The sequence below is a fragment of the Allobosea sp. GW821-FHT09G06 genome, assembly GCF_059416005.1.
Genome location: NZ_JBWKOI010000002.1, coordinates 1,007,655 through 1,064,163, shown reverse-complemented (window position 1 = coordinate 1,064,163; position 56,509 = coordinate 1,007,655). Strand labels below are relative to the sequence as shown.

Sequence of the window (56,509 nt, the reverse complement as noted above, 5' to 3'; positions counted from 1 at the left end):
CAGGCGGCGAGATCGACGAGGCCGTTGGTCGGGTTCGCCGGGGTCTCGACCAGGATCATCGCAACGCGGCCCTTGGCGGCAGCGGCGCGGGCGACGTCACGCATCTGCTCGATGTCGAGACCATCGGTGAAGCCGAAGGGCGTGACGCCGAAGGCGCCCATCTGGTTCTTCAGCAGCGTCTCTGTGCCGCCATAGAGCGGGCGCGAATGCAGGATCGTGTCGCCCGGCCGCAGGAAGGCGAAGCAGGTCGTCGCGATCGCCGCCATGCCTGAGGCGAAGACCGCGCATTTCTCGGCCTCGTCCCAGATCGCCAGGCGATCCTCCAGGATCTCCATGTTGGGATGGTTGAAGCGCGAATAGACCAGGCCAGGCTTCTCGCCGGGCTTGGGCTGGCGCCGGCCCGAGGTGAAGTCGAAGAAGTCCTTGCCCTGCTGGGCGTTCTCGAAAACGAAGGTCGAGGTCAGGAAGACCGGCGGCTTGAGCGAGCCTTCCGACATGGCCGGCGAATAGCCGAAGCCCATCATCAGTGTCTCGGGATGGAGCTTGCGGTTGGCGATCCGGTCCTTGTGGTAGTTATCTTCGCTCATGGCCGTCTCCCTTGCGATCCTGCGATGCAGGCCGGTTTCTGACACCAGATTATTCCCATCATCGCGCCATTGCTTGGCCGATCAGCATCATCCTAATGTGCCGTGAGCAGCTTTCTGCTCATTTTTGACAGGGATGGAGCATATCGTGCTCGACAGCATCGACCGCCGGATTCTCGCCGTGCTGCGCGAGGACGGGCGCATCACCAATCAGGACCTGTCGCAGCGCGTCGGGCTGTCACCGACCCCCTGCCTCAGGCGCCTGAAGCGGCTGGAAGAGACCGGCGTCATCCAGGGCTATACGGCGGTCATCGACCCCAAGGCCTATGGCCTGCCCTTCAGCGTCTTCGTCTCGGTGCGACTGACCCAGCAGAACCAGGAGCAGATATCCGAATTCGAGAAAGCCGTCGAAAGCTGGAGCGAGGTGGCGGAGTGCTACCTGATGACCGGCTCGCAGGATTACCTGCTGCGCGTCGTCACGGATGGCATCGAGGGCTATGAGCGCTTCCTGAAGCAGAAGGCGACGCGGCTGAAATGTATCCAGTCGGTCGAATCCAATTTCGCGCTGGCGACGATCAAGAAGCGCTCGGGCCTGCCGCCTATCTAAAAAGCTTCAGCGAGAGCCGAACAGCTCCGCCGCCGCAGCCTTGGCCATGCCGCTCTGCTGATGCGCGACGCCGGGCACGACGACCTCCCGCCAGCGCAGCATCACCCCGAGGCGGCGCGCTTCGTCGCGGGCCGCAGCCATGAAATGCTCGCCGCGGGCGAAGCGGGTCGCACCCTGCTCTTCGGCACCGCGCGATTTGTTGAGCTGGTGGTGATTGGGATCGATGTCCTGATCACCGAGCATGACGAACATCGGCTTGGCGAGGGCGCGTGCCAGCGCGGCATCGGTGGCAGGCGTACCCTTGAGCGAATAGGGATAGGCGCGCTCGCCAGCGAGCGCCGGCAGCGTGTAGTAGCCGGCATTCGCCACGGCCGCCGTCGCGATGCGCGCCTCCGGCATCAGCATGACCATGCGATGCACGAACTGCGCGCCGGCCGAATGGCCGAAGATCGTGTAGCTGTCGCCGGCAACACGGCCGCTGGCGCGGGCGGCGTCGAACAGCCGCTCGATCAGGCCGAAGGTCCATTTCGCCATGTCCGGCTCGCCGCGCACCCCCGCCTGCTGGAACACGCGGCTCGGAAACTGCTCCTTGTCGAAGCGTGGCGCAAGCACGAGGAAGCCGGCCCGGTCGGCAGTGTCCTTCCAGGCATCGCGCGCACCCTTCGCATTGCGGCCCATGCCGTGGATCGCGATCAACAGCGGGCAAGGCCTAGTCGCGCAAGCCGGCGGCGCATAGGTCGACACCGCGACGGTCGCCGGCAGCGGATCGGCATAGCTGCCCTCGGCCGAGCCGGTCCCGACGAAAAGTGCCGGCGTTTCGGCAGGGGCGGCGGAAAGGCCGAAGCCCAGCGCCAGCGCGACGACCACCGCTCTCCTGCCAAGGACCTTCATTTCGCCCGCTCCTTTAGCCGCCGCGATCCATGGCGCGGCGCACGACCTGCGTGACCTCGCTATTGGACAGGAAGAGATCGTGACGCAGCATGCTCCAGCCCCGCCCGGACGTATCGGCGACCCTGACACCCAAGGCCTCCAGCCGCGAGCGATCCGCAGCACCGGCGCGCGCGACGCCGCCGGCGATACGGGCGGAGACGGCCAGTGCCCGGTCGCCGGGATCGATGATCACGGTCATGCGCTGCGCCAGCGGCCCGAGCTTCTTCACCGTCTGCTCGAAGGCATCGATATCGACATCGGGCGAGGCCAGCACGACCGAGCCGATCCGGGCGTAGATCTCCTGGGAATCGCGCAATTCGCGCAGGCCTTCCAGCGTCAGGAAAGTGCCCATCGAATGGGCGACGATATGGATGCGGCCGACGGTCGGGTTGGCGACGAGCGCCTGCAGCGCCTGGACGAAGCCGTCGCGCGACCAGAGCGCGCTCTCGCGATCATAGGCGTAGTCGAAGAGCTTGCCGCCGGAGGGCCAGGTGAACAGCGCCGTGCGGCCCTGGAACTCCAGCGAATGCGAGAGCTGGCCGGCGCTGCGCGCGGCGGTCTCGAAGGTCTCGTTGAAACCGTGGATGTAGAGCAGGACGTCGCGTCCGTTCGCAGCGTCCGCGAAGGCCCGCGCCGCATCTCCCGACGTCTCGCGCGAAACGCCGAGCACCGCCCAGTCGCCGCTCACCGCAGAGGAGACCCTGCCCGAAATGCCGCGCCCGGGCGGCGACAGTCTGACCTCGGCAAAGGTCAGCGGGCCGCGATCCGTGTTGAAATAGGGCGTGGCGTTACCGGTCGAGCGGCGCGTCGTTACGACGAGCAGCCGCGGGTCCTTGCCGAGCGCCGAGGTATCGGCGCGTTCGGGCTCGGAAAAGGGCGACACGCTCGCCTCGCTCTGCGCGCAAGCGGCGAGGCCGAGCGGCAGGAACGCGGCGAGGGCCAGCGAACGGCATGAAAAGGCGCGCCTTGTAACGGGCATGGAGACAGGCATCCGGTCAGAATGTGAGAGGCCGAACTGGCAGCCGGACCTCTAAAGGCAGGGCAAGGCGGCCAGAATGGGGCAAGGCTGCCGCCGCCTGCGCGCAATCGCGCAGGCGCTGCACGGAAGCGACATCACTGCGCCGCGCCGGAGATGATCTGGATCGGCGCGGTGACGACCAGTCCGACGGTCGATCCGACCGTTCCCATCACGCCACCGGCGACATCGCCCAGCCTGTCGCCGAATTGCGGCCCGGCGAAACCGATACCCTTGTCCTGCTGTAGCCGCTGGCCGATCATCTGCACGACCTTCGGCGAGGATGCGAATTTCGCATGGTTGAGGCTGTCGCCGGAAGAAACCTCGGAGAGGTCGATCAGCCGCACGCCGAGCTTTTCCAGCTCCGCGATCGTCTCGGTGTCCTTGCTCGACACCGCGCCCAATCGCTTCTTGTCACCGGCGAAGCGCCGGGAGAAGTCGAGCGCCCGGTCATCAGCCGAAACGAAAACCGTTATCGGCCGCCGGATTTCGCGCATCTGCATCCGGAACACGTCGAGATCGACGTCGGGTGCCGCGAGCATGACGTCGCGCAACTTGCCGCCGAAGGCGCCGTCGCCCCGGATCGCGGCCTGCCGAAGCGTCTCCAGCGTCAGCAACGTGCCCATGGAATGAGCGAGGATGTCCATGCGCGACGGGCCGAGATCGCGGGCAATGGCACGCAGGTTCGCTTCGAGGAAATCGCGGGAATAGAAGGCGCTTTCGCGATCATAGGGATAGGCCAGCAATTGGCCGCGCGAGGGCCAGGTGAACAGCACCGGCACGCCCTTGAAGCCGGAATCATGGACGATCTGGGCAAAACGATAGACGGAATCGGCGAAATTCGTGTTGTAGCCGTGGACGAAGACCAGCACGTCGCGCTGGGAAGCCGGCCGCCGTGCGAGCTCCCTGCGCACGTCGGAAACGACCGGCGCGAGGTCGAGCTTCTGGAGATTGGTCGCGGTGAAATGCTTCGCCGGGTCGCCCGGGCCCGAGTCGGGCAGCTCCAGATTGCCGGACTTGTGGACGAGCGGCACGGTGATGTCGAGGCGGGCGAAGGAGAGCTTCGGCCCACGCTCGCCGCTGAAATAGACCGGCTGCGCCGAGGCCTCGCGGGTCGTCGCGACATAGATCTGGACGGTCCCCGCAACGTCCGCCTTAGGGGCCTGGCTCAGCTCCAGCACGCGCGGCGTGCCGCAGGCCGCGAGCGCCAGCGGGAGAAACAGGGCCAACAGGAAAACACGAAGCCGCATCGCCACGCACATCATCGCCAAGTCGTCTCACCGCAACAGCGAATTCACAAGATGCGCACATGACACAGTGATGAAGCAAGTGAAGCGCGAGGACGCCTTGTCGCCCGCTCCCGCGACTTGCTAACTGGAGGCATGGTCGAAAGCAGCTCTCCAGCCGATCCGCTCGGCGACGCGATCCTCGCCGGCGAGCGCGCAGCGCTGGCCCGGGCGATAACGCTGGCGGAATCGCGCCGTGCCGACCATCGCGAGCAGGCGCAGGCCCTGATCCAGCGGCTGCTTCCGCATACCGGCCGTGCCATCCGGGTCGGCATCACCGGCGTGCCCGGCGTCGGCAAATCGACCACGATCGATGCGCTCGGTACCTATCTCACGGAAAAAGGCCACAAGGTCGCAGTGCTGGCGGTCGACCCCTCCTCGACCCGTACCGGCGGCTCGATCCTCGGCGACAAGACGCGGATGGCCCGGCTCGCGATCGACCCCAATGCCTATATCCGCCCCTCGCCTTCCTCGGGCACGCTCGGCGGCGTCGCCGCCAAGACCCGCGAGACGATGCTGCTCTGCGAGGCCGCCGGCTTCGACGTGATCCTGGTCGAGACGGTTGGCGTCGGCCAGTCGGAGACCGCAGTCGCCGACCTCACCGATTTCTTCCTCGTGCTGATGCTGCCCAATGCCGGCGACGAATTGCAGGGCATCAAGAAGGGCATCATCGAGCTCGCCGACATGATCGCGGTCAACAAGGCCGATGGCGACGGCGCGACGCCTGCCCGCGCGGCCGCCGCCCAGTACAAGGCGGCGTTGCACATTCTGGCGCCGGCCCCGTCTTTGTGGAGCACGCCGGTCGTGACGATCTCGGGATTGACCGGGCTCGGGCTCGACGCGCTTTGGTCGAAGGTCGAGGATCACCGCGCCCGCTTCGAGGCCAAGGGACTGATCGCCGACAAGCGCCGCCGGCAGGACGTCAAATGGATGTGGGCGATGGTGCAGGACCGGTTGCAGGCCAGGCTCCGGCACGATCCCGCTCTGAAGGCCCGCACGCCGGAGCTGGAGGCCGCCGTCGCGGCCGGCCGCCTGCCCCCTACATCAGCCGCTGACGAAATCGCGCGGGCGCTGGGATTGTAGGGCTCGCGTCGTGCACCCCGGTTCCAGATCGGCACAGCCGAGGCTGGCATACGGCTTGATCCGTCGCCGCCGAGCAGGAGATTCCATGGTGCTTTCCCGACGCAGCGCGCTGGCGATGGGCCTTTTCGGCACGGCCTCGGCCGTTCTGCCCGCCTCGGCACAGTCGCGCGGCACGGCTGCCGGTCCGCTCGGCCATCTCGGACTCGACGCCAGCCAGTTAGGGCTGCGGCCCGGCGCCACTGAGGATCAGTCGCGGCAGTTGCAGGCCGCCCTCAAGCAGGCTGCCACGCGCGGAAGCCCGCTCCTGTTACCACCCGGCCGCTACCGGGTCGGCAGCGTCACCCTGCCCGAGAATGCACGGATCGTCGGTGTGCCCGGCGAAACGCATCTAGTCACGGCAAGCGGCCAGCCGCTGCTGCTCGCGCGCAATATCGGCCGAGCCGAGCTGACCGGCCTGAGCTTCGACGGGCTCGACATTCCCTCGGCCCAGCGCAGCGGTTTGCTTGTGGCGGAGAATGTCGGCGAATTCACGATTTCCGGCTGCGCCTTCGCCAAGGCTGGCTCGGTTGGATTGACGCTCGATCGTTGCGGCGGACGCGTCACGGCGAGCCGCTTCCGCGACATGCGGGATGCCGCCCTGTTCGCCATCGATTCGAGAGGGCTCACCGTCGAGCAGAACCGGGTCGAGGATTGCGGCAATAACGGCATCCAGGTCTGGCGCAGCCAAGTGGGCGACGACGGATCGATCGTGCGCGGCAACCATGTCCTGCGCATCCGCACCGATGGCGGCGGCAGCGGTCAGAACGGCAACGGCATCAGCGTCTTCCGCGCCGGCGGCGTCATCATCGAGGGCAACCAGCTGCGCGACTGCGCGCTGAGCTTCATCCGCAACAATTCCGGCTCCGGCGTCCAGATTCTCGGCAATCAGGGGCGGCGCTGCGGTGAAGTCGCTCTCTATAGCGAATTCGCCTTCGAGGGCGCGATCATCGCCAACAACCATGTCGAGGACTGCACGTCCGGCGCCTCCATGACCAATCTCGACCAGGGTGGGCGCATGGCGGTCTGCGCCAACAACATCATCCGCCGGGCGACGCGCAAGGCCGTGCCCTACAGCAAGGACCCGGTCGGCGGCTACGGCATCCATGTCGAGGCGGAAGCAGCGGTGACCGGCAACGTCATCGAGGAGGCCAGCGATATCGGCATCGCGCTCGGCTGGTCCTGGGGCATGCGCAACCTCGCCGCCACCGGCAACGTCATCCGCAAGACCGGGATCGGCATCTCGGTCTCGCTGGTGCCGAAGGAGCGCAACGCGCTGGTCGCCAACAACGTGATCGCCGAAGCCCGCGACGGTGCCGTGATCGGCACCGAATACGGCAAGCCCGTCACGGGCGACTTGACCAAGGCCCCCGATGCCAGGGCCTCGGGGATCGTGGTCGCGAACAACGCGGTGCGTTGAAGCTCGCCTCAGGCGGGAGCGCGGATGCGCCCGACCTCGGTGCCGTTCCAGTTCTTCAGCACGGTCTCGCGCAGCGGCGCGAAGGCGGCCTGCGTGGCGTCGTCCATCGGCAGGAAACGCGCGATCAGCGCGCCGAGTGCGATCTCGGCGGCGCGGCCGGCGCCGTCATCGCATTTCAGGGCGATGCCGTAGCCCAGCTCCGGCAGGGCGGCGCAGTAGACGCCCTCGGCGCCGGTCTTGGTGAAGGCGCGAGCCCCCAGCAGGTCCATCAGGCGGGTGTCGTAGCGACCGGTGCCGGCGACCATGAAGGGATGGGCCGCCGCCGCTGCGCGAATACGCGCCGCCGCCTTCGCCCGCTCCGGCCCGAAGCCGCGGCCGGTGCCGAAGCGGGCGAAGCCCAGCGCCAGCGCCGAAAGCGGCACGGCATAGGACGGGATCGAGCAGCCATCGATGCCCATGCGGTCGGCACTGTGCGCGGCGCCCGTCACCGCCTCCAGCGCGCCGCGCACGGCCTGCTGTACCGGGTGGCCCGCCGTCACATAGCCTTTGGGATCCTCGTCCATGTTGCAGGACAGGCAGACGAAGCCGGCATGCTTGCCGGAGCAGTTGTTGTTGAGGGCGCTGGGCTCGGCGCCCGACTTCGCCAGGGCGCGGGAGACCAGCTCGTTCGACGGCCAATGCGCGCCGCATTCGAGGCAGCCGGCATCGCGGCCGGCCTTGCGCAGCATCGCGAGCGAGGTTTCGGCATGGAGCGGCTCGCCCGAATGCGAGGAGACGGCGAGCGCAATCTCGGCCTCGGTCAGCCCGTAGCGGTCGGCGGCGCCGCTCTCGATCAAGGGCAGGCCCTGGATCGCCTTGACGGCCGAGCGCGGGAAAACCGGCCGCTCGACATCGCCGGCCGAGAAGACCACCCCGCCATCGGCATCGATGACGATCGCCGCGCCACGATGGCGCGATTCGACGACATTGCCGCGCGTGACCTCGGCGAGAACAGGGTTTTCCATGGCGACCTCCGTTGCCCATTGCTATGGGCTTGCCGCCTTTTGGCGCCGGAGCGGGGCCCTGTCAAAAGCGCTGGCGCGAAGCGCGCCGGGCTGCCACGGTGCCGCCCGACAGACCCACGCCCCTCAGCGATGGAAGACCGATGTCCCCGGACTACGAGACCGAATATAACAATCGCGCCCGCGTGCCGGAACATCCTGGCATCATCGCCGGCTGGCAGGCCGATGCCGCCGCCTATCGCAGCGAGGCGCTGTGCGAGCTCGACGTCTCCTATGGCGAGGGCGAGCGTCAGGCCTACGATCTGTTCAAGCCCGAGACGATCCGCGGCAACGCGCTGGTGATGTTCATCCATGGCGGCTACTGGCAGGCGCTCGACCGCAGCTATTTCTCTCATATGGCACGGGGGCTGAACCGACTCGGCCTTCCCGTCGCGGTCGTCGGCTACGATCTCTGCCCGCAGGTCCATCTCGGCCATATCGTCTGGGAACTGCAGCAGGCGGCGGCTGCCCTGTGGCGGCGTTTCGGCCTCCCGGTCGTCGCGTCCGGGCATTCCGCCGGCGGCCATCTCAGTGCCTGCACGCTTGCCACCGACTGGAAGAATGTCGATCCCGACCTGCCCGATCAACTCGTGCCGGCCGCCTATGGCATTTCCGGCCTCTACAACCTGAAGCCCCTCGTCGAGACCAGCATCAACAAGGCATTGAATCTCGACCTGGCTGCCGCGGAACTGGAAAGCCCGCTGTTCTGGCCCGCACCGTCGCGATTGACGATGGATGCCGTGGTCGGCGGGGGCGAGAGCGACGAGTACCACCGGCAGAGCCGCCGGCTTGTCGATGTCTGGGGGCTGGAAGGGGTGACGACACGCTATGAGGAAATCCCCGGCGCCAACCATTTCACCGTGATCGCCGGGCTGACCGATCCGGAGAATGCGATGACACGACGCATCGCCGCGCTCGCAGGCGCTTGATCTTCCCACGCCTGGGGTTCTATCCAGACCCATCAGAGTTTCGGAGCGCGCGATGCAGACCTTCTTCGTCGAGATCAAATGCAAGCTCGGCAAGACCTACGAGGTCGCCAGCGAGCTGGCCGATCGCGAGATCGCTTCCGAGATCTACTCGACCGCCGGCAATTACGACATCCTGGCCAAGTTCCACGTGGCGGCCGATGTCGATATCGGCCATTTCGTCGCGCAGAAGGTGCAGTCGATCCCCGAGATCGCCGACACCCACACGATCATCACGTTCAAGGCGTTCTGATCCTTCGCGCCGGCGGCGCTGGAAATTTGTCGAATCGTTTCCAACGCTTGCGTGCGGTTTCTCGCAAGCCGATTCAGCATCTTGCCAGATTGATTCAAGTTCGCGCCCGCATCACCCTTTCCGCACCGGCGAAACTGCTAGCGGTGTCGACGGCTTGACGGCATGGGGGCTTTCGCGCGACCAGCATCCTTCGGACTGCAGGGATCTTCGCGCCATGAAAAGCACGCTCTCCACCGATCTGCGCTCGGGCGCGCTCGTCTATCACCGCCAGCCCCGGCCCGGTAAGCTTGAGATCCAGGCGACCAAGCCGCTCGGCAACCAGCGCGACCTGGCGCTCGCCTATTCGCCCGGCGTCGCCGCCGCCTGCGAGGCGATCGTCGACGATCCCTCCGAGGCGGCCGAGCTGACCTCGCGCCAGAACCTCGTCGCCGTCATCACCAACGGCACCGCCGTGCTCGGCCTCGGCGATATCGGTCCGCTCGCCTCCAAGCCGGTGATGGAAGGCAAGGCCGTCCTCTTCAAGAAATTCGCCGGCATCGACTGCTTCGACATCGAGGTCGAGCAGAAGAACATCGAGAAATTCGTAGAGGTGGTCGCGGCGCTGGAGCCGACCTTCGGCGGCATCAATCTCGAGGACATCAAGGGGCCGGAATGCTTCGAGATCGAGGAGCAGCTCAAGGCCCGGATGAAGATCCCGGTCTTCCATGACGACCAGCACGGCACGGCGATCATCGTCTCGGCCGCCGTCCTCAACGGGCTCGACCTCGCCGGCAAGAAGATCGCCGACGTCAAGATCGTCGTCTCCGGCGCGGGCGCGGCCGCACTCGCCTGCACCAACCTGCTGGTCGAGCTCGGCGCGCAGCGCAAGAATATCTGGCTCACCGATCTCGACGGCGTGGTCTACAAGGGCCGCAACACGCTGATGGACCGCTGGAAGGAAGTCTATGCGCAGGAGACCGACGCACGGACCCTGGCCGAGGTCATCGGCGGCGCCGACGTCTTCCTCGGCCTCTCCGCCGCCGGCGTGCTGAAGCCCGAGATGGCGAAGCAAATGGGGCCGAAGCCGCTGATCCTGGCGCTCGCCAACCCCAACCCCGAGATCACGCCCGAGGACGCGCTCGCGGTGCGTCCGGACGCGATGATCTGCACCGGCCGCTCGGACTATCCGAACCAGGTCAACAACGTCCTGTGCTTCCCCTATATCTTCCGCGGCGCGCTCGACGTGCAGGCGACGACGATCAACGAGGCGATGAAGCTCGCCGCCGTGCGCGCCATCGCCTCTCTCGCCCGCGAGGCGACCTCCGACATCGCGGCGCGCGCCTATGGCGGCGAGGCCTCGACCTTCGGCGCGAACTCGCTGATCCCGAACCCGTTCGACCCGCGCCTGATCATGCGCATCGCCCCGGCCGTCGCCGAGGCCGCGATGGTCACCGGCGTCGCCCGCAAGCCGCTGGTCGATGTCGAGGCCTATCGCGAGCAGCTCTCGCGCTTCGTCTTCCGCTCCGGCTTCCTGATGAAGCCGCTGTTCCAGAAGGCCAAGGCCGATCCCAAGCGGGTGATCTACGCCGAGGGCGAGGACGAGCGCGTGCTGCGCGCCGCCCAGGTCGCGCTGGAGGAAGGGCTCGCGATCCCGATCCTGATCGGCCGCCCGAGCGTGATCGAGACCCGCATCCAGCGCTTCGGCCTGACGCTCAGGCCCGGCACCGATTTCGAGGTGGTCAACCCCGAGGACGACCCGCGCTACCGCGACTACGTCCAGAGCTATCTCGACATCGCCGGCCGGCGCGGCATCACGCCGGAGGCCGCGCGCGCGCTGGTGCGCACCAACAACACCGTGATCGCGGCGCTCGCCGTGGCGCGCGGTGAGGCCGATGCGATGATCTCCGGCCTCGAAGGCCGGTTCATGTCGCGGCTGCGGCATATCAAGGACATCATCGGCCTGGCGCCGGGCGTCTGCGACATCGCGGCGATGACGCTGATCATCACCAACAAGGGCGCCTTCTTCCTGTCGGACACCCATGTGAAGCACGACCCGACGGCGGAAGAGATCGCCGACATGACCGTGCTCGCGGCCGACCATGTCCAGCGCTTCGGCATCGCCCCGAAAGTCGCCCTGCTCTCGCATTCCGATTTCGGGGCGGCCGATACGCCCTCCTCGCTCAAGATGCGCAAGGCGCTGAAGCTGATCCGCGAGCGTGCGCCGCATCTCGAATGCGACGGCGAGATGGAGGCCGACACCGCCCTCGTCCCGCTGATCCGCGAGCGCGTCCTGCCCTCCTCGACGCTGAAGGATGTGGCGAACATCCTGATCTTCCCCAATCTCGACGCCGCCAACATCTCCTACCAGTTCGCCAAGGTGATGGCCGATGCGCTGCCGGTCGGCCCGATCCTGATCGGCACGGCCAAGCCCGCGCATATCCTCACCGGCTCGGTGACGGCGCGCGGCGTGGTCAACATGACCGCCGTCGCAGTGGTCGAGGCGCAGGAGCGCGCAGCCGCTGCGGCGGCCGGCTAGCCGGCACGGGGCCCATGGCACGCGTCCTGCCCGCCCTTGTCATCGGCCTCTGCCTGCCCGCGGCGGCGGCAGGGGCACAGGAGGCGCTGCGCGAGGAGCACGGATTCCTGCGCGTCCAGATCGAAGGCCGCGCAGCGCGCCTCGAAACCCTGATCATCCGCCCGGATCGGGGCTCGGGCAAGTTGCCACTCGCATTGATCACGCACGGCAAGGCGCCGGGCAATATGCGGATGAGCGATCTGCGCGCCGTCAACTACGCCTCGATCGCCCGCGATCTCGCCCGCCGTGGCTGGCTTGCCGCGGTCGTCGTCCGGCGTGGCTTCGGACAATCGGACGGTCCCTTCTCGACGGAAGGCGCGAGCTGCGCACTGCCCGACATGGCGCAGCGCTTCGAGAGCGACGCGAAGGAGCTCGAGGCCGCGCTCAAGGCGCTGGCCGAGCGGCCCGACGTCGCGTCCGACCGCATCATCGCCCTGGGCGAATCGGCAGGCGGCGCCGCGGTCATGGCACTGGCCCAGCGCAAGCCGCCGGGCCTGAAGGCCGTGATCAACGTCGCCGGCGGGCTCGAACTCGGCGATTGCGTCGAGAAGGGCCGGGACGCACTTGTCGCGACCATCCGGCACTGGCCGTGGAAGGATACGCTGCCGCAGCTCTGGGTCTATGCCGGCAACGACGAGCTTTTCCCACCATCCCTGGTCGACCGCATCCGGGCGGTGGCCCTCGACCGTGGCGGCGACGTGCGCCTCATTGCGTTGCCGGAGGTCCTCCCTCGCGGCCATGCGGCCTTCCAGAACGGCCGAGCCCGTTTTGTCTGGCTGCGGGAGATGGACGCCTCCTTGCGTGCCTGGAACCTGCCGACCCTGACGCCCGGACGGCCCAAGGCAGAATTCGAACGCATCGGGCTCGAAGGCCGTGCTCCGGTATTCGAGAACTATTTCAGCGCTCCCGGTGAAAAGGCGATGGCCGTGAGCCCGACTGGCAAGAGCTTCACCTATCGCTTTGGCGAACGGGACCTCGAAACGGCCAGACGGAACACGCTGGCGGATTGCGGCAAGAAGGCCGGGGATTGCCGCGTGGCCTTCGAGAACGACCGGGCCGTCGAAGCCCCCTAGCGCAAGGTCGGCTTTTCCGACTTGGCAGACTCAATCAGGCAGGCTCTACTTCATCGGTCGGGCATCGCTCGCAACGGCGCCCGGCTGAGGGAGGTTGCCATGCTCGACGTCACGCGCCGCCATGTCCCTTTGGCCTTCGCCGCCATCCTGGCCGCGACCCGCGCCGCGGCGCAGGGCCGCATCGTCTTCCACCGCGGCAATGACGGCGATCCCGAGACGCTCGATCCGCACAAGACCTCGACCGTCGCGGAAGCCCATCTGCTGCGCGATCTGCGCGAGGGCCTCGTCATCCACGACATGAAGGGCGAGGTCGTGCCCGGCGTCGCCGAGAGCTGGACGATGAGCCCGGACGGCAAGAGCTGGCGCTTCAAGCTGCGCGGCAATGCCAAATGGTCGAACGGCGACCCGGTCAAGGCCTCGGACTTCGTCTATTCCTTCCGCCGCATCATCGATCCCGAAACCGGCGCGAAATACGCCAACCTGCTCTTCCCGATCCGCAATGCCGAGGCGATCCACAAGGCCGCCGCCGGCTCCTCGCTTGAGACGCTCGGCGTCAGCGCGCCCGACGAGGGCACGCTGGAGATCACGCTGGAGCGGCCGACGCCTTATCTTCTCGAACTGCTCACCCATCAGAGCGCCCTGCCCGTCCATCAGGCGAGCACGGCCAGGGCGGCGCAGGAGCCCGGGCGGCCGGAGAACTGGATCACCAACGGCCCCTATATGCTCAGGGAGTTCGCGCCGAACTCGCATATCCGGCTCGACCGCAACCCGCATTTCCATGCAGCCACTGAAGTGAAGATCGACACCGTGATCTTCTATCCGGCCTCGGACCTCGCGGCCGCCGCGCGACGCTTCCAGGCCGGCGAACTGCATCTCACCACCGACATCCCGGCCGACCAGTTCAAGAGCCTGAAGGAGAAGCTCGGCGATCAGGTGCGCATCGGCCCCTATCTTGCGACCTATTTCCTGATCATCAACAGCGCCAAGCCGCCTTTCGACGATGAGCGTGTCAGGCGGGCGCTCTCGCTGCAGATCGACCGCGAATTCATCGCCGACCGGATCTGGGGTGGGACGATGCTGCCGGCCTATGGCGTGATCCCCCCGCATATCGGCAATTACGGCGAGCGCGCCGAACTCGATTTCCGCCATGCCTCGGTGCTGGAGCGCGAGGACGAAGCCAGGCGCCTGCTCGCCTCGGCCGGGTTCGGCAGCGTGCCGCTCCAGGTCGAATTCCGTTTCAACACCACCGACAACAACCGCCGCACCGCCGAGGCAATAGCGGAACAATGGCGCGCCATCGGCGTCGAGACCCGCTTCGTCGAGACCGATTTCCGCACGCATTTCGCCTATCTACGCGACGGCGGCGATTTCGACGTCGCCCGCTACGGCTGGATCGGCGATTATTCCGACCCGCAGAACTTCCTCTTCCTGTTCGAGAGCGACAATGCCGGCTTCAACATCGGCAAGTACCGTAACCCGCAATTCGATGCGCTGATGAAGCTCGCTGCCGAGGAACTCGACATCGCCCGGCGCGCCGCGATCCTGCGTGAAGCCGACAGCATCGTCATCCGCGAGGAGCCCTGGATCCCGGTGCTGCATTACTCGACCAAGAACCTGGTCTCGCCGAAGCTCTCGGGCTTCGAGCAGAACCTGCGCGGCGCGATCCCGACGCGGTTCCTGAGCCTGAAGGCCTGAACGCCGGCCCTGCATCAGACGCCGGGCCGTTTCCCCGCCTTGAGGCTCGCAAGCGGCGCCAAGCTTCGCTAGGAAGGTCCGGCGTTCCCTTCCAATCAGCGAGTCCGCATCGATGAGCCGCATCGTCTACGTCAATGGCGCCTATCTTCCCGAGGAAGAGGCCAAGATCTCCGTTTTCGACCGCGGCTTCATTTTTGGCGACGGCATCTACGAAGTTTCGGCGGTGATCGGCGGCAAGCTGGTCGATTGCGAGGCGCATCTCACCCGGCTCGAGCGCTCCTGCGGCGAAATCCGTCTTAGCCTCCCCTGGTCGAAGGCCGAGCTCGTCGCGATCCATGAGGAGCTGATCAAGCGCAACGCCCTCGACGAGGGCGGCATCTACCTGCAGGTCTCGCGCGGCGCATCCGATCGTGATTTTCCCTTCCCGAAGGATGTCCAGCCGACGCTGGTGATGTTCACCCAGGCCCGCAACTTCGTGAATGCGCCGACGGCCAAGACCGGCATCAAGGTCGTCTCGACCCCGGACCTGCGCTGGGCCCGCCGCGACATCAAGAGCGTCAACCTGCTCGCCCCCGTGCTCGCCAAGCAGTTCGCGCTGGAAAATGGCGCGCAGGAGGCCTGGCTCACCGAGGACGGCGTGGTGACGGAAGGCGCTTCCTCCACCGCCTGGATCGTCAAGGGCAAGACGCTGATCTCGCGCCCGCTCTCCAACAAGGTGCTGCCGGGCATCACCCGCAAGGCGGTGCTGGCCTATCTCGCCGAATCCGGCTTCAGCTTCGAAGAGCGTGAATTCACGCTGGAAGAGGCGCTCGACGCCGAGGAGGCTTTCATCACCTCCGCGACCAGCCTCGTCATGCCGGTGACCACGATCGACGGCCACACGATCCATAACGGCGCGCCCGGCCCGACCGCGCTGCGCCTGCGCGAAATCTATATCGACTACGCCCGCAAGGGCGGCGTGCTGGGCTGAGGCACTCCAACAGCCGTCATGGTCGGGCTTGACCCGACCATCTCGGAAACCAGCTTTCTCGTCATGAGTTTCTCGGGTCGGCGCTACACGCCGCCCGAGAATGACGAGCCGGCGGCCAATTCCCCCATCACATAGGTCGCGGCGACATTGCGCTCGTCGCCCAGCGTGACGAGCACGAAGAGCTCCTCCGCCAGATCGCGCACCGTCTCCATGCGATGCGCCATCGCCCGCGTCGCAGCCGTATCGAGCACGACGACATCCGCCTCGCGGCCGGGCTCGAAGCTGCCGACCCAATGATCGAGGCCAAGCGCCACGGCATTGCCACGCGTGATCGCATGCAGGGCTTCCAAAGCCGACAGGCTTTGCCCCTGCAATTGCAGCACCTTGTAGGCCTCGGCCATGGTCCTGAGCATCGAATAGGAGGTGCCACCGCCGATATCGGTGGCGACCGCGACCTTGACGCCGCGCTGTCTCGCATGAGCCCAGTCGAACAGCCCTGAACCGAGGAAGAGGTTCGAGGTCGGGCAGAACACCGCGACCGCCCCTGTCTCCGCAAAGGCCTGCCACTCATTGTGGGTCATGTGGATGCAATGGCCCATCAGGCTTTTCGGGCCGAGCAGTCCGAAACCGCGATAGATGTCGGCGTAATCCGCAGCTTCCGGATAGAGCTCGCGGGCGAAGGCGATCTCGGCCCGGTTCTCGTCGATATGGGTCTGGACATGGCAACCGGGATGCTCGGCCGCGAGCTTCCCGGCCGCCGCCATCTGCTCGGGCGTCGAGGTGATCGCGAAGCGCGGCGTGATCGCATAGAGCTGCCGGCCCTTGCCGTGCCAACGCGCTATCAGCGCCTTCGAATCGCGATAGCCGCTCTCGGCCGTGTCGGTCAGCGCTTCCGGCGCGTTACGGTCCATCATCACCTTGCCGGCGATCATGCGGGTGTTGCGGCGCTGCGATTCCGTGAAGAAGGCCTCGGCCGATTGCGGATGGACTGAAGCATAGACCGCCGCCGTGGTCGTGCCGTTAGCGAGCAACTCATCGAGGAAGAAGCGCGAGAGCTTCTCGGCATGGCCCTGTTCGCTGAGCTTCTGCTCCTCGACGAAGGTGTATTTGTTCAACCACTCCATCAATTGCGCGCCATAGGAGGCAACGACCTGGGTCTGCGGCATGTGGATATGGGCGTCGATGAAGCCCGGCATGATCAGATGAGGGCGATGGTCGACGATCTCGGCATCGACCGGCAGCGTCCGCAGCAATTCCCGCGCCTCGCCGGCCTCCTTGACCAGCCCGTTCTCGATGACGAGCAGCCCATCCTCGATGAAGCGATGCGCCGATTCGCCGGCAGTCTGCGGGTCATCGACGAACCAGAGCAGGCGGCCGCGTAGCGCGCGCAAGGCGGTTGGTGCAGTCACGTCGGGCAGCTCCGGCACAATTCCACATCACATCTGCACCAAATCGAAGCTTCCGGCCAAGCGCAGATCATGCCTAATCTGGAGGCATGAATTGGCTTTGCAAATGGGGCGGGCAGGATGCGTGAGAGCTTGCGCTTCCTGCTCGGCGACAGGCTGGTCGAGATCGACCGCTGCGATCCGACTTTGACCGTGCTCGACTGGCTGCGCCTCGACCAGCGCATGACCGGCAGCAAGGAAGGCTGCGCCGAGGGCGATTGCGGCGCCTGCACTGTCGTCGTCGGCCGGCTGGATCGCGGGCAGCTGCGCTACGAGGCGATCAATGCCTGCATCCGCTTCCTGCCGACGCTGGACGGCTGCCAGTTGCTCACCGTCGAGCACCTGAAGGGCACGGATGGCAGCCTTCACCCGGTTCAGCAGGCGATGGTGGAATGCCATGGCTCGCAATGCGGCTTCTGCACGCCGGGCTTCGTGATGTCGCTGCTGGCGCTGAGACTCAACGAGGCGGCCCCGGACACCGGCCGCATCGAGGACGCGCTCGCCGGCAATCTCTGCCGCTGCACCGGCTACGAGCCGATCATCGCCGCCGGCCGCCGCATGAACGAGATCGCGCCGCGGGACGCAGACCCTTTCCTGCGCGAGCGGGAGGTCGTCGCCGCGCGGCTTGCAGCGCTGAACGATGCCGAGACGCTGGCCCTGCAAGGCGATGGCGGGAGTTTCTATGCGCCCGCGACAATCGAAGCACTGGCCGAACTCGTCGCGGCACACCCACAGGCGACTCTTGTCGCCGGCGCGACCGATGTCGGGCTCTGGGTCACCAAGGCGATGAAGCGTCTCGATCCCGTCATCTATCTCGGGCGGATCGAAGCTTTGCGCGCCATCAGCAACGAAGGCGATCATCTGCGCTTTGGGGCGATGGCTGGTCACATCGACGTCCGCACAGCGCTCGCTGCCCTCTCGCCACAGCTCGACGAGTTGATGCGCCGCTTCGGCGGCGAGCAGGTGCGCAATGCCGGGACGATCGGCGGCAACGTCGCCAATGGCTCGCCGATCGGCGACCTGCCGCCAGCCCTGATCGCACTCGACGCGACGCTGGTGCTGGCAAGGCGCGGCGGGACGGGGATCGAGCCTCGGAGCATCCCGCTCGACAGCTTCTTCATCGAGTACCGCAAGCAGGACCGGCGCCCCGACGAATTCGTCGAGGCGGTGCTGGTGCCGAAGCTGGCGGAGGGCGTGCTGTTCCACGTCTCCAAGGTCTCGAAGCGCTTCGACGAGGATATCTCCGCCGTCTGCGGCGCCTTCCGGCTGACGCTCGGTAGCGACGGGCGCATCAGCGAAGCCCGCCTCGCCTATGGCGGCATGGCCGGCATCCCGAAGCGCGCGGCGGCGGCCGAAGCTGCGCTTGTCGGTCAACGCTGGAACGAGGCGGCAGTCACGGCGGCCATCGCTGCCCTCTCACAGGATTTCACGCCGCTCGACGACATGCGCGCCTCGGCGCAGTATCGGCTCAAGATCGCCGGCAACCTGCTGCGCCGCTTCCTGATCGAGACGACGCAGGCTGAGACGCAAACGCGGGTCGCCGGCCTGCTGGCGGAGGCCGCCCATGGCTGACGCACGCCGCAAGCTCGATATCCCGGTGGAGAGCGGCCCTCTCGGTAGCTCCCGCATCCATGATTCCGCGCCTAAGCATGTCGCGGGGGAAGCGCTCTATATCGACGACATCGCCGCACCCGAGGGATTGCTGCACGCCTATCTCGGCACGAGCACGATCGCTCATGGTCGGTTGCTCTCGCTCGATCTGGAAGCGGTTCGCGCCGCGCCGGGCGTCGTCGCCGTGCTGACGGCGGCGGATATCCCCGGCGCGAACGACATCTCCTCGACGCATCTGCGTGACGAGCCGGTCTTCGCGACCGAGGCCGTCCTGTTCCACGGCCAGCCGCTCTTTGCCGTTGTCGCCGAAACGCGTGAGCAGGCGCGTCATGCCGCGGCGCTGGCCAAGGCCGAATATGCCGAGGAAACGCCGCTCATCGACATCGCCGCCGCCCGCCAAGCCGGTGGGAAGCTGGTCACAGCCCCGCTCAAGCTGGAACGCGGCGAGATCGCAGCCGCCATGGCAGCGAGCCCGCGCCGGCTGAAAGGCGCGATGACGATCGGGGGCCAAGAGCATTTCTACCTCGAAAGCCAGATCGCGCTGGCCATCCCCGGCGAGGACGACGACATGGCGGTGCTGGTCTCGACCCAGCATCCGAGCGAAGTCCAGCACATGGTGGCCGCCGTGCTCGGAGTCGGCTCGCACGCGGTCACCGTCGAGGTCCGGCGCATGGGAGGCGGCTTCGGCGGCAAGGAGACGCAGGCCAATCTCTTCGCCTGCGTCGCTGCCATCGCGGCCCGCAGGCTGAAGCGGCCGGTGAAGCTAAGGCCCGACCGCGACGATGACATGGCGATCACCGGCAAGCGCCACGATTTCGTTTGCGATTACGAGATCGGCTTCGACGATGACGGCCGCATCCACGCGCTCGACGCCGTCTATGCGGCGCGCTGCGGTTGGAACGCCGATCTGTCGGGGCCGGTGACCGACCGCGCCCTGTTCCACATGGACAATTGCTATTTCTATCCGGCGGTGCGTGCCCGCTCCGAGCCGCTCTTCACCAACACCTGCTCGAACACCGCCTTTCGCGGCTTTGGCGGGCCGCAAGGCATGGTCGGGGCCGAACGCTTCATCGAGGAGGTCGCCTATGCGACCGGGCTTGATCCGCTGGAGGTGCGCCGACGCAATCTCTATGGCGGCGCCGGACGCAACGTCACGCCCTATCACCAGACGGTCGAGGACAATATCGCGGGCGACGTCATCGCGGAGCTGGAGCGGCGCTGCGATTATCAGGCGCGCAAGGCGGCGATCCGCGAGGCCAACAAGGCGAGCCCCGTCATCAAGCGCGGCATTGCGCTGACGCCAGTGAAGTTCGGCATCTCCTTCACCGCGACCTGGTTCAACCAGGCCGGCGCGCTGGTCCATGTCTATACCGACGGCACGGTCGCGCTGAACCATGGCGGCACCGAGATGGGCCAAGGGCTCTATATCAAGGTGGCGCAAGTGGTGGCCCACGCCTTCGGCATCGGGCTCGACCAGATCAAGATCACCGCGACGACGACCGGCAAGGTGCCGAATACCTCGGCCACCGCCGCCTCCTCGGGCTCCGATCTCAACGGCATGGCCGCGCTCGATGCCTGCGAGACGATCAAGAAGCGCTTGACGGAATTCGCTGGGAAGCATTGGCAGGTCGAGGCGGAGGACATCGCCTTCCTGCCGGGACGCGTGAAAATCGGCGCTCGCGAGATCGCCTTCAGGGAACTGATCGCCGCCGCCTATATGGCCCGCGTCCAGCTCTCGGCGACGGGCTTCTACGCGACGCCAAAAATCCACTGGGACCGCAAGGCTGGGCGCGGCCACCCGTTCTACTATTTCGCCTACGGCGCCGCCGCGGCTGAGGTCGCGATCGATACGCTGACCGGCGAGTACAAGGTCGAGCGCGTCGATATCCTGCATGATTGCGGGCAGTCGCTGAACCCGGCGATCGACAAGGGCCAGATCGAGGGCGGCTTCGTGCAAGGCATGGGCTGGCTCACCACCGAGGAGCTGGTCTGGGACAGGAAGGGCCGCCTCTGGACCCATGCCCCCTCGACCTACAAGATTCCTGTCGCTTCCGACCGGCCACGCATCTTCAACGTGCATCTGCTGGAGAATGCGCCGAACCGCGAGCCGACGATCCATCGCTCCAAGGCCGTCGGCGAGCCGCCGCTGATGCTGGCGATCTCGGTGCTGCACGCGCTGTCGGATGCGGTGGCGAGCGTCGGCGACTACCGGGTTTGCCCACGCGTCGACGCGCCGGCGACCCCGGAACGGGTGCTCGATGCGGTCGAGCGGGTCAGGGCGGAGGCAGCGCCATGAGCCTCGCCGCCTTCCTCGCCGCCCATCAGCGCGACGGTATCGTCCTCGTCCGGATAGAGGCGGCGGAAGGCTCGACCCCACGCGAGGCCGGCGCCTGCATGGCCGTCAGCCCCGGCGCCATCGCTGGCACGATCGGCGGCGGGCAGCTCGAATTCCACTGCATCGACATCGCCCGGCACATGCTGAGCGAGAATGCCGAGGATCAATTGCTCGATATCCCGCTCGGCCCCCAGATGGGGCAGTGCTGCGGCGGGCGGGTGCGTGTCTCGCTGCGCCATGCCGGCGTAGCGGAAATCGCCCTGTTCAGCGCCCGCGAGAAGGCGGAAGCCGCGGCGCGGCCGCCGGTCCTGATCTTCGGCGCAGGCCATACCGGCCGCGCGCTGGCGCACGCACTGGCGCCCCTGCCCGTCTCGGTCTCGCTGATCGACGATCGCGACGATGTCATGAGCGGGCTTCCAGCCGCCGTCACCTGCATCCGCATGGCCGATCCCGTCGATGCGATTGCGAGCGCTCCGGCCAAGGCTGCCTTCGTCGTGCTCTCGCATAGCCACGCGCTCGACTACCGGCTGACCGAGGCGGCGCTGGCGCGCGGCGATGCGGCTTATGTCGGCATGATCGGCTCGGCTACGAAGCGCGCCCGTTTCGAATCCGGCTTCCTGCGCAGCGGCGGGCGGCGCGAGGCGCTCACGCGCCTGACCTGCCCGATCGGCGGTTCGGATGTGGACGACAAGCGCCCGGAAGTGATCGCGGCCTTGACGGCGGCCGAGCTGGTGCGTTGCTTGCTTGGCCGCCGGGAGCCGGCGAAAGGGAGACGTTCGCGACATGAATCAGCCGCGTGAGCAGGACGTGCCGTCGCGGCTGGCGCTCGCCCATGTCTCGAAGAGCTTTCCCGGCGTCAAAGCCAATGAAGACATCAGCCTGAGCGTTCAACCTGGCGAAATCCACGCCCTGCTCGGCGAGAACGGTGCCGGCAAATCGACGCTGGTCAAGATCATCTACGGCGTCCAGCAGGCCGACGAGGGCACCATCTCCTGGAACGGTTCTCCCGTTTCGATCCCCTCGCCCAAGGCCGCGCGCAAGCTCGGCATCGGCATGGTCTTCCAGCATTTCTCGCTGTTCGACGCGATGACGGTGATCGAGAACATCGAACTCGGGCTCGACGAGGCCGTCGACCGCGAGGACCTGAAAGCCCGCGTCGCCGCGATCCTGCAATCCTATTCGCTGCCGCTCGATCCGGAGCGCGAGGTCCATACGCTCTCGGTCGGTGAGCGCCAGCGCATCGAGATCGTGCGCTGCCTGTTGCAGAAGCCGAAGCTGCTGATCATGGACGAGCCGACCTCGGTGCTGACGCCGCAGGAGGTCGAGCGCCTGTTCGCGACGCTGCGCCAGATCGCGACTGAGGGCTGCTCGATCCTCTACATCTCGCACAAGCTGCACGAGATCAAAGCGCTCTGCGACAGCGCCACCATCCTGCGCGGTGGGCGCGTCGTCGCGACCTGCGATCCCAAGGTCGAGACCACCAAACGCATGGCCGAGCTGATGATCGGCGCCGAACTGCGCAAGATCGAGCACGGCAAGGCGACGAGCGCCGGTGCGGTCCGGCTGGAGGTCAAAGGTTTGTCTCTGCCGGGAGAGCCGCCCTTCGGCACCGATCTGGAGAACGTTTCCTTCGAGGCGCGGGCCGGCGAGATCCTCGGTATCGCCGGTGTCGCGGGCAATGGACAGGCCGAACTCCTGACCGCACTCTCGGGCGAGCAGCTCGCGACCCATGCCGAAGCGATCAAGCTCGACGGGAAAGCCGTCGGCCTGGAAGGTGCCGGCGCGCGCCGGGCGCTCGGCCTCGCCTGTGTGCCCGAAGAGCGCAACGGCCACGCCGCCGTGCCGGATTTCTCGCTGGCCGACAATGGCATCCTGACGGCGCGCCATCGCCTGCCGCTGGCACCGCATGGCTTCATCAGCCGCGCTAGCGTGAAGCGCTTCGCCGATGGCGTGATCAAGCTCTTCGACGTCCGGACCACCGGCAATGCCGCGCTCGCCCGCTCGCTATCGGGCGGCAATCTGCAGAAATTCATCATGGGCCGCGAGATCGGCCAGCAGCCGGCGGTGCTCGTCGTCTCGCAGCCGACCTGGGGCGTCGATGCCGGTGCGGCGGCCGCGATCCGGCAGGAGCTCGTCGACCTCGCGGCCAAGGGCTCAGCGGTGGTGGTGATCTCGCAGGATCTCGACGAATTGCTCGAACTGGCCGACCGGCTCTGCGTCATCAACGAGGGCCGCCTCTCGGCGCCGCGCCCGGTCGCGAGCCTCGGCATCGACGAGATCGGCCTGATGATGGGCGGCGTCCACGGCGCGGAGGCGGCCCATGCTTGAATGGCGCCGCCGCCGCGAGCCGAGCACGCTGATGCTGCTAGCGAGCCCGCTGATCGCGATCGGGCTCACGATGCTGATCGGCATGATCGTCTTCACCGCCATGGGCTATGACGGCTTCCACGCGGTCGAGAGCATCTTCCTGACGCCGTTCCTGGAGCCGCAACGCTGGGGCGATATCGGGGTCAAGGGCGCGCCGCTCGTCATGATCGCGCTAGGGCTCGCCATCGGATTCCGGGCCAATGTCTGGAATATCGGCGCCGAGGGGCAATACGTCATGGGCGCCATCGCCGGCACCGGCGTCGCGCTTCTCACCTATGACATGACGGGTTGGTGGATCCTGCCCGCCATGGTGCTGGCCGGCATTCTCGGCGGCATGGCCTGGGCCGCGATCCCGGCTTTCCTGCGGGTGAAATTGCAGGTCAGCGAAATCCTGACCAGCCTGATGCTGACCTATGTCGCCGTGCAGTTCCTGTATTTCCTGGTGCGCGGCCCGTGGAAGGACCCGGGCGGCTTCAACTTCCCGCAGACACGGATGTTCACGGCAGACCAGACTTTGCCCACGGTATTGGAGGGGACGCTCGTCCATCTCGGCATCCCGGCCGCGCTCGTGCTCGCGGTCGTCGCCTGGCTGCTGATGGAGAAGACCACCGCGGGCTACGCGATCAAGGTCGTCGGCCTCGCGCCGGCCGCGGCCCGCCATGGCGGCTTCAGCGCGGCGCGCACGACCTGGGCGACGCTGCTGATCAGCGGCGCGCTCGCCGGCCTCGCCGGATTGTTCGAGGCGGCCGGCCCGTTCGGACAGCTCACCCCGCAATTCCCCGTCGGCTACGGCTTCACCGCGATCATCGTCGCCTTCCTCGGCCGGCTGAATCCGCTCGGTATCGTCTTCGGCGGCATCGTGCTGGCGGGCACCTATGTCGGCGGCGAGATCGCGCAATCGACCGTCCGGTTGCCGCAGGCCGCGACCGGCCTCTTCCAGGCGACGCTATTGTTCATGCTGCTTGCGACTGACGTTCTGGTGCGCTGGCGGATCGCCTTCAAGCGGAGGACGGCATGACCTCCGCCATGCTCGCCTCCATCCTGATGACCCTGATCGCGGCTTCGACGCCGCTGCTGCTGGCCGCATTGGGCGAGCTCGTCGCCGAGAAGGCGGGCGTGCTCAATCTCGGCGTCGAGGGCATGATGCTCTGCGGCGCGGTCGCTGGCTTCGCCGTCGCGTTCTCGACCGGCAGCACCGGGATCGGCCTCGTCGCGGCGATGGCCGCCGGCATCGCCGCCTCGATGGTCTTCGCCGTGCTCGCGCTCTCGCTCACCGCCAATCAGGTCGCGACCGGGCTCGCGCTGACGATCTTCGGCATCGGCGCTTCCTCGCTGATCGGTGCGGGCTTCGTCGGGCGCACGATCACGCGGCTCCAGCCGGTCTTTCCGGCAGCGCTGTCGGAGCATCCGATCCTGCGGGTGATCTTCGGCCACGACATCCTGATCTATCTCTCGCTTGCGCTTGTCGCGGGCGTCAGCTGGTTCCTGCGCCGGACGCGGCCGGGCCTGATCCTGCGCGCCGTCGGCGAGAACGATGCCTCGGCCCACGCCATCGGCTATCCGGTCGTCGCCATCCGCTATGCGGCGGTTGCCTTCGGTGGCGCCTTGGCCGGGCTCGGTGGGGCCTATTTCTCGCTGGCGCTGACGCCGATGTGGGCCGACCGCCTCACAGCCGGCCGCGGCTGGATCGCACTCGCCCTCGTCGTCTTCTCGGCCTGGAAGCCGGGGCGCCTGCTGCTCGGGGCCTATCTCTTCGGCGCCGTGATGACGCTCGAACTGCAGCTCAAGGCGGCCGGCGTCACCTGGCTCGCGCCGGAGGTTCTGGCGATGGCCCCCTACCTTGCGACGATTGCAGTTCTGACCATGATGTCGCTAGGACGGAAGACCGGCCGGCTCGACGCGCCCGCCTGCCTCGGCAAACCCTTCTCGGCGTCCTGACGCCGCAACTCACAACGGGGAGTTCTCGTAATGACCAGCATCATCACCCGCCGCAAGCTGACCTTCGGTGCGGCCGCCGCCTCCACCCTGCCGATCCTCGGCCGCGGCGCTTCGGCGCAAGCCCCGCTCGGCGTCGGCTTCGTCTATGTCGGCCCGATCGGCGACCATGGCTATACCTGGACGCATAACCAGGGCCGGCTGGCGCTGGAGAAGGAATACGGCGCCAAGATCAAGACGAGCTTCATCGAGAACGTCGCCGAGGGGCCGGACGCCGCCCGCGCCATCCGCCAGCTCGCCCAGGCCGGCAACCAGCTGATCTTCACGACCTCCTTCGGCTTCATGAACCCGACGATCCAGGTCGCCAAGCAGTTCCCGAAGATCCATTTCGAGCACGCTACGGGCTACATGCGGGCCGAGAACGTCGCGACCTACGATGCGCGCTTCTACGAAGGCCGCGCCGTGATCGGCACCATCGCCGGCCATATGTCGAAGACCGGCCAGGCGGGCTATGTCGCCTCCTTCCCGATCCCGGAAGTCGTGATGGGCATCAACGCCTTCCACCTCGCCGCCCGCAAGGTGAACCCGAACTTCAAGACCAAGGTCGTCTGGTGCTCGACTTGGTACGACCCCGCCAAGGAGGCCGATGCCGCCAAGGCGCTGATCGACCAGGGTGCCGACATGATCACCCAGCACACCGATTCCGCCGCCCCGCTCCAGGCGGCCGAGCAGCGTGGCGTCTTCGCCTTCGGCCAGGCCTCGGACATGAGGTCCTTCGCGCCGAAGGCCCATCTCTCGGCCATCGTCGACGACTGGTCGGGCTACTACATCAAGCGCGTCAAGGAGGCCATGGACGGCACCTGGAAGACCGGCGCCGTCTGGCACGGGCTCAAGGAGGGAATGGTCAAGATCGCGCCCTATAACGACGCGGTCACGCCCGCGGCCCGCGCCGCCGCCGACGAGGTGACCAAGGGCATCATCGCCGGCACGCTCCACCCCTTCACGGGCGAGCTGAAGGACCAGAAGGGCGTCGTGCGCCTCAAGGCGGGCGAGACGGCCAGCGACGAACTGCTCTCGAAGATGGACTGGTACGTGGACGGCATCCAGGCCTGAGTTCAACACTTTCGCTGCGGCGGCGGCCCGTCCCCGCCGCAGCGATTCGCCGGCTCCGGCACCTGACGATTGGTCAATTCGACCGCAAAAGCCTGTCATGGCTCTAAATTGGGCTCGTTCTCGCCTGAATCCGATGGAACGAAGCCGTTTCCTGTGCGTATCTACCGCCGCGGGCATCGTCTTTCCGCGTTAGCCGTGGCAACTGCGTGAGTTGCGCGCCGCGAATGGCACCCATGTGCCGCGGCCGCTCATGCCGGAAACGAGCATGAACGGCCGTCATCGAGCACGCGACGCCTGAACAACCTTCTCAAGGAGGATTTCATGACCAAGAACGAACTGATCGCCGCCATCGCCGAAGAGACCGGCAAGACCAAGGCCGACGTCTCGGCCATCCTGGCCTCGCTCGGCACGACCGTCGCCAAGACCCTGAAGAAGGGCGACGACGTCACCCTCGGCGGCATCGGCAAGCTCTCTGCTGCCAAGCGCGAAGCCCGCGAGGCCCGCAACCCCTCGACCGGCGCGACCATCAAGGTTCCTGCCAAGACCGTCGTGAAGTTCAAGGTCACCAAGGACCTCGCCGACGCGGTGGCGTAAGGCCATCATCGGGATCGAGCGGCGTTCGCGCATGAAACGCGGACGCTGCTTGTGTCTCGTCGTCATGCTCGGGCTTGACCCGAGCATCTCTTCGACGAGATTCTCGGGTCTACGCTGCGCTCCGCCCGAGAATGACGCTGTCTCATGTTCCTTCGCCTCTTCACCGATCTGCGCGCCGCCAAGGTCCCCGTGACCCTGCGCGAATATCTGACGCTGCTCGAAGGGGTGGAGGCCGATCTCGCCGAACACAGGGTCGACGAGTTCTATTATCTCGCCCGCGCCACGCTGGTGAAGGACGAGCGCCATCTCGACAAGTTCGACCGCGTCTTCGCCCAGGTGTTCAAGGGCATGGAGACGCTGCAGCAGGCGATCGAGGAAGCCGGCATTCCCGAGGAATGGCTGCGCAAGCTCGCCGAGAAATTCCTGACCGACGAGGAAAAGGCCCAGATCGATGCGATGGGCTGGGAGAAGCTCTGGGAGACGCTGAAGCAGCGGCTCGACGAGCAGAAGGGCCGCCATCAGGGCGGCAACAAATGGATCGGCACCGCCGGCACCTCGCCCTATGGCGCCTATGGCTACAATCCCGAAGGCATCCGCATCGGCCAGGACAAGAACCGCAACTTCCGGGCGGTGAAGGTCTGGGACAAGCGCGAGTTCAAGGATTTCGACGACACGCGAGAGCTCGGCGTACGCAACATGCGGATCGCGCTCCGGCGCCTGCGCCGCTTCGCCCGCACCGGCGCGGCCGAGGAGCTCGACCTCGACACCACGATTTCCGAGACGGCCAAGCACGGCTATCTCGACGTCCAGCTCCGGCCCGAGCGCCGCAACGCCGTCAAGGTGCTGCTCTTCCTCGATGTCGGCGGCTCGATGGACTGGCATATCGAGCTGGCCGAGGAGCTGTTCTCGGCGGCGCGGGCCGAGTTCAAGCATTTCGAGCATTTCTACTTCCATAACTGCCCCTATGAGCGGGTCTGGAAGGAGAACCGGCGGCGGCACGATCAGCAGATCGCGACCTGGGACGTGCTTCGGACCTATCCGTCCGACTACCGCCTCGTCTTCGTCGGCGACGCCTCGATGAGCCCCTACGAGATCGCGATGCCCGGCGGCTCGGTCGAGCACTGGAACGAGGAAGCCGGCGAGGTCTGGATGGAGCGACTGGCGACCAAATTCCCCAAATCGGTCTGGCTCAACCCGGTGCAGCCGAATCTCTGGAATTACACCCAGTCGATCCGCCAGATCGGCGGATTGATGGGCGGGCGCATGTTCCCTCTGACGCTCGACGGGCTCGATGGCGCGATGAAGGTTCTGGCGCGGTGACCAATACTGTCATGAACGAAGACGATGACGGCCCTGCGCCGAGCTGGCGCCAGCGGCCGAAGCCTGTCGGCTTCGAGATCGGCTACAAGCTCGACGGCGACACGCTGGAGGTCGACCGGACACGCCGGGTCGACAGCATCCGCCTCAGCGCGGTCGAGCAGGTGCGCTTCGTCTATGCCCCCGGCAACATCTCGTCGAAGGGCTACAAGACGCAGCTCAGGCTCAGCGACGGCCGAACCGTGACCTTCGGCAACCTGTCCTGGCGCTCGCTGACGGATCTCGACCGTGACGATCCGCGCTACCACCGCTTCGTCACGGCGCTGGCGGCCGCGATCGCGCGGGCCAATCCCAAAGCCCGCTTCGTCGCCGGGCGGCCGAAGCCGATCTGGCTCGGCGTCACCGTCGTCGGCGCGCTCTCGGTCCTGATGCTGACAGCCTTCACGCTGCGCGCGTTCCAGCAGGGCGCGACCAATGCCAGCCTGCTCGGCGTCCTGCTGATCGCCGCCTCGTTCTGGCAGGTCTGGCCATTGGTCAGCCTCAACCGGCCGCGTGAACTCGCGACCGGCGAGGTGCCGGACAGCCTCGTCCCGGGCGGGACCGGCTGAGGCTCAGCGGACGACCAGCACCGAGCATTTCGCCCGGCGCACGATGGCCGAGGCGTTCGAGCCGATGACATAGGCGAGCATGCCGGGCTCATGCGAGCCGATGACGATGAGGTCGATCCCGCCGGCATCGGCCTCGGCGAGCACCTCGCCATGGACGGAGCCGATCAGCACCTTGGCCGAAACCTGCTCGGCCGGGAGATCGACCTTCGCAGCGATCTCGGCGAGCTTCGCCTCGGCATCCTCCTGCTGCTCGGAATCGAAATCGGCCGGCACGAATTCCATATATGTGACCGGGATCAGCGAGCGGACATAAACCAGTCGCACCTTTCCGCCCGAGATCTTGGCGAAGGATACGGCTGCCGCGATCGCCGGCTGGGCGAGATCGGCTTCGGCGAGATCAACGGGGACCATGATCGATCTGTACATCGCATCCTCCAAGGCTGGTTTCGAAACCATCATGGAGTTTGCCAGTACGCGCGCCATGATCCAGCGCAAAATGCGGGATGCGTCGCAGCGCCGCGCGCCGGACTAGATCGGCAGGGCTAGCCCTGGCGCTCGGGCGTGCGGACGATCAGGCCGTCGAGCTCGTCGCGGATGCGGATCTGGCAGGACAGGCGCGAATTGGGGCGGACGTCGAAGGCGAAGTCCAGCATGTCCTCTTCCATGTGCTCGGCAGGGCCGACAGCGGCAGTCCAGGCATCGTCGACATAGACATGGCAGGTAGCGCAGGCGCAGGCGCCGCCGCATTCCGCCTCGATGCCGGGGATCGCGTTGCGGATCGCCGTCTCCATCACGGTCGAGCCGGCTTCGGCCTCGACGGTGCGGCTCTCGCCCTGAGCGTCGATGAAGGTGATATTCGGCATGAAGGACTCCGGCGGCGCGATGACGGCCTCCGCTTAGAGCATTTCAAAGCGGCACGGAACGGGGTTTCGCGCCGCAGCCACCCGCTCAGGCGGCGCAGTCGAAGCGGGCGATGACCGCCCTCGCCTCGGCGGCAGCCAGGGCAAGCGCATCGAGCGCGCTCTCGCTTGCCTGCTGCTGCGACCCGGCCAAGCTCTCCTCGATGCGGTCGGCAGCCTCGGCGACCTGCCAGGCGCCGACGGCGCGGGCCGCGCCCTTCAAGGTGTGGGCCGCATCCATCCGGGCCTGCCGGTCCGCGCTGCCATGGATCGCGCGCAGGTGGACGACGCATTGCTGGGCGAAGAGCGTGAGCAATTCGCGCTCAAGCTCGTGGTCACCGGCGGTCTGGCTGGAGAGATAGGCGAAATCGATGGCCTTCTCGGTCATGTCGGGAACTCTTCAAAACGGGTCATCAAATCGCCGCATCGGCCGGTCTCATGCCCTTCAGGAAGCGCCCGGATGGTAAACGAGGCGTTAACGACGTTTGTGAATCGCGCGGTCAAATGGGTTTCCAAGGCTCCAGGGGTCCACTACCCTTCCAATTGGTAAATGATGGGCGCAGTGTCTCCGTTCACCCGGCCAGAGGCGGCATGGGGCGGCGGAGATCACCATACGCGCCCATGTTCAGTAGCGTGGCGAGGCGGCAACGATGAATCGACCCAAGAAGCTCCAGGATCCCACTGAAGCTGCGATGTCGGCGATCGAAGAGGCGCTCCGCCTTGACCAACCCAAGGACGGCACTGACACGCCGGTCGAGACCGAGCCCCGGCTACCCACGACCAGCGAGAACGACCTGAAGCTCGAAATGCCGCGCGTCGAGCCGGCTCCGGCCGCGATCCCGCCCGCGCCTGCCGCTCCCGCCCAGCAGCAGCCCGCGCCGCCGCGCGCCGCGATCGCGCCCGATACCAGCCGCGTCGCCAATGATGACCGCCGGGATTCGAGCTCGCTCGTCCAGGCCTTCGCCGTGCGCCCGTCGCGCAAGCCCTACTGGTTCGCAGCGCTCGCCTCGCTCGCCTGGCTCGGCGGCGCCGCCTTCGTCCTACTCGGCCGCTATGGCTCGTTCAGCAACGGCCTGCCTGAACCCGTCGCCAGCTTCGGCATCGGCGAATGGACCTTGCTCGCGCTCTCGATCGGCGCGCCGGTCGTGTTCTTCTTTGTGCTGGCGGCGCTCTATCGCCGCACTCAGGAAATGCGCCTGATCTCGCGCGCCATGACCGAGGTCGCGCTGCGCCTCGCCGAGCCGGAGGTTGCCGGCGCCGATTCCGTGCTGTCGCTGAGCCAGACCATCCGCCGCGAGGTCGCCGCCATGGGCGACGGCATCGAGCGTGCGGTTGCGCGCGCCGGAGAGCTGGAAACCATCGTCCGCGGCGAAATCTCGACGCTGGAACGCGCCTATGCCGATAACGAGATTCGCCTGCGCTCGCTGATCGACGAACTCGTTACCCAGCGCGAGGCCGTGGTCGGCAATGCGGAGCGCGTGAAGCTCGCGATCAGTGGCGCCCATGACGGGCTTGCCAAGGACCTCGACAGCGCCAGCCGCGCCATCGCGGAAGCCGTCTCGCAGGCCGGCGACCGCGTCACCGGCTCGCTCGGCGCCAAGGGCGACCAGATCACGCAGGCGCTTGGCCGCGCCGGCGAGAAGATGATCGAGGAGATAAGCGGCCGCAGCCACGACCTCGTCGAGCGCCTGCAGATCACCTCAGGCGAAGTCTCCGAGCGCCTGGCCGGCGCCAGCGGCAACCTGTCGGACATGCTCGACGGCCGCGCCAAGGAAATCGCGAGCTCGCTGGAACGCACCGGCGCGGTTCTCACCGAGGGCCTGACCACCGGTGCCCAGGACGTCACCCGCGCCATCAGCGAGACCGGCAACCAGGTCGCCGAGACGCTGACCGGCCGCGTCGAAACCGTCAACGAACTGCTCAAGAAAACCGGCGAGACGCTCGCCCGCGACATCTCGGCGCGCGGCACGGAAGCCGCAGAGCGCTTCGAGGCCAGCAGCCGCACCATGGTCGCGCAGATCGAAAGCCAGAGCGAGGCCCTGCAGGCGCGCCTGGCCGAATCCGGCGAAGCGCTGCGCAGCGCCCTCTCCGACGAGGGCGAGAGCGTCACCACCCGCCTCGCCGAGGTTGGCCGCGGCGTCAACAGCCTTCTCAACCGCCAGAACGAAGCCATCGCCAGCCGCCTCACCGAGGTCGGCGAGAGCGTCCATGGCCTGATCGGCACCCATGGCGACACGCTGGTCAGCCGCCTCAACGAGACCGCCCGCACCGTCGACGACGTGCTGCGCGAGCGCAGCGAGGCGATCATCCTGCGCGTCAACGACGCCAGCCAGTCCCTGAGCGAGTCCGTGGCGCAGCATGGCGACACCCTCACCGGCCGCATCACCGATGTCGCGGGTCAGGTGAACGGGCTCTTCACCGAGCAGGGCGGCAAGCTCGTCGACCGCCTCAACGAGACCGGCCAGACCGTCCACACCCTGCTCGACCAGCAGGCCGAGAAGCTCGTCGACCGCGTCTCCAGCGCCGGCAGCGAACTCGCCGACCTCGTCGGCCAACAGAGCGACGGTGTCGTCGAGCGCGTTGCCGAAGCCGGCCGCAGCCTCGCCAGCCTGATGGGCGAGCACAGCGACGCCACCGTCGCGCGCGTCTCCAACGCCGGCGCCGATGTCGCCAAGCTCCTGTCGGAGCGCAGCGAAGCGTTGGTCTCCAGCGTCTCGGGCGCGGTCAATACCGTCGAGACGCGCCTGCGCGACGAGAGCGAACTGCTCGTCAGCCGCCTCACCCAGGCCGGTCATGATGTCAGCGCCGTCGTCGGCAGCGAAAGCGAGCGCCTGCTTTCCGGCCTCTCGGAGACCGGCATGCGCGTCAGTGCCCTGCTCGACGAGCAGGCCGGCGCGATGACCGTCAAGGTTTCGCAGGCCGGTCTCGAGATCAAGGATCTGCTCGGCAACGAGAGCCAGGCGCTGGCCAGCCGCGTCGCCGATGTCGGCCGCTCGGTGCACGGCATCCTGGCGGAGCGCTCGAACGCGCTGATCTCCCGCCTCGCCGAGACCGGCGCCAGCATCGACCAGCAGCTCGACGAGCGCGGCGCGACGCTGGCCTCCCGCATCACCGGCAGCATCGAGGCGGCGCAGAACGCCCTTGAACAGCAGCAGACCGGCTTCCTCGCCAGCGTCAGCGAGACCGGTGAGAAGGTCGGCGCCCTGCTCGGCGAGCAGCGCGAGACCATGGTGCGCGACCTCGTCAGCACCGGCCGCGAGGTCCACACCCTGCTCGGCGAGCAGAGCGAGGATCTGGCGCGCCGCATGACCGAGGCGACCCGCACGCTCACCGAGACGATCAATGTCGACGGCCGCCATGTCGCCGACCGCGTCTCCGAGGCGACGCAAGGGTTGCGCGACACCTTCACCGTCCATGCCGAGGACGCGCGGACCCTGCTCGCCGGCACCGGCCGCGAGATCGTGCTGGCGCTGACCCAGCAGGGCGGGCGCGTCAACGAGGCGCTCTCGGCCAATGCCGAGTCGATGCTGCGTTCGGTCGAGGGCCGCGCCCAGGCGCTGAACGAGGCGCTGGCGCTGCGCCACGACGCGCTGACCAAGCTGTTCGACGAGCGCGGACACGAGATCGAGGCGGCGCTCGGCGGGCGCCTCGCCGCGCTCTCGACGCTGTTCGATACGCAGGGCCGCGACGTCGAGACCGCGCTCGCCGCGCGTCTTGGCGCCTTCGAGGACCTCATCGTCGTCCAGGGCGGCGTCCTGACCGCCAAGATCTCAGGCGACGCGCAGCAGCTCACGGCCGCGCTCCATTCCGGCATCGCGCAGGTCGAGAAGCTGATCTCCGAAGACAGCGTCATGCTGGCCGACAAGGCCGGCACCCGCGCGCTGGAAGCGGCCGAGCTGCTCGCCAGCCGCACCCGCGAGGCGGCGGAGGCGATGGAAAGCCAGATCAAGCTCTTCGAGGACCGCTCGGGCACGAAGAGCGCCGAGATCGCCGGCACGCTCGACAGCCTGATCGCCCGCATGGACGGCAGCCTCGGCTCGCGCGCCACCGCCCTCAACGAGGCGCTGGTCGAGCGCACGGTCGATATCGCCCGCGTGCTGGCCGAAGGCGGACGCGAGGTCACCCGCGCGCTCGCAGCCAAGGCCGACGAGATCGGCGAGGTCGTCACCTCCAAGAGCGAATCGCTCACCCGCACGCTCAGCGACAAGGCCGACACGATCAATGCGACGCTCGGCGGCCGCGCCCTCCAGATCGCCGATACGCTCGACCAGAGCGTCGCGCGCTTCGAGGAGCGCGTCGTCGGCCGGCTCGACACCGTCTCGAACACGCTCGACACGCGCGGCGACGAGATCGCCGCGACGCTGCAGGGCCGTTCGGAAGCGATTGCTACGCTTCTTGCCGAGCGGGCGCAGGAACTGCGCGCCCTCTTCGACGACCAGGGCGGCGGCATGGTCTCGGCGCTCGCCGGGCAGAGCGAGGCGATCGCTGCGGCGCTCACCGAGCGCGCCGAGCAATTGCGCACCCTGTTCGACGATCGCGGGCTCGGCATCGTCGCCGCGCTCGGCCGCCGCGGCGACGCGATCTCGGGCGCGCTCGACCAGCGCGCCGAGCAGCTGCGCGCGATCTTCGAGGGCCAGGGCGCCGGCATCGTCACGGCGCTGGAACGCCAGGGCGTGGCCATCAGCAATTCGCTGGACGAGCGGACGGACGCCATGCGCGCCGCCTTCGACGCCAAGGGCCACGGCCTCGTCGAGCTCATCGGCCGCCAGGGCGAGACCCTCACGCAGTCGCTCGACGAGCGTGTGGAGACCCTGCGCGCCGTGTTCGACGCCAAGGGCAATGGTGCCGTCGAGGCGCTGAACGAGCGCGGCGAAGCGCTGGCCGCCGAGTTCGCCACGGTCGGCGAAACGGTGGTGCGCGCGCTCGAAAGCCGCGGCAATGCCATCGTCGCCGGCCTGCGCGATCGCGGCGCGGTCATCACCAACGCGGTGGAGGCTTCGTCCAACGCGCTGCGCGAGACGCTCGAAGCCGGTTCGCGCCAGTCGATCGAGGCGCTGGTCGGCACCAACGAGCAGCTGCGCGAGGAGCTCGGCGGGATGCTCGGACGCCTCGGCGAGGCCAACAAGCTGATGCAGCAGATCGTCAACGGCGCGAACAAGAACCTCGCCGCCGTCGAGAACAGCCTGTCGACCCGCGTCGGCGAATTGCAGAACGTGATCGGCACCGTGATGGCGGAGGCCGGCTCGGCCTCGCAGCAGGTCACGGCGCAGATCGCCGAGCTGAAGAGCTTCTCGGAAGGCACGCTGCGCGAGACGACCGCGCTGATCGGCCAGCTCGACGATCGCGGCACCTCGCTCAACGAGGCGACCCAGGCCAGCAGCGCGGCGCTCAACGCCGTCGCCGGCCGGCTGGAGCAAATCGAGGGCCGCGTCGGCAAGGCGCTGGCCGAGCGCCGCGATGCGCTGGAGCAGCTGCACGGGCTGATCGCCAACCGCACCGACGATGTCGAGTCGATCACCCGCTCCTTCGCCTCGCTGATCGACGACTCGCTCAGCACGGCCGAAGCGCGCGCCCGCCAGATCGGCACGGTTCTGTCCGACTCGGCGGAATCGACGACGAACGCGATCGCCCAGCAGTTCGAGGCCATCCGCTCGGCCACCGGCCAGGAGCGCGAGCGCACGGCGGAAGCCCTGCGCCTGGCCTATGCCCAGGTCTCGACCGAGATCGGCGGCGAGATCACCAAGGTGACCGAGCGCTTCCAGAAGGCGGCGCAGGACATGCGCGGCATCACCGGCGACATTCAGCGCGAGCTGGAGGCGACCCGCGCCGAACTGAAGCGCGGCGTGCTCGAACTGCCGGCGGAGGCCCAGGAATCGACCTCGGCCATGCGCCGGGTCGTGGCCGAGCAGATCAAGGCGCTGAACGACCTCACCGAGATCGTGACGCGCTCCGGCCGCCGTGGCGACGTTTCGCTGCCGATCGACCATGCCGCCACCCGGCGCCCGGTCGCGGCTGCCGCCGTCGCCGCCCCTGCCCCGGTGGCTCCGACGCGGCCTGCCCAGGCGTTCACGCCGGCCCCGCAGCCTGCGCCTGCCCCTGAGGAACCCCTGCTGCGGCCGTCGATCGATGCGGCGAGCGAGCCCGCGCAGCCTGCCGCGCCGCGCACGACCGTCCGGATCGAGACCGCGACTGTGCCGAGCCGCCCGGCCACGGTGCAGGAAGCGCCGCGCCGCCAGCCGGAGCCGGCTCAGCAGCAGCCAGCCAAGGCAGGCTGGCTTTCGGACCTGCTGACCCGCGCCTCGCGCGAGGACAAGCAGCCCGAGCCGAGCAAGCCGACGACGCATTCGATCGAGAAGCTCGACTCGCTCTCCGTCGATATCGCGCGGATGATCGACCATGACGCCGCCGTCGAATTGTGGGACCGCTACAAGCGCGGCGAGCGCAACGTCTTCACCCGCCGGCTCTACACGCTGCAGGGCCAGCAGACCTTCGACGAGATGCGCCGCAAGTATCGCCGCGACGCCGAGTTCAAGGACACGGTCGACCGCTATATCGAGGAGTTCGAGCGCCTGCTCGGCGAAGCCGCGAAGGACGACCGCGACTCGATGGTGGCCAAGACCTACCTGACCTCGGAGACCGGCAAGGTCTACACGATGCTGGCCCATGCCAGCGGACGCTTCGAGTAAGCGCCACTATCCCTGTCGAAACGGGAAAGGCCGCCTGCAAGGGCGGCCTTTCCTTTTGGTGGGGTGCTGTCGAGAGGCCGATGGCCTCCTAAGCCGCAGCCTGGAAACGCGCCTCGCCGCGGTTCACGAAACAGGTCTTGTCGAACAGGGAGAGATCGAGCGGGTTGGGCAATCGCACATCCGCGATCTCGGGGAATGGCCTGCCCGCGCCTTCATAGGAACGATCGACCTGCGAGAGGAAAACGAGGATCAGCCCCCTCTCCCGCGCGAACGCCTTCAACATACTCACCTGCAGAGCCAGCTCCGGCGTGTCGCGGCGCTGGTCGAGCAGTTGCAGGTAGTCGATCACCGCCACGGTGCCGCGCGATGCGTCCGCCAACCTCGCAACGACATAGTCCGCGCTGATCGCATCGGAACAGTCGCAGTCGAACAGGCCGGCGAATTCCTCCGGTTCGATCTTGATCGCATGCAGCCGGGAGAGCACGTCGGCCGGCGTGTATTCAAGCGTCAGGAACACGCCGTGACGCCCGGCCCGCATGGCTTCCGCGAGCAAGGCGAGACTCGCCAGCGTCTTGCCCTGTCCCGGCCGCCCCGCGATCAGGACGAGATCGCCCGGCTCCAGCAGCGGCCACAACGCGCGAACGGACGTCATTCCCGGCAGCTTCGCCGCGAGCAGGCTCCAGCTGCGATAGCCTTCCTCAGCCGCAATGCGATCGAGCGCGGCATGGAGCGGTATGCGCTGCGCCCGGCTCATGAGCCTGGCCTTGCGCTTCAACTGATGGATCGGGGCCGACAAATTCATGACGTGAACCTCCTATCGCGAGCAGCTGGCGCAATCCCTCCTCATGCGTGATGCCCGGACAGTCGGTCAGGTCGTCGGAATGCCCTGCATGATGATGCTTCCCCGGCTGGAGGGGGGAGGCTCGGGCCGAGCCGGAATCAGAATCTAGCGCAGGCGTGGGCGGAAGGAAATCGCCGAGGGGACGCGCTCAGCGCGCCCAGCGCACGATCTCGACCAGCACCTGCGACAGCGCCCGGTCGAGCGCCTGGGTCGCGCCCGCCCCGTCGACCGCGCCGGCCGGCACCCGCGCCGCGAAGAGCCGCGCCCGCTGGATCTGTCCAGTCCGGTCGCCGACGATCCGCGCGGTGATCTCGACCACCGCCATGCCCGTCGCAGCGTCGATGTTGAAGCTGCGGATATTGGTGTTGAGCTGGACGTCGGGGGAGATGCGTTGCCCCGGCCCCGAGACGGAGCCGACCCGGCCGGCATTCTCGAAGGTCTGGATCAGGCGGGCCTGCACCAAAGCCGGCACCCGGTCCGCCCATTGCGCCCCGCCGACGAAGGACAGCGCGCCGCTCGAATCCCTGACAATGACGCGATCGGAATCGAGCGCCTGCACCGCCGTCGGCTCGGCCACGACCATGATGGCGCGCGAACCACCGACCTTACTGAGCCCGCCCGGTGCCGACAGATCGAAGGTGGTCGGCGTCGCCCCGCCGCCGCAGCCGGCGAGGAGCGCGGCGGCGGCCACGGCCAGAATGGGGAGGAAGCGGCGAGCCCGGCGGGCCGGAGGAAACTGAACCTCGGTCGTCATGGGGCTAGCGCGATCCGTTGTACTGGGGAAGCGGCGGCCTGCCGCCGAAAATGAACTGCTGCGGGTTGCGTTCGAAATTCCGCAAGGTGCGGTTCAGTTCCGTGAGCGTACGCTTGCCATCGGCCGCCAGCGATTCGACATCGCGCAGCCCCGGCCCGGTGAAGCGGTTGATGCCGGCGGTGATCTCGGCGGTTCGCTTGTCGAGATTGTCAGCGAGCGTCCGGATCGACTTGGCGGCGTCGGCGACTTCCTGGAAGGCGCTGCGGCCATCGGGGCCGGAACCGGATTCGAGGAAGCCCTTTGCTGCCGTCAGCACACCCTCGATCTGATCGGCCGCCTTGTCGAGCTTGGCCGAGATCGAGGCGGCGTCCTTCACCACCTTGGCCACTTCGGCGCTGGAGCCGCCAAGCGCCCCAGTGAACTTGTCGACATTGTCGACGATGCTGGCGATCCGGTTGCGATCGACCGAACGGACGACGGCCGTCAATTCCTCGCTGAGCGCCTGCAGCTTTTGCGAGAGTGGCTGGATCGTCTCGGCAATGCTGCCGAAGCTCGCCATCAGCTTGTCGACGCCATCGGCGTTGTTGCCGAGCGCCTGCGAGAATTTCTCGACATTGCGGACGGTGTTGTTGATCGGCCCCGTGTTCTGCTTGATCAGCCCGTCGAGCGAGGTGAGCATCCCGTCGGCCTTCTGCGCGACGTTGCGCACGGTCTCGATGATGTCCTGCAGCTCGGAGCGCTCGGCGATGATCGTTGGCATCGGCTCGCCCGGCTTGGCCCTCAGCATCGGGGCGGCGGGGTCACCGCCGATGAGCTGCAATGCGACCACGCCCGCCAAACCTTGAGCCTCGATGCGCGCGCGCGTGTCGTCGCGCACCGGCGTGGTGTTGGCGACCTGGATCACGGCGTAGATGCGGCGCGGATCGTCCGGCTGGAGCTCGATACTGGTGACCTCGCCGACGCGCAGGCCGTTGAACAGCACGCTCGATCCGCGTCCAAGCCCGGTCACGGTGCCGGTGAAGATGACGCGGATGCTCTCCTTGCTTCCTGCCCCACCGCTGTTGAACCAGTAGACAAAGCCGAAGGCCGCCGCGAGGACCGCGAGCGTGAACAGACCGACGAGTGCGTAATTGGCGCGCGATTCCATGGCCTAGCCGCTTCGTCCCTGCTCTCCCGCCGGCAGCCTGGCCATGGCGCGCTCTCCGCCGAAATAGGCCTTCAACCATGGATGGTCGGACGCCAGCATCGTCGCCAGCGGGCCAACCGCGATCACCTTCTTGTCCGCCAGAGCGGCGATTCGGTCACAGGCATGATACAGGCTGTCGAGATCGTGGGTTACCATGAAGACGGTCAGACCCAGAGTCTGCTTCAAGGTCATGATCAGGTCGTCGAATTCGGCGGCGCCGATCGGGTCCAGCCCCGATGTCGGCTCGTCCAGGAAGACGATCTCCGGGTCGAGCGCGAGCGCGCGGGCGAGTGCCGCGCGCTTGATCATGCCGCCTGACAGTTCGGAAGGCGCCTTGTCGGCGGCGTCACGCGGCAGGCCGACGAGATCGAGCTTCACCATCGCCAATTCGTCGAGCAGATCCGGCGAGAGCTGGAGGTACTCCCGCATCGGCACCTGGATATTCTGCTTCACGGTCAGGGCCGAGAACAGCGCGCCCTGCTGGAACATCACGCCGAAGCGCCGCTCGAGTACCCGCCGCTGCTGCTGGTTGAGATCGTCGACATCCTCGCCGAAGACCTCGATCGTGCCCCGCCGCTTGCGGACAAGACCGAGGATCGTGCGCGTCAGCACCGACTTGCCCTGGCCAGAGCCGCCGACGAAGCCGAGGATCTCGCCGCGCAGCACGTCGAGATCGAGCCCGTCCATGATCACCTTGTCGCCGAAGGCGACCTTGAGATCGCGGACGCGGATGACCGCCTCGGGTTCGCCGGGCGCCTGCGCCGGATGGTGGGAATGGGGAGCGTCCTGCCGCGTCATCGTCAGAACTCGATCGAGGCGAAGAACATGGCGAAGAGCCCATCGACGACGATGACCATGAAGATCGCCTTCACCACCGAGGCCGTGACCTGCCGGCCGAGCGATTCCGCCGAACCCTTGACCGCGAGCCCCTCGATCGAGGCGATCAAACCGATGACGAAGGCCATGAACGGCGCCTTGATCAGCCCGACGGCGAAATGCTTCCAGGTGATGACCGATTGCAGGCGGGCGAGGAAGGTGTCGACGCCGATGCCGCCATAGAGCCAGGAGACCAATCCCGCCCCGACCAGCCCCGCCATCGCCGAGATGAAGGTCAGGATCGGCAGCGAGATGATCAGCGCGAGGATGCGCGGCACGACCAGAACCTCGATCGGATCGAGGCCCATGACGCGCAGCGCATCGATTTCCTCGCGCATCTTCATCGAGCCGATCTCGGCGGTGAAGGCCGAGCCCGAGCGGCCGGCGATCATGATCGAGGTCAGGAGCACCGCGAGTTCGCGCAGGATCAGGATGCCGGTGAGGTTCACGACGAAGGCGGAGGCGCCGAACTGCTGGAGCTGGAAGATGCCCTGCTGTGCGACGATGCAGCCGACGAGGAACGAGATCAGCATGATGATCGGCGCGCCGTTGAAGGCGATCAGCTCGATCTGGTTGACCAGCGACGGGCCCCGGAACTTGCGCGGGCCGAGCAGGACGCTGGCCGAGCCGACCACGACCTCGCCGAGGAACATGGCGCCGCCGACCATGTCGCGGCCGAAGCGCACGACGCCCTCGCCGATATCGACGAGGATGTCGACCACGCCGACATGCCGGTGCGGCTTCGGGGGATCGTCGTCATGGACCTGGACCTCGGCCAGCAGGAGGCCGTGCTCGGGCCTGCTGCTGACGAGTTCGACCGCGACGCCGTCCCGCTCCTGCCGCGCCTTCAGGCGGTTGAGGACATAGGCGCCAAGCGTATCGAGCCGCGTCACGTCGGAGAGGTCGATCCGGGCGCCCGCCGTCGTCAGGCTTTCGGTGATCTCGCCGACCACTTCCTCGATGCGCGGCGCGCGGTCGGCGCTCCATGAGCCCGAGAGCGCCACCACGAGCGCGCCCGCGTCATCGCGGATGGTCGCCTGCGGTTCGGCGGTATCGAGGCTCGCCATGTCGCCGTGAGGTCCCTGTTCCCCTGGCCGAAGCGGCCCTGCAGCTCGACGCAACCGCGCATTGCCGGTCGCCTCAGCCTCCACCCCCGCCCTGTATTGCCGTGCCGCGCCGGCTTGGCAAGCTGCGGGCCATCCATTGCTTTCCGCGGTGTCGCCAATGCCGCGAAAGGCCCGGGAACCACGCCTTCTCGGGCGACCTGTTCCAATTCGGGGCGAAAGCAGCAATTCCTTAAGAAATCGCAAGGCAGGCTCGACAGATAACGTCACGACCGCCCTGCTGATTCGGCCGGTCCTTCGAAGGCAGATTCGTCATGGGCGACGCGCGCTCGCTGACACCGCTGAGCCAGGCCGATTACGAGGCGATCGAAGCCGCGGTGATGGAAACCGCGCGCGGCCGCTGGTTCATGGTCGAATATGCCAAGCGCAACCGGCAGGCGGACACGCTGCAGCTGCTCGGCGCCATCCAGCGGATCGAGCGGGTCGTCGGCCTCGGCGTGCAGGAGACGAGCCGGGAAACCAACCTGATCGAGGCAGCCGCGCTGATCAGCGACCTGCGCACCGATCTCGAACGCATCAGCGGCAAGGCCGAGGCCCGCTCGTCGGGGCTCGCCGCCCAGATCGAGAAGGCGGCCGGCACGGTGCTCGCCGCGACCGAGAGTATCCAGGAAGCGGCCTGGGGCCTGCGCGAGACCGGCGCAGATCAGGAAGCCTGCGACGCGCTCGACCGGCGCGCGGCCGAAATCTCGACGGCGATCGGCGTCGTCGACAGCGTGGTGCAGCGCATCGACAAGATCGCCGACACCATCGCGATGCTGGATTCGAGCCTGCGGGCCTTCGGCGAGGTTTCGCGCGAGTCGAGTGTGAGCTTCGAGTCGATGGCGGCGATGACCGTGCCACCGCCCTCCTCGATGCCGCGCCAGTACGACGATCTCGAGATCGCGACGGAGGGTCACCAGCCCGTCCCGATGGAGCGCATCGACCGGCCTGCGGATGAAGCGCGCCTGGCCACCGCACCGCTGCTCGACGACGATATCGTCTTCAGCGATTCCGACGACGCGATGCCGGAGGCCCTGCGTTTGGCGACGAGCCCGTCCGAGACCGCCATGCGCGAGATCGACGCGCTGCCGGCCGAGCGCAAGCTCGCCTATTTCGTCTAACTGCTCGGCCAGCCGCTCAGTTCTCGCGGCGGATCGCGCTTTCGTGCCAGCGGTGCAGCAGCAGGTACGAGATCAGGCTCGTCGCCAGGAAGATCGCGATACCGGAGAGCGAGATCATCACCAGCGCCGCGAAGACGCGCGGAATCTTGAGCTGATAGCCCGCTTCCAGAATGCGATAGGCGAGGCCCGAAGCGCTGCCGCCGGTGCCGGCGACGAACTCGGCGACGACCGCGCCGATCAGCGCGAGACCGCCTGAAATCTTCAGCCCGGCGAGGAAATAGGGCAGCGCCGCCGGCAGCTTGAGATAGCGCATCGTCTGCCAACGCGAGGCGCCGTAGAGCTCGAACAGGTTGACGAGGTTGTGGTCGGCCGAGTTCAGCCCGAGGATCGTGTTCGAGAGGATCGGGAAAAAGGCGACGATCCAGGCGCAGATCAGCAGCGAGAGGTCGATATCGTTGGCCCAGATGATGATCAGCGGGGCGATGGCGACGATCGGCGTGACCTGCAGGATGACGGCATAGGGCAAAAGCGCCATCTCCAGCCATTTCGACTGGCTGAACAGCACGGCGAGCGTCACGCCGACGACGACGGCAGCGGCGAGGGCCATGAAGGTGATCTTCAGCGTGACCCAGAGCGAGCCCGAGAGCGTGCCCCAATCCGCGACCAGCGTCTGGCCGACCAGGATCGGCCCGGGCAGCACATAATGCGGGATCTCGTTCCAGCGGACGGCGAATTCCCAGAGCGCGAGCACGGCAACGCCGATCACGAGCGGCGCGAGGATGCGCGGCCAGATGCTGGCGGGCAGGCCGAGAATACGAGCCTCGGCCATCGCGACGGGCAATGCCTGCGCGTCGGTGCCGTCCGGGCTCAGTGTTTCGACGGGCGCGCTCATTGGCCGATCGCCTCCTTGAGCTTGGTGGAGGCGACGCGGCAGAGATGGGCGTATTCGCCGGAGGTCCGGAACAATTCGTCGCGCGGATAGGCGGCATCGACCTGGAGATCGGCCATGACCCGGCCGGGACGCGCCGCCATCACCACGATGCGCTGCGAGAGATAGACGGACTCGAAGACCGAATGAGTGACGAAGACCGCGGTGAAGCGCTCGCGCCCCCACAGGGACAGCAGGTCGTCGTTAAGGCGGTGGCGGGTGATCTCGTCGAGCGCTGCGAAGGGCTCGTCCATCAGCAGAATCTTGGGCCGCATCACCAGCGCGCGGGCGATCGAGACCCGCATCTTCATGCCGCCCGAGAGCTCGCGCGGATAGGATTTCTCGAAACCCTTGAGCCCGACCAGCGCCAGCATCTCGGCCGCGCGCGCCTCAGCCTCGGCTCTGGCCACGCCCTTGAGCTTGAGCGGCAGCATGACGTTGGCGAGCGCATTGGCCCAGGGCATCAGCGTCGGATCCTGGAAGACGAAGCCGAGATCGCGGGCGCCATGGCCGGCGCTGCCCTGCGCCTCGCCGGTCTCGCCCGGCCAGGTGATCGTGCCGGAACTCGGCGCGCCGAGGCCGGCGATCATGCGCAGCAGCGTCGACTTCCCGCAGCCTGACGGGCCGAGCAGGCTGATGAACTGCCCTGCCCCCAGCTCCAGATCGACATCGCGCACGGCGAGCGTGCCGTTGGCGAAGCGCTTCGAGACGTGCCGGACCGCCACCAGCGGCGTGCTCGCGGCGGATTGCGGCTTCGTCTCGTCCATCGTCACAGTCATCTTTTCAGCAATGCTCGTCCGGCTCAGCCCTTGCCGATGCCCTTGTTGACGAAGTCGAGGCTGTAGGCCTTCTTCACGTCGACGCCGGCCGGAACGACGCCGGCCTCGCTCATCGTCTTGTAGAAGCTCGCCCAGCGCGCGTCGGTCATGGCGCCGATGCCGAGCGTCTTGGCGTCGCCGGAGACGACGATGCCGCGCTCGTTCATCACCTTGAGGGCGTAGTCGATCTTCTCCTGATCCATGTCGGGATTGTCCTTCAGGATCCGGGCATTGGCGGCCTCGTTGCCGGCGCCGCCCTTCATGTATTCGGCCCAGCCTTCGAGCGTCGCATCGGTGAAGCGCTGTACCAGCTCCTTCTTCTCCTGGACCATCTTCCGGGAGATCGTGATCGTGGTGTTGTAGTTCTCGAAGCCGGCATCCGCGAGGAGATGCACGACCGGATCGACGCCCGCCTTGCGGATGACGAAGGGCTCGGAGGAGAGGAATCCCTGCTGCGTCAGCTTCTTGTCGGCCAGGAACGGCGCCATGTTGAAGGTGTAGGGACGGATCTGCTCGTCCTGGAAGCCGAACTTGAGCTTCAGGAAGGGCCAGAAGCCGACGCGGGCTTGCGCCGCGATCAGGATCGGCTTGCCCTTGAGGTCGGCGAGCGTGTCGTTGCCCTGGCCGGGATGCGAGATCAGGACCTGCGGGTCCTTCTGGAAGATCGAGGCGATGCAGAGGAAGGGCAGGTTCTCATGCGCGAAGCTGAGCGCCTCCAGCGAGTTGCCCATGATCATGTCGACGCGGCCGCCGAGCAGGAGCTGGGTCGGGTTCTGCTGCGGGCCGCCCGGGCGGATCTCCACGTCGAGGCCGTATTTCTTGTAGATGCCGTTGGCCGCAGCCAGATAGAAGCCGCCATGCTCGGTCTGGGCGCGCCAGTTGGTCTGGTAGCTGACCTTGTCGAGCGTCTGCGCATTGACGCGCGCACCCGGCATCGGGATCAGCAGGGAGGCGGTGGAGCCGCCGATCAGCCCCAGCGCGGCGCGCCGGTTCACGCGATATTTCATCGTCGTCATCTCGCTATCTCCCCTCACGCTGCGGCCGACCCGGCCACTGGCCCGTCTCCTTATCCCATGCGATAGGACGACGGGACAATGCAACGCCGTGCCGCCGGGTTTCTGCACAGAAACAAGGCGATCGCAACGGCTCCTGACAGGCCTGATCATGACCGCACGTTTCTGGGGCGACCTGAAGAGCTCCGACTTCGCCACGCTTTCGCCTGACCGCACCGTCGCGGTGCTGCCCCTGGCTGCGATCGAGCAGCACGGCCCGCATCTGCCGGTCTCGGTCGATACCACCGTGATGAACGGGATGCTGGCCGAGGCCATGCCGCTGGTGCCTGATGATCTCGACGTGCTCGTGCTGCCGACGCAGGCCGTCTGCAAGTCGAACGAGCACCTGCACTCGCCAGGCACCGTCACGATCGGCTGGGAAAGCGCCATCCGCTCCTGGATCGAGATCGGCGAGAGCGTGAAGCGGGCGGGCCTGCGCAAGCTCGTGCTGATCACCTCGCATGGCGGCAATGTCGACCCGATGAAGATCGTGGCGCGGGAGCTGCGCGTCGATCACGGCATGCTCGCCGTCTGCACGGCCTGGATGTCCTTCGGCCTGCCGGAGGGGCTCTATGGCGAACTCGATATCCGCCATGGCATCCATGGCGGCGATGTCGAGACCTCGCTGATGCTGCATTTCCGGCCGGACCTCGTCGACATGAGCCGGGCCGCGCTGTTCAAGCCGCATACCGTGACGATGGCCGAGGAAGGCTACACCCATATACGCCCCACCGGCCCGCATGCCTTTGCCTGGATGGCGCAGGACGTGAACCGCGCCGGCGCGGCCGGCTATGCCAGCCTCGCGACAGCTGCGAAGGGCAAGGCGACGGCTGCGCTTCAGGCGCAGGGCTTCGTCCAATTGATGGCCGATGTCGCGCGGATGCCGCTCGATACGCTCTACAAGGCGGGCTGAGCCTCACTCCGGATCGAGGAGGCGCGGCCCCGGCCCCTCCTCGGCCAGGCGGTCGAGCGGATTGTGCAGCGGGCAATCCCGCACCGACAGGCAGCCGCAGCCGATACAGCCGTTGAGATCGTCGCGCAGCCGGGTCAGCCGGTCGATGCGGCGTTCCAGCTCCTGTTTCCAGGCGGATGACAGCCGCGCCCAATCGGCGACGGTCGGCGTGCGCTCCTGCGGCAGGGCCTTGAAGGCCTCGCGAATGGTCTTCAGCGGAATACCGGCACGCTGCGCCACCTTGATGATCGCGACCCGGCGCAAAACCTCGCGGGCATAGCGGCGCTGGTTGCCCGCCGTGCGATGGCTGCGGATCAGCCCTTCCGCCTCGTAGAAATGCAGGGCCGAGACGGCAAGCCCGCTGCGGCGTGCGACATCACCGACGCTGAGCTCGCCCGGCAAACGCACCTGCTGGGACATCGGAATACGCCTCTTGACCTTAACCTTACTTGAGGTTCTATAAGCCCTGCTCCCGTGATGCAAACCGGAGCGTTTCCATGCACCAGAAGGTCGATACGCGGATCAGGCTCGCCCTGATCTATGGCAGCAGCCGCGAAGGCCGCTTCTGCGACAAGGTCGCCGGCTGGGCGATCTCGCAGATCGCGGGCGACGGCCCGTTCGACCTCGCGGTCGTCGACCCCGGCGAGATCGACCTGCCGCCGCGCCATGTCAGCGGCAAGCACCCTGCCCTCGAAGAACTCCGGCAGATCATCGGCTGGGCCGACGGCTTCGTCGTGGTGACGCCGGAGTACAATCGAGGCTACCCCGCGATCCTGAAGTTCCTGATCGACGCGGTCGGACCGGAATGGCGCGGCAAGCCGGTCGGCTTCGTCTCCTATGGCGGCATCTCCGGCGGCCTGCGCGCCGTCGAGCAGCTCCGCCTCGTGTTCGGGGAACTGCATGCCGCGCCGATCCGCGACGGCGTAGCCTTCGCCGATGTCTGGAGCCGCTTCGACGCGGAGGGCGCCCTGCTCGATGCCGACCGCGCGGAACAGGCGATGGCGACGATGCTGGCGCAGCTGCATTGGTGGGCGAGCGCATTGCGCAAGGCGCGAGAGAGCGTGCCCTACGGCCAGTTCGCCGCGGCCTGATACGTCACGCGAACGTGGAAAGAGCTTCACAAATCCGAACTGGTCTCTTCGTGGCGGGATGCGGAACAATGCCCCTCCCTGACGAGGAGCCGACGGATATGAAGCTCAAACTTCTCCGCAACGCGACGCTGAAGCTCACCTATGGCGGCAGGACCTTCCTGATCGACCCAGATTTCGGGCCGCGCCATAGCCGGCGCTCCTTCACCGGGCGCTCGGAGAACCCGATGGTCGAGCTGCCCGAGCCGATCGAGGACATTATCGCTGGCGTCGATACCGTGATCGTCTCGCATCTCCATGCCGATCATTTCGACGAGGTGGCCAAGGAGCGCCTGCCGAAGGACTTAGCCATCATCTGCCAGCCCGGCGATGAGGCCGCGATCGCGCAGGCGGGCTTCTCCTCGATCACCGCGATCGACTGCTTCATCCGATTGGGCCAGATCATCCTGAAGCGGCACCCGGCCCAGCACGGCACCGGCGCCGTCGTCGAGACGATGGGGCGGGTGATGGGCCTGAGCTTCGAGGCACCGGGTGAGCCGACACTCTACTGGTGCGGCGACAGCGTGTTCTACCCGCCGCTGCGCGACGCCGCGACGGCGACGGGACCGGACGTCATCGTGACGCATTCCTGCGGGGCGATGTGGGACAGCACGCTGATCGTGATGGATGACGAACAGACGCTCGATCTCGCGGAGGCCTTCCCGCTGGCGACGGTGATCGCGACGCATATGGAAGCGCTGGACCACGCGACCGTCAGCCGGACAGCGCTCCGCAAGGCAGCGAAGGAGCGCGGCGTCGACACGCGGCGCCTGCGCATCCCCACTGACGGCGAGACGATCGAACTCGGCGTGCCCGCGCTGGTGTGAACCGTCTGAGCTTAGCCGTCATGCTCGGGCTTGACCCGAGCATCTCTGGAAAGAGAAGGCGCCTCTTCCTGCATGAGTTTCTCGGGTCGAGGCTCCGCCTCGCCCGAGAATGACGCAGTGAAGGAGGTTTACTCCCCCGCCTTCAGCTGTTTGGCGTAGATGTCCTTGTACTGCTCGCGCAGCAGGTTCTTCTGGACCTTGCCCATGGTGTTGCGCGGCAAGTCGGCGACGACGAAGACCTGCTTGGGCTGCTTGAACTTGGCGAGACGCTGCTCCAGCGCGGCGGCGATGCCCTTCGCGGTGATCTCGGCGCCGGGCTTGCAGACCACGACGGCGGTTACGCCCTCGCCGAAATCGGGATGCGGACAACCGATGACGGCGCTCTCGATCACGCCCGGCATCTCGTCGATCTCGGTCTCGACTTCCTTCGGATAGACGTTGTAGCCGCCGGTGATGATCAGGTCCTTGCCGCGCCCGACGATATGGACGTAGCCGGCGGGATCGATCTTGCCGAGATCGCCCGTGATGAAGAAGCCGTCCGGCCGGAACTCGGCGGCCGTCTTCTCGGGATTGCGCCAATAGCCCTTGAAGACATTCGGGCCCTTGACCTCGATCATGCCGATCTCGTCGCGGGCGATTTCTGTACCGGTCTCGGGATCGGTGACACGGGCCGAGACGCCCGGCAGCGGGAAGCCGACCGTGCCGGCGACCCGATCGCCCTCATAGGGGTTCGAGGTGTTCATGTTGGTCTCGGTCATGCCGTAGCGCTCGAGAATGGCGTGGCCGCTGCGGTCGCGCCATTCTCGATGCGTCTCGGCCAGCAGCGGCGCCGAGCCGGAGACGAAGAGGCGCATATGCTTCGTCGCTTCCTTGGTCAGACGGGCATCCTGCAAAAGCCTGACGTAAAAGGTCGGCACGCCCATCATGCTGGTCGCCTGCGGCAGGTATTTGAACACCTGCTCCGGGTCGAACTTGGGCAGCAGGATCATCGAGGCGCCGGACAAGAGGATGACGTTCGTCGCGACGAAAAGGCCGTGTGTGTGGAAGATCGGCAGGGCGTGCAGCAGCACGTCGCCCTTGCCGAAGCGCCAGTAGTCGACGAGCGCCAGCGCGTTGGACGATAGGTTGTCGTGGCTCAGCATCGCGCCCTTGGAGCGGCCGGTCGTGCCGGAGGTGTAGAGGATCGCAGCGAGATCGTCCGGCCCGCGCGCGACGTCGGCGAAATCGCCCGAGGCGGCATTGGCCTTGTCGAGCAGGCTGCCGGCGCCGATGCCGAGCGTCTCAAGCTTCGCGCCGGCCTTCTCGGCATAGGGGCGCAGCGCTTCAGCCTTGGCGGGATCGCAGACGAAGACCGCAGGCTCGGCATCGCCCAGGAAGTACTCGATCTCGGCTGGAGTATAGGCGGTGTTGAGCGGCAGGAAGATCGCGCCCGCCCTCACCGTCCCGAGATAGAGCATCAGCGCCTCGAAGCTCTTCTCGACCTGCACCGCGACACGATCGCCCGGCTTCACGCCGAGCCCGACCAACGCATCGGCAAAGCGGGCGGAAACCGCGACCATGTCGCCATAGGAGAAACGCCGGCCGTCATCGAGCAGAGCAAAGGGCGCATCCGGCACCGGCATGCGCGAGCGGATCAGGTCGAAGAGGTGATTGCCCATGATTTCGGGTCCTTTCAGGCGTTTCCGTATCAGCTCGTAGCAGGGCGCAGCAGCTTGCGCACGCTGGAGGAGGCCACCACCGTGTTGCGGGTGGCGAAGGCCTCGTGGTTGGTCTCGATATCGTCGAGGTCGTAACGGTAATTGACCATCACGCCATGCGACTCGCGCAGGCCTCGCGCCGAGAGATTGCCGCCGACATTGATCCGCTCCAGCCGCGCGCCGTTGCCGAGGTGGAAGCGTGCGACCGGATCGATGACGCGGCCCGACGCCGTGCGTGCCCGCAGCATGTACTGCGCCGTCATCTGGCCGAGCAGCTTGTCGCGGCGCGCCTTCGTCGCGTCGTCGAGCGAGATCGTCTCGCCGGCCGGGCGGGCGAGTTCAGCGCGCTCCTCATTGGTGAGGGTGAGATCACCGGGCTCGTCGGCGATGCCGGCCAGCCAGCGGGCGAAGCCCGGCACCGGCGAGAGCGTGACGAAGGTATCGAGCCCCGGCAATTCGCGCTTCAGGTCCTCGGCCACCTGCTTGATCAGGAAATTGCCGAAGGAGATGCCGCGCAGGCCCTCCTGGCAGTTCGAGATCGAATAGAACACCGCCGTCGTCGCCTGCTGCGCCGGCAGGATCGTGCGCTCCGGCTCCAGCACCTCGCCGATGCTGCGCGGAATGTCGCCGGTCAGCGCGACCTCGACGAAGATCAGGGGGTCATCGACGAGCTGCGGATGGAAGAAGGCGAAGCAGCGCCGGTCCGCCGGCTCCAGCCGGCGCCTCAGATCGTCCCAGCCTTGGATCTCGTGCACCGCCTCGTAGCGGATGATCTTCTCCAGCACATTGGCCGGCGTGCGCCAGTCGATCCGGCGCAGAACGAGGAAGCCGCGGTTGAACCAGGAGCCGAAGAGATGGCGGAAATCATCGTCGATGCCCTTCAGCCCAGGCTCCGCCGCCATCGCCTCGAACAGCGCCTCGCGCATCCGCACCAGAACATGCGTGCCCTCGGGCGCAAGGTTGAGACGACGCAGCAATTCCTGCCGGCGCGGCTCGGCCGCGAGATGGAGCGCGGAGACGGTCGCGGCATCCGGCTTAGCACGATAGGCCTCGATCGCCTGGTCGAGCCGGTCGTGATCGGGGCCGAAGCGCTCCTGCAGCATATTGAAGAAGGCGAGCCGGCCGGGCTTGTCGAGGCCCTGCCAGGCTTCCAGCACGGCCTGCGCCAGCGCCATGCCCGAGGCCTCGCCGCGGCCGGAGAGCAGATCCTCGCAGAGCTTGTCGATCGGGCGCGAGCGGCTGCCGAGAAAACGCTCGAAGCCGATAAGCGCGCGGCCACGATCCGCTACGTTGGTCAGAAGTTCGCCCAGAAATGCCATGTCCATGCCGGCTCCCAGTTCGCAGGCTGATCCTATACGAGATTCAGCGCAGGCAAATCGGGCATCAGCGCAGCAGGCTCCAGGCCTTCAGGAAGAAATCCGGCGTGCCGAAATTGCCGGATTTCAGCGCGACGACCATTTCTGGCCCGTCCACGACGCGAGTCCAGGGCACGCCGGGGTCGATTTCCGGGCCGATTTCCAGCGTGCGGATGCCCAAGCCCAGCACGGTCGCGCCCGATGTCTCGCCGCCCGCGACGAGAAGCCGCGTCACGCCGCCCTCGGAAAGCCGGCGCGCGACCTCGGCGAAGGCATGCTCGACGATGCTGCCGGCCTTGTCGCGGCCGAGCTTGTCCTGCACGGCCGCGACCTCGGCCGGATCGTCGCTGGAATAGAGGAGGAACGGCTTGTCGGCGGGCTGCGCCAGCGCCCAGGCGGCGAGGCCGGCGGCGTCCTGCCTGCCATCGGCCAGCGCGAAGGGATCGACCTTGAGCGCGGGAAAGCCCGCTTCCAGCGCCGCCTTGATCTGGCCACGCGTCGCGGTCGAGCAGCTGCCGGAGATGATGCCGGCGCGGCCAGCCGGCGCCTGCAAGTCCTGCGGACCGGGACGCTCAGGTAGCAGGCCGGCGCGTCGGAAATTCTGGGGCAGGCCCATGGCAATGCCGGAGCCGCCGGTCAGCAGGACATGCTCGGACACGGCATGGCCGAGCGTCATCAGGTCCTCATTGGTCAGCGCGTCGGTGACGGCATAGCGGATACCGTCTGCCTGAAGCTTGGCGAGGCGCGCCTTCACGGCGGCCGGGCCGGCGAGGACCGTCGCGTAATCGACGAGGCCGGTTTCGGTCTTCGCCTGCGCCGACATCAACCGCATCAGGCTGGAATCCCGCATCGGCGTCAGCGGGTGATCCTTCATCGAGCTCTCATGCAACGGCACGGCGCCGACGAAGAGATAGCCCTGATAGATCGAGCGGCCATTGGCCGGGAAAGCCGGGCAGACGATGGCGAGCTTCGCGCCGAGGCGCCCGGCCAGCGCATTCGCCACCGGCCCGATATTACCCTCGGCGGTCGAATCGAAGGTCGAGCAGTATTTGAACAGGATCTGGCGCGCGCCGCCCTTCAGCAACGCCTCGCAGGCGGCGAGCGAATCCGCGACGGCCTCGGCCACCGGATTGGTCCGCGACTTCAGCGCGACGACGACGGCATCGGCCTCCGGCAGGGCGGAGCCGGCCGGCGGGACACCGATCACCTGAACGGTGCGCATGCCCGCCCGGTTCAGCATCAGCGCGACATCCGTCGCGCCCGTCATGTCGTCGGCGATCACGCCCAGCAGCATGCTCATTCTCCCTCACGCCCTTGTCGAGCGTCGTTCTAGAGGCTGCGGCCCGCCGAGGCGACCGCCATCGCCGCATCGTGCATGTCCTCCCCGGACATGGAACCCCGGTTTCCGGGCCAAGTCATATCTGCCTAAGGGGCAGGCAAACTTGCCTGCGAATTGATGCGGCGCATCATCGACGGCGGGCGCGATCTGAGTCAGATTAGTGCCACAAGGAACGAATTGAGCAGGACGATCCGCGCATGACGCGCCGGGAACGTTCGCCGAAAACCGTCCGGAACGAGGGGAAATCATGAAGCTGTTGAAGGTTGCGATCTCGGCCGCCGCATTTGCGCTCGCGATAGTGCCGGCGCTGGCACAGGCGCCGTCCACCCTGCGGATCGGCCTGCAGGAAGACCCAGACATGCTCGACCCGCACAAGGCGCGCACCTTCGTCGGCCGCATCGTCTTCATGGGGCTGTGCGACCGGCTGGTCGACATCACGCCGGAATTGAAGCTGGTGCCGCGGCTGGCGACGGAATGGAATTTCTCCGCTGATGGCCTGACGCTGACCATGAAGCTGCGCAGCGATGCGAAGTTCCATGACGGCGAGGCCTTCAACGCCGAGGCCGCCAAGGCCAATCTGGAGCGTGCCCGCACCCTGCCCGACTCGCTGCGCAAGGCCGAGCTCGCCTCGGTCGACACCATCGAAGCGCCTGACGCCACTACCCTGGTGATCAAGCTGAAGCGCCCGGACGCCACGTTGCTTTCGCAGCTCACCGACCGCGCCGGCATGATGCTCTCGCCCAAGATCCTGTCGGGCGACGTCGGGGCGAAACCGGTCTGCTCCGGCCCCTACAAGTTCGTCGAGCGCGTGCAGAACGACCGGATCGTGCTCGAAAAATTCAAGGAGCACTGGGAGGCCGACAAGTACAATTTCGACCGCGTGCTCTATCGCTCGATCCCCGATACGACGGTCCGCCTCGCCAACCTGCGCTCCGGCGAGCTCGACATGCTGGAGCGACTGGCGCCGACCGACGTGAAATCGGCCCAATCGGACAAGTCTCTCAAGATCGAGAGCATCGCCAATCTCGGCTACCAGGGCATCACCATCAACACCAACCACGGCGAAGCCGCCAACCAGCCGATGGGCAAGGACAAGCGCGTGCGTCAGGCGCTCTCGCTGTCGATCGACCGCAAGGTGCTGAGCCAGGTCGTGTTCGAAGGGCTCTATGCGCCGTCGAACCAGCCCTTCAACCCCGGCAACTTCTTCGTCAGCGCCGACCTGCCGGTGCCGGCCCGCGACCTCGCCAAGGCGAAGGCGCTGCTCAAGGAAGCCGGGCAGTCCAAGGTCTCGGTCGAGCTATTCGTCACCAACAACCCGGTCGACGCCCAGCTCGGGCAGGTGATCCAGGCGATGGCGCAGGAAGCCGGCATCGACATCCAGATCCGCTCGACCGAGTTCGCCAGCCAGTTGCGCGACCAGCAGCAGGGCAAGTTCCAGATGAGCCGGGTCGGCTGGTCCGGCCGCATCGATCCGGACGGCAACATCCACCCCTTCGCCCATTCGAAGGGCAACCAGAACGACGGCAAATACGCCAATGCGGAGGTCGACAAGCTGCTCGACGAAGCCCGCACGATCTACGAGCCGGCCGAACGCAAGAAGCGCTACGACGCCGCGCAGAAGATCCTGCAGGACGAGCTGCCGATCGTCTATCTCTATAACCAGACGGTGTTCTTCGCGATGCGCTCCAATCTGCAGGGCTTCGCGATCAATCCCGACGGAATCATCCGGCTGGCGGGAATGAAGCGCTCGTGAGGGGAGCTTTCAGCTTCACAACCGCGCCGTCATCCCGGGCGGCCGAAGGTCGACCCGGGATCCATCGTAGAGCGCAGTTCTCTACGATGGATCCCGGAGTTCCGCTTCGCTGCATCCGGGATGACGGAGCAGGTTCGAGCGCACCATGTTCACCCTGATCCTCCGCCGCTTCCTGATCGCGATACCGACGCTCTTTCTGGTATCGCTCTTCGTCTTCGCCCTGCAGCGCGCGCTGCCGGGCGATCCCTTCCTCGTCATAGCAGGCGAGGAACGCGACCCCGAGGTGATCGCGCGGCTGCGCGAGATCTACCGGATGGACGATCCGATCTTCGTCCAGTTCTTCGCCTGGCTCGGGCAGGTCGTACAGGGCGATTTCGGCCGCTCGCTGCGCACCGGCGAGCCGGTGCTCGGGCTCATCCTGCAGAAGCTGCCGGTGACGATCCAGCTCGCCACCGCCTCGATCCTCGTCGCGGTCGCGATCGGCATCCCGATCGGCATCCTGGCGGCGCGGCACAAGGGCACGATCGTCGATTATTCCGCCAGCGCGGCCGCCCTGTCGGGACTGTCGATCCCGAATTTCTGGTTCGGGATCATGCTGATCCTGCTGGTCTCGGTTCACCTGAAATGGCTGCCGGCATCGGGCTATGAATCGATTTTCGAGCAACCCTGGGAGGCGATCAAACGCCTGATCATGCCGGCCTTCGTGCTCGGCAACGGTCTTGCCGCCTTCCTGATGCGCCATACCCGCTCGGCGATGCTGGAGGTGCTGCGCTCGGACTATGTCCGCACTGCCCGCGCCAAGGGGCTCGACGAGGATACGGTCGTGCACCGCCATGCGCTGCGCAACGCGCTGGTGCCGATCATCACGCTGACCACGCTGCTCTTCGGCGAATTGCTCGCGGGTGCCGTGCTGACCGAGCAGGTCTTCACCATCCCCGGTTTCGGCAAGCTGATCGTCGATGCCGTGTTCAACCGCGACTACGGCGTGGTGCAGGGCGTGGTGCTGTGCACCGCCATCGGCTTCATCCTGATGAACCTGATCGCCGACATCCTCTACATCCTCGTCAACCCGCGCCTGAGGACCGGCTGATGGCATCGCTCGATTCCATCGCCTCCGCCGGCGCATCGGCCGGCTCCAAAGGCCGGCCCGGCGTTCTGGCGCGCCTCGTCCGCAACAAGTCCGCGCTGCTCGGCGGCGGGCTCGTCCTGATCTTCGTGCTGATGGCTGTGCTCGCGCCGGTGTTGCCATTGGCCGATCCGTTCAAGTCGAACTTCCTCGCCATCCGCAAGCCGCCGTCGGAACTCTACTGGTTCGGCACGGACGAGCTCGGCCGCGATCAGGTCACGCGGCTCTTCTTCGGGGCGCAGGCCTCGCTGCTCGCCGGCATCGTCTCGGTGCTGATCGCGGTCGCGATCGGCCTGCCCTTCGGCCTGCTCGCCGGCTGGTATGGCGGCTGGATCGACATCGTGATCTCGCGCGTCACCGAGGCTCTCCTCGCCTGCCCCTTCCTGATCCTCGCCATCGCCTTTGCCGCCGTGCTCGGCCCGTCGCTGACCAACGCAATGATCGCGATCGGCTTGTCAGCCGTGCCGATCTTCATCCGGCTGATCCGCGGACAGGTGATGAACGTCAAGGCGGAGGATTTCGTCGAGGGCGCGCGGGCGGTCGGCGCGCGCGATCTTCGGCTGATGTTCCGCCATGTCCTGCCCAACACCCTGTCCCCCATCGTGGTGCAGTCGACATTGTTCATGGCGCAGGCGATCATTCTGGAAGCCGCCCTCTCCTTCCTCGGCCTTGGCCAGCAGCCGCCGGCGCCCTCCTGGGGACAGATGCTCAACGTCGCCAAGAACTTCATGGAGCAGGCGCCGTGGATGTCGGTGGCACCGGGTGTCTGCATCTTCCTCGCCGTGCTCGGCTTCAACCTGCTCGGCGACGGCCTGCGCGACGCGCTCGACCCGAAAGAAAACTAGAAGATGATCTCTGCCACCCTCAGCCCTCATCCTGAGGAGCCGCGCAGCGGCGTCTCGAAGGATGCTCCAGGAGGCGCCCTGTGCGAGACCATGACGGGTGCTGGCTCTACATCGTGAAATGCAGCGACGGCAGTTTCTACACCGGCACGACACGAGCGGACGTGGCAACACGCGTCGGCCAGCACAATGCAGGACTTCATTCCGACAGCTACACTTTCACCCGCAGGCCGGTTAGCCTCGTATTCGCAGAGCATTTTCCCAGTGTCCTCGACGCAATCGCCATGGAGCGGCGCGTCAAGGGTTGGTCCCGACGGAAGAAGCAAGCCATGATCGATGGTCGCTGGGACGAATTGCTCGAACTTGCGAGGCGCCAGCGATGAGCTTTCCT

Annotated in this window: 50 protein-coding genes (1 of these 50 running past the window's edge); 29 read left to right on the top strand and 21 right to left on the bottom strand. The window is 67.0% G+C overall.

Annotated features, from left to right (window positions below):
* Positions 1-587 carry the start of a cystathionine gamma-synthase family protein gene (locus tag AC07NY_RS15195; RefSeq protein WP_494584517.1) on the bottom strand. The gene continues 697 nt to the left of window position 1, outside the view, so 587 of the gene's 1,284 nt are visible here — the first part of the coding sequence; it begins with the start codon at positions 585-587; its stop codon lies beyond the left edge, outside the window.
* Between the two features lie 145 nt (positions 588-732).
* Here AC07NY_RS15195 and AC07NY_RS15190 point away from each other — a divergent pair, with 145 nt between their 5' ends.
* Positions 733-1,191, top strand: coding sequence for an Lrp/AsnC family transcriptional regulator (locus tag AC07NY_RS15190; RefSeq protein WP_494584516.1), 459 nt, complete (start codon positions 733-735; stop codon positions 1,189-1,191).
* 6 nt (positions 1,192-1,197) lie between these two features.
* Here the strand turns inward: AC07NY_RS15190 and AC07NY_RS15185 are convergent, their stop codons facing one another.
* From AC07NY_RS15185 to AC07NY_RS15175, 3 genes are all read right to left on the bottom strand, one after another.
* Positions 1,198-2,082 (bottom strand): alpha/beta hydrolase family protein, encoded by an 885-nt coding sequence (locus AC07NY_RS15185; protein ID WP_494584515.1) that lies wholly within the window; start codon positions 2,080-2,082, stop codon positions 1,198-1,200.
* A 13-nt stretch (positions 2,083-2,095) separates the two neighbouring features.
* Positions 2,096-3,100: an alpha/beta hydrolase gene (locus tag AC07NY_RS15180; RefSeq protein ID WP_492284057.1), complete on the bottom strand. Its 1,005-nt coding sequence runs from the start codon at positions 3,098-3,100 to the stop codon at positions 2,096-2,098.
* 134 nt (positions 3,101-3,234) lie between these two features.
* Positions 3,235-4,386, bottom strand: coding sequence for an alpha/beta hydrolase (locus AC07NY_RS15175; protein WP_494584514.1), 1,152 nt, complete (start codon positions 4,384-4,386; stop codon positions 3,235-3,237).
* 132 nt (positions 4,387-4,518) lie between these two features.
* Between AC07NY_RS15175 and meaB the strand changes: the two genes are divergently transcribed.
* Both meaB and AC07NY_RS15165 read left to right on the top strand, forming a co-directional pair.
* Positions 4,519-5,505: a methylmalonyl Co-A mutase-associated GTPase MeaB gene (gene meaB, locus AC07NY_RS15170; protein WP_494584513.1), complete on the top strand. Its 987-nt coding sequence runs from the start codon at positions 4,519-4,521 to the stop codon at positions 5,503-5,505.
* Between the two features lie 85 nt (positions 5,506-5,590).
* On the top strand, positions 5,591-6,961 hold the full coding sequence (locus AC07NY_RS15165) for a TIGR03808 family TAT-translocated repetitive protein (protein ID WP_494584512.1): 1,371 nt from the start codon (positions 5,591-5,593) through the stop codon (positions 6,959-6,961).
* Between the two features lie 8 nt (positions 6,962-6,969).
* Here AC07NY_RS15165 and AC07NY_RS15160 read toward each other — a convergent pair whose 3' ends face one another.
* On the bottom strand, positions 6,970-7,965 hold the full coding sequence (locus AC07NY_RS15160) for an asparaginase (protein ID WP_494584511.1): 996 nt from the start codon (positions 7,963-7,965) through the stop codon (positions 6,970-6,972).
* Between the two features lie 140 nt (positions 7,966-8,105).
* Here AC07NY_RS15160 and AC07NY_RS15155 point away from each other — a divergent pair, with 140 nt between their 5' ends.
* The 6 genes from AC07NY_RS15155 to AC07NY_RS15130 all read left to right on the top strand — a co-directional run bounded on the left by AC07NY_RS15155 (position 8,106) and on the right by AC07NY_RS15130 (position 15,511).
* The gene (locus AC07NY_RS15155) at positions 8,106-8,930 is read left to right on the top strand and encodes an alpha/beta hydrolase (RefSeq protein ID WP_494584510.1); all 825 of its coding nucleotides are present in this window, start codon (positions 8,106-8,108) and stop codon (positions 8,928-8,930) included.
* A 52-nt stretch (positions 8,931-8,982) separates the two neighbouring features.
* Positions 8,983-9,219, top strand: a complete 237-nt coding sequence (locus AC07NY_RS15150; protein WP_038361355.1) for an Lrp/AsnC ligand binding domain-containing protein — start codon at positions 8,983-8,985, stop codon at positions 9,217-9,219.
* A gap of 214 nt (positions 9,220-9,433) precedes the next feature.
* Positions 9,434-11,734 carry an NADP-dependent malic enzyme gene (locus AC07NY_RS15145; RefSeq protein WP_492284063.1) on the top strand — a complete coding sequence of 767 codons (2,301 nt, stop codon included), beginning with the start codon at positions 9,434-9,436 and terminating at the stop codon, positions 11,732-11,734.
* Between the two features lie 14 nt (positions 11,735-11,748).
* Positions 11,749-12,846 carry an alpha/beta hydrolase family protein gene (locus AC07NY_RS15140; RefSeq protein WP_494584509.1) on the top strand — a complete coding sequence of 366 codons (1,098 nt, stop codon included), beginning with the start codon at positions 11,749-11,751 and terminating at the stop codon, positions 12,844-12,846.
* A 99-nt stretch (positions 12,847-12,945) separates the two neighbouring features.
* Positions 12,946-14,541 carry a peptide ABC transporter substrate-binding protein gene (locus tag AC07NY_RS15135; protein ID WP_494584508.1) on the top strand — a complete coding sequence of 532 codons (1,596 nt, stop codon included), beginning with the start codon at positions 12,946-12,948 and terminating at the stop codon, positions 14,539-14,541.
* A 112-nt stretch (positions 14,542-14,653) separates the two neighbouring features.
* Positions 14,654-15,511 carry a D-amino-acid transaminase gene (locus tag AC07NY_RS15130; protein ID WP_494584507.1) on the top strand — a complete coding sequence of 286 codons (858 nt, stop codon included), beginning with the start codon at positions 14,654-14,656 and terminating at the stop codon, positions 15,509-15,511.
* A gap of 83 nt (positions 15,512-15,594) precedes the next feature.
* Here AC07NY_RS15130 and guaD read toward each other — a convergent pair whose 3' ends face one another.
* The gene (gene guaD / locus AC07NY_RS15125) at positions 15,595-16,920 is read right to left on the bottom strand and encodes a guanine deaminase (protein WP_494584506.1); all 1,326 of its coding nucleotides are present in this window, start codon (positions 16,918-16,920) and stop codon (positions 15,595-15,597) included.
* Positions 16,921-17,037: 117 nt separating this feature from the next.
* Between guaD and xdhA the strand changes: the two genes are divergently transcribed.
* The 10 genes from xdhA (at position 17,038) to AC07NY_RS15075 (ending at position 28,836) form a co-directional block, all read left to right on the top strand.
* Positions 17,038-18,528: a xanthine dehydrogenase small subunit gene (gene xdhA / locus AC07NY_RS15120; protein WP_494584505.1), complete on the top strand. Its 1,491-nt coding sequence runs from the start codon at positions 17,038-17,040 to the stop codon at positions 18,526-18,528.
* Positions 18,521-20,863, top strand: coding sequence for a xanthine dehydrogenase molybdopterin binding subunit (xdhB, locus tag AC07NY_RS15115; RefSeq protein WP_494584504.1), 2,343 nt, complete (start codon positions 18,521-18,523; stop codon positions 20,861-20,863). The genes xdhA and xdhB overlap by 8 nt, the downstream gene beginning before the upstream one ends.
* A complete protein-coding gene (xdhC, locus tag AC07NY_RS15110) occupies positions 20,860-21,702 on the top strand; it encodes a xanthine dehydrogenase accessory protein XdhC (protein WP_494584503.1) in 843 nt (280 codons plus the stop codon). The genes xdhB and xdhC overlap by 4 nt, the downstream gene beginning before the upstream one ends.
* Positions 21,686-23,230 (top strand): ABC transporter ATP-binding protein, encoded by a 1,545-nt coding sequence (locus AC07NY_RS15105; protein WP_494584502.1) that lies wholly within the window; start codon positions 21,686-21,688, stop codon positions 23,228-23,230. The genes xdhC and AC07NY_RS15105 overlap by 17 nt, the downstream gene beginning before the upstream one ends.
* Positions 23,223-24,287, top strand: coding sequence for an ABC transporter permease (locus AC07NY_RS15100; protein ID WP_494584501.1), 1,065 nt, complete (start codon positions 23,223-23,225; stop codon positions 24,285-24,287). Before AC07NY_RS15105 ends, AC07NY_RS15100 begins: the two co-directional genes overlap by 8 nt.
* Complete coding sequence (locus AC07NY_RS15095) at positions 24,284-25,207, top strand: ABC transporter permease (RefSeq protein WP_492284073.1); 924 nt, start codon at positions 24,284-24,286, stop codon at positions 25,205-25,207. The genes AC07NY_RS15100 and AC07NY_RS15095 overlap by 4 nt, the downstream gene beginning before the upstream one ends.
* A 30-nt stretch (positions 25,208-25,237) precedes the next feature.
* The gene (locus AC07NY_RS15090; RefSeq protein WP_494584500.1) at positions 25,238-26,317 is read left to right on the top strand and encodes a BMP family ABC transporter substrate-binding protein; all 1,080 of its coding nucleotides are present in this window, start codon (positions 25,238-25,240) and stop codon (positions 26,315-26,317) included.
* Between the two features lie 294 nt (positions 26,318-26,611).
* Entirely contained in the window at positions 26,612-26,911 is a 300-nt protein-coding gene (locus AC07NY_RS15085; protein ID WP_492284740.1) for an HU family DNA-binding protein, read from the top strand.
* 144 nt (positions 26,912-27,055) lie between these two features.
* A complete protein-coding gene (locus tag AC07NY_RS15080) occupies positions 27,056-28,231 on the top strand; it encodes a vWA domain-containing protein (RefSeq protein WP_494584499.1) in 1,176 nt (391 codons plus the stop codon).
* Entirely contained in the window at positions 28,228-28,836 is a 609-nt protein-coding gene (locus AC07NY_RS15075; protein WP_494584498.1) for a hypothetical protein, read from the top strand. The genes AC07NY_RS15080 and AC07NY_RS15075 overlap by 4 nt, the downstream gene beginning before the upstream one ends.
* Positions 28,837-28,839: 3 nt before the next feature.
* Here the strand turns inward: AC07NY_RS15075 and AC07NY_RS15070 are convergent, their stop codons facing one another.
* Positions 28,840-29,247 carry a universal stress protein gene (locus tag AC07NY_RS15070; RefSeq protein ID WP_492284077.1) on the bottom strand — a complete coding sequence of 136 codons (408 nt, stop codon included), beginning with the start codon at positions 29,245-29,247 and terminating at the stop codon, positions 28,840-28,842.
* Between AC07NY_RS15070 and AC07NY_RS15065 the strand changes: the two genes are divergently transcribed.
* Positions 29,246-29,368, top strand: a complete 123-nt coding sequence (locus AC07NY_RS15065) for a hypothetical protein (protein WP_494584497.1) — start codon at positions 29,246-29,248, stop codon at positions 29,366-29,368. The genes AC07NY_RS15070 and AC07NY_RS15065 overlap by 2 nt on opposite strands.
* Before the next feature lie 10 nt (positions 29,369-29,378).
* On the opposite strand, the gene AC07NY_RS15060 is transcribed toward AC07NY_RS15065, so the two are convergent.
* Together AC07NY_RS15060 and AC07NY_RS15055 are read right to left on the bottom strand one after the other, a co-directional pair.
* A complete protein-coding gene (locus tag AC07NY_RS15060; RefSeq protein ID WP_492284079.1) occupies positions 29,379-29,699 on the bottom strand; it encodes a 2Fe-2S iron-sulfur cluster-binding protein in 321 nt (106 codons plus the stop codon).
* An 85-nt stretch (positions 29,700-29,784) separates the two neighbouring features.
* The gene (locus AC07NY_RS15055) at positions 29,785-30,123 is read right to left on the bottom strand and encodes an Hpt domain-containing protein (RefSeq protein ID WP_494584496.1); all 339 of its coding nucleotides are present in this window, start codon (positions 30,121-30,123) and stop codon (positions 29,785-29,787) included.
* Between the two features lie 262 nt (positions 30,124-30,385).
* Here AC07NY_RS15055 and AC07NY_RS15050 point away from each other — a divergent pair, with 262 nt between their 5' ends.
* Positions 30,386-36,421 carry an apolipoprotein A-IV repeat region-like domain-containing protein gene (locus AC07NY_RS15050; RefSeq protein ID WP_494584495.1) on the top strand — a complete coding sequence of 2,012 codons (6,036 nt, stop codon included), beginning with the start codon at positions 30,386-30,388 and terminating at the stop codon, positions 36,419-36,421.
* 88 nt (positions 36,422-36,509) lie between these two features.
* On the opposite strand, the gene AC07NY_RS15045 is transcribed toward AC07NY_RS15050, so the two are convergent.
* The 5 genes from AC07NY_RS15045 to AC07NY_RS15025 form a co-directional block, all read right to left on the bottom strand.
* Positions 36,510-37,223, bottom strand: coding sequence for a DNA helicase (locus AC07NY_RS15045; protein WP_494584494.1), 714 nt, complete (start codon positions 37,221-37,223; stop codon positions 36,510-36,512).
* Positions 37,224-37,410: 187 nt separating this feature from the next.
* Entirely contained in the window at positions 37,411-38,016 is a 606-nt protein-coding gene (locus tag AC07NY_RS15040) for an ABC-type transport auxiliary lipoprotein family protein (RefSeq protein ID WP_492284082.1), read from the bottom strand.
* A 4-nt stretch (positions 38,017-38,020) separates the two neighbouring features.
* Entirely contained in the window at positions 38,021-39,163 is a 1,143-nt protein-coding gene (locus tag AC07NY_RS15035) for an MlaD family protein (protein ID WP_494584493.1), read from the bottom strand.
* A gap of 3 nt (positions 39,164-39,166) precedes the next feature.
* Positions 39,167-40,000 carry an ABC transporter ATP-binding protein gene (locus AC07NY_RS15030; protein ID WP_494584492.1) on the bottom strand — a complete coding sequence of 278 codons (834 nt, stop codon included), beginning with the start codon at positions 39,998-40,000 and terminating at the stop codon, positions 39,167-39,169.
* A 2-nt stretch (positions 40,001-40,002) separates the two neighbouring features.
* Positions 40,003-41,145 carry an MlaE family lipid ABC transporter permease subunit gene (locus tag AC07NY_RS15025; RefSeq protein WP_494584491.1) on the bottom strand — a complete coding sequence of 381 codons (1,143 nt, stop codon included), beginning with the start codon at positions 41,143-41,145 and terminating at the stop codon, positions 40,003-40,005.
* Between the two features lie 311 nt (positions 41,146-41,456).
* Here AC07NY_RS15025 and AC07NY_RS15020 point away from each other — a divergent pair, with 311 nt between their 5' ends.
* Complete coding sequence (locus AC07NY_RS15020; protein ID WP_492284086.1) at positions 41,457-42,302, top strand: hypothetical protein; 846 nt, start codon at positions 41,457-41,459, stop codon at positions 42,300-42,302.
* A gap of 16 nt (positions 42,303-42,318) precedes the next feature.
* Here AC07NY_RS15020 and AC07NY_RS15015 read toward each other — a convergent pair whose 3' ends face one another.
* The 3 genes from AC07NY_RS15015 to AC07NY_RS15005 are packed head-to-tail and all read right to left on the bottom strand — an operon-like array spanning position 42,319 to position 45,064.
* The gene (locus tag AC07NY_RS15015; RefSeq protein WP_494584687.1) at positions 42,319-43,131 is read right to left on the bottom strand and encodes an ABC transporter permease; all 813 of its coding nucleotides are present in this window, start codon (positions 43,129-43,131) and stop codon (positions 42,319-42,321) included.
* Between the two features lie 59 nt (positions 43,132-43,190).
* Positions 43,191-43,997: an ABC transporter ATP-binding protein gene (locus tag AC07NY_RS15010; RefSeq protein ID WP_494584490.1), complete on the bottom strand. Its 807-nt coding sequence runs from the start codon at positions 43,995-43,997 to the stop codon at positions 43,191-43,193.
* A gap of 35 nt (positions 43,998-44,032) precedes the next feature.
* Positions 44,033-45,064, bottom strand: coding sequence for an ABC transporter substrate-binding protein (locus tag AC07NY_RS15005; protein WP_494584489.1), 1,032 nt, complete (start codon positions 45,062-45,064; stop codon positions 44,033-44,035).
* A 148-nt stretch (positions 45,065-45,212) separates the two neighbouring features.
* Between AC07NY_RS15005 and AC07NY_RS15000 the strand changes: the two genes are divergently transcribed.
* Positions 45,213-46,013, top strand: coding sequence for a creatininase family protein (locus tag AC07NY_RS15000; RefSeq protein ID WP_494584488.1), 801 nt, complete (start codon positions 45,213-45,215; stop codon positions 46,011-46,013).
* Between the two features lie 3 nt (positions 46,014-46,016).
* Here the strand turns inward: AC07NY_RS15000 and soxR are convergent, their stop codons facing one another.
* The gene (soxR, locus tag AC07NY_RS14995) at positions 46,017-46,472 is read right to left on the bottom strand and encodes a redox-sensitive transcriptional activator SoxR (protein WP_492284090.1); all 456 of its coding nucleotides are present in this window, start codon (positions 46,470-46,472) and stop codon (positions 46,017-46,019) included.
* 77 nt (positions 46,473-46,549) lie between these two features.
* On the opposite strand from soxR, the gene AC07NY_RS14990 reads away from it, so the two are divergent.
* The gene (locus AC07NY_RS14990; RefSeq protein ID WP_494584487.1) at positions 46,550-47,143 is read left to right on the top strand and encodes an NADPH-dependent FMN reductase; all 594 of its coding nucleotides are present in this window, start codon (positions 46,550-46,552) and stop codon (positions 47,141-47,143) included.
* Between the two features lie 98 nt (positions 47,144-47,241).
* Entirely contained in the window at positions 47,242-48,006 is a 765-nt protein-coding gene (locus AC07NY_RS14985; RefSeq protein ID WP_494584486.1) for an MBL fold metallo-hydrolase, read from the top strand.
* 128 nt (positions 48,007-48,134) lie between these two features.
* Here the strand turns inward: AC07NY_RS14985 and AC07NY_RS14980 are convergent, their stop codons facing one another.
* The 3 genes from AC07NY_RS14980 to otnK are packed head-to-tail and all read right to left on the bottom strand — an operon-like array spanning position 48,135 to position 52,358.
* Positions 48,135-49,664: a malonate--CoA ligase gene (locus tag AC07NY_RS14980; protein ID WP_494584485.1), complete on the bottom strand. Its 1,530-nt coding sequence runs from the start codon at positions 49,662-49,664 to the stop codon at positions 48,135-48,137.
* A 29-nt stretch (positions 49,665-49,693) separates the two neighbouring features.
* Positions 49,694-51,028, bottom strand: a complete 1,335-nt coding sequence (locus AC07NY_RS14975; RefSeq protein WP_492284094.1) for a malonyl-CoA decarboxylase — start codon at positions 51,026-51,028, stop codon at positions 49,694-49,696.
* Positions 51,029-51,086: 58 nt separating this feature from the next.
* Positions 51,087-52,358: a 3-oxo-tetronate kinase gene (gene otnK / locus AC07NY_RS14970; protein WP_494584484.1), complete on the bottom strand. Its 1,272-nt coding sequence runs from the start codon at positions 52,356-52,358 to the stop codon at positions 51,087-51,089.
* Positions 52,359-52,644: 286 nt separating this feature from the next.
* On the opposite strand from otnK, the gene AC07NY_RS14965 reads away from it, so the two are divergent.
* The 4 genes from AC07NY_RS14965 (at position 52,645) to AC07NY_RS14950 (ending at position 56,501) form a co-directional block, all read left to right on the top strand.
* The gene (locus tag AC07NY_RS14965) at positions 52,645-54,150 is read left to right on the top strand and encodes an ABC transporter substrate-binding protein (RefSeq protein WP_494584483.1); all 1,506 of its coding nucleotides are present in this window, start codon (positions 52,645-52,647) and stop codon (positions 54,148-54,150) included.
* A 145-nt stretch (positions 54,151-54,295) separates the two neighbouring features.
* Positions 54,296-55,240: an ABC transporter permease gene (locus tag AC07NY_RS14960; RefSeq protein WP_494584482.1), complete on the top strand. Its 945-nt coding sequence runs from the start codon at positions 54,296-54,298 to the stop codon at positions 55,238-55,240.
* Positions 55,240-56,121, top strand: coding sequence for an ABC transporter permease (locus tag AC07NY_RS14955; protein ID WP_494584481.1), 882 nt, complete (start codon positions 55,240-55,242; stop codon positions 56,119-56,121). Before AC07NY_RS14960 ends, AC07NY_RS14955 begins: the two co-directional genes overlap by 1 nt.
* A gap of 80 nt (positions 56,122-56,201) precedes the next feature.
* The gene (locus AC07NY_RS14950) at positions 56,202-56,501 is read left to right on the top strand and encodes a GIY-YIG nuclease family protein (protein ID WP_494584480.1); all 300 of its coding nucleotides are present in this window, start codon (positions 56,202-56,204) and stop codon (positions 56,499-56,501) included.
* The last annotated feature ends 8 nt before the right edge of the window (positions 56,502-56,509 follow it).

Excerpts from the sequence above, each read along its gene's own strand:
- AC07NY_RS15185 (WP_494584515.1), bottom strand. The coding sequence starts at position 2,082 with ATGAAGGTCCTTGGCAGGAGAGCGGTGGTCGTCGCGCTGGCGCTGGGC.
- AC07NY_RS15180 (WP_492284057.1), bottom strand. The coding sequence starts at position 3,100 with ATGCCCGTTACAAGGCGCGCCTTTTCATGCCGTTCGCTGGCCCTCGCC.
- AC07NY_RS15175 (WP_494584514.1), bottom strand. The coding sequence starts at position 4,386 with ATGCGGCTTCGTGTTTTCCTGTTGGCCCTGTTTCTCCCGCTGGCGCTC.
- meaB (WP_494584513.1), top strand. The coding sequence starts at position 4,519 with ATGGTCGAAAGCAGCTCTCCAGCCGATCCGCTCGGCGACGCGATCCTC.
- AC07NY_RS15165 (WP_494584512.1), top strand. The coding sequence starts at position 5,591 with ATGGTGCTTTCCCGACGCAGCGCGCTGGCGATGGGCCTTTTCGGCACG.
- AC07NY_RS15160 (WP_494584511.1), bottom strand. The coding sequence starts at position 7,965 with ATGGAAAACCCTGTTCTCGCCGAGGTCACGCGCGGCAATGTCGTCGAA.
- AC07NY_RS15155 (WP_494584510.1), top strand. The coding sequence starts at position 8,106 with ATGTCCCCGGACTACGAGACCGAATATAACAATCGCGCCCGCGTGCCG.
- AC07NY_RS15150 (WP_038361355.1), top strand. The coding sequence starts at position 8,983 with ATGCAGACCTTCTTCGTCGAGATCAAATGCAAGCTCGGCAAGACCTAC.
- AC07NY_RS15145 (WP_492284063.1), top strand. The coding sequence starts at position 9,434 with ATGAAAAGCACGCTCTCCACCGATCTGCGCTCGGGCGCGCTCGTCTAT.
- AC07NY_RS15140 (WP_494584509.1), top strand. The coding sequence starts at position 11,749 with ATGGCACGCGTCCTGCCCGCCCTTGTCATCGGCCTCTGCCTGCCCGCG.
- AC07NY_RS15135 (WP_494584508.1), top strand. The coding sequence starts at position 12,946 with ATGCTCGACGTCACGCGCCGCCATGTCCCTTTGGCCTTCGCCGCCATC.
- AC07NY_RS15130 (WP_494584507.1), top strand. The coding sequence starts at position 14,654 with ATGAGCCGCATCGTCTACGTCAATGGCGCCTATCTTCCCGAGGAAGAG.
- xdhA (WP_494584505.1), top strand. The coding sequence starts at position 17,038 with ATGCGTGAGAGCTTGCGCTTCCTGCTCGGCGACAGGCTGGTCGAGATC.
- xdhB (WP_494584504.1), top strand. The coding sequence starts at position 18,521 with ATGGCTGACGCACGCCGCAAGCTCGATATCCCGGTGGAGAGCGGCCCT.
- xdhC (WP_494584503.1), top strand. The coding sequence starts at position 20,860 with ATGAGCCTCGCCGCCTTCCTCGCCGCCCATCAGCGCGACGGTATCGTC.
- AC07NY_RS15105 (WP_494584502.1), top strand. The coding sequence starts at position 21,686 with ATGAATCAGCCGCGTGAGCAGGACGTGCCGTCGCGGCTGGCGCTCGCC.
- AC07NY_RS15100 (WP_494584501.1), top strand. The coding sequence starts at position 23,223 with ATGCTTGAATGGCGCCGCCGCCGCGAGCCGAGCACGCTGATGCTGCTA.
- AC07NY_RS15095 (WP_492284073.1), top strand. The coding sequence starts at position 24,284 with ATGACCTCCGCCATGCTCGCCTCCATCCTGATGACCCTGATCGCGGCT.
- AC07NY_RS15090 (WP_494584500.1), top strand. The coding sequence starts at position 25,238 with ATGACCAGCATCATCACCCGCCGCAAGCTGACCTTCGGTGCGGCCGCC.
- AC07NY_RS15080 (WP_494584499.1), top strand. The coding sequence starts at position 27,056 with ATGTTCCTTCGCCTCTTCACCGATCTGCGCGCCGCCAAGGTCCCCGTG.
- AC07NY_RS15065 (WP_494584497.1), top strand. The coding sequence starts at position 29,246 with ATGATCGATCTGTACATCGCATCCTCCAAGGCTGGTTTCGAAACCATC.
- AC07NY_RS15070 (WP_492284077.1), bottom strand. The coding sequence starts at position 29,247 with ATGGTCCCCGTTGATCTCGCCGAAGCCGATCTCGCCCAGCCGGCGATC.
- AC07NY_RS15060 (WP_492284079.1), bottom strand. The coding sequence starts at position 29,699 with ATGCCGAATATCACCTTCATCGACGCTCAGGGCGAGAGCCGCACCGTC.
- AC07NY_RS15055 (WP_494584496.1), bottom strand. The coding sequence starts at position 30,123 with ATGACCGAGAAGGCCATCGATTTCGCCTATCTCTCCAGCCAGACCGCC.
- AC07NY_RS15050 (WP_494584495.1), top strand. The coding sequence starts at position 30,386 with ATGAATCGACCCAAGAAGCTCCAGGATCCCACTGAAGCTGCGATGTCG.
- AC07NY_RS15045 (WP_494584494.1), bottom strand. The coding sequence starts at position 37,223 with ATGAATTTGTCGGCCCCGATCCATCAGTTGAAGCGCAAGGCCAGGCTC.
- AC07NY_RS15040 (WP_492284082.1), bottom strand. The coding sequence starts at position 38,016 with ATGACGACCGAGGTTCAGTTTCCTCCGGCCCGCCGGGCTCGCCGCTTC.
- AC07NY_RS15035 (WP_494584493.1), bottom strand. The coding sequence starts at position 39,163 with ATGGAATCGCGCGCCAATTACGCACTCGTCGGTCTGTTCACGCTCGCG.
- AC07NY_RS15030 (WP_494584492.1), bottom strand. The coding sequence starts at position 40,000 with ATGACGCGGCAGGACGCTCCCCATTCCCACCATCCGGCGCAGGCGCCC.
- AC07NY_RS15025 (WP_494584491.1), bottom strand. The coding sequence starts at position 41,145 with ATGGCGAGCCTCGATACCGCCGAACCGCAGGCGACCATCCGCGATGAC.
- AC07NY_RS15020 (WP_492284086.1), top strand. The coding sequence starts at position 41,457 with ATGGGCGACGCGCGCTCGCTGACACCGCTGAGCCAGGCCGATTACGAG.
- AC07NY_RS15015 (WP_494584687.1), bottom strand. The coding sequence starts at position 43,131 with ATGGCCGAGGCTCGTATTCTCGGCCTGCCCGCCAGCATCTGGCCGCGC.
- AC07NY_RS15010 (WP_494584490.1), bottom strand. The coding sequence starts at position 43,997 with ATGGACGAGACGAAGCCGCAATCCGCCGCGAGCACGCCGCTGGTGGCG.
- AC07NY_RS15005 (WP_494584489.1), bottom strand. The coding sequence starts at position 45,064 with ATGACGACGATGAAATATCGCGTGAACCGGCGCGCCGCGCTGGGGCTG.
- AC07NY_RS15000 (WP_494584488.1), top strand. The coding sequence starts at position 45,213 with ATGACCGCACGTTTCTGGGGCGACCTGAAGAGCTCCGACTTCGCCACG.
- soxR (WP_492284090.1), bottom strand. The coding sequence starts at position 46,472 with ATGTCCCAGCAGGTGCGTTTGCCGGGCGAGCTCAGCGTCGGTGATGTC.
- AC07NY_RS14990 (WP_494584487.1), top strand. The coding sequence starts at position 46,550 with ATGCACCAGAAGGTCGATACGCGGATCAGGCTCGCCCTGATCTATGGC.
- AC07NY_RS14985 (WP_494584486.1), top strand. The coding sequence starts at position 47,242 with ATGAAGCTCAAACTTCTCCGCAACGCGACGCTGAAGCTCACCTATGGC.
- AC07NY_RS14980 (WP_494584485.1), bottom strand. The coding sequence starts at position 49,664 with ATGGGCAATCACCTCTTCGACCTGATCCGCTCGCGCATGCCGGTGCCG.
- AC07NY_RS14975 (WP_492284094.1), bottom strand. The coding sequence starts at position 51,028 with ATGGACATGGCATTTCTGGGCGAACTTCTGACCAACGTAGCGGATCGT.
- otnK (WP_494584484.1), bottom strand. The coding sequence starts at position 52,358 with ATGAGCATGCTGCTGGGCGTGATCGCCGACGACATGACGGGCGCGACG.
- AC07NY_RS14965 (WP_494584483.1), top strand. The coding sequence starts at position 52,645 with ATGAAGCTGTTGAAGGTTGCGATCTCGGCCGCCGCATTTGCGCTCGCG.
- AC07NY_RS14960 (WP_494584482.1), top strand. The coding sequence starts at position 54,296 with ATGTTCACCCTGATCCTCCGCCGCTTCCTGATCGCGATACCGACGCTC.
- AC07NY_RS14955 (WP_494584481.1), top strand. The coding sequence starts at position 55,240 with ATGGCATCGCTCGATTCCATCGCCTCCGCCGGCGCATCGGCCGGCTCC.